This window comes from Streptomyces sp. CAU 1734, from assembly GCF_039888735.1.
Taxonomy (GTDB): domain Bacteria; phylum Actinomycetota; class Actinomycetes; order Streptomycetales; family Streptomycetaceae; genus Streptomyces.
Genome location: NZ_JBDQQP010000001.1, coordinates 288,357 through 344,616, shown reverse-complemented (window position 1 = coordinate 344,616; position 56,260 = coordinate 288,357). Strand labels below are relative to the sequence as shown.

The window sequence follows — 56,260 nt, the reverse complement described above, 5'->3', positions numbered from 1 at the left end:
GTGCCCAATGCGATCGACTTCTCCGACAAGAAGGTCCTGATCGCCGACGATGTCGCCGACACCGGCAAGACGCTCAAGCTTGTGCACGACTTCTGTGTCGACCATGTCGCCGAGGTCCGGTCCGCCGTGATCTACGAGAAGTCGCACTCGCTGGTGAAGTGCGAGTACGTGTGGAAGCGGACCGACGAGTGGATCAATTTCCCGTGGAGTGTCGAGAAGCCCGTTGTGCGCAGGAGCGGACAGGTTCTCGACGCGTAGACCCGGTCTCAGACGCGTGGACCCGATTCATGGGAATGGCCCCGGCAGCTCGGCTGCCGGGGCCATTTCCATGAGAGCGGATGAATTCAGAGCGTGCCGAGCTTGATGATCGAGAGCAGCGCGACCAGCTGGATCGCCGACGCGCCGAGCGCCTTCGGCCACGGCAGATCGTGCGACTTGCTCACCATCACCGTGAACAGCGCTCCGGCCGCCAGCCAGGTCGCCCAGCCCACCACCTGGACCAGGGAGTTCTCGCCGCCCAGGAACATCGCGAAGAGCAGACGCGGGGCGTCCGTGAGCGACATGATCAGCATGGAGAGGCCGACCGTGGGCTGCCACGATCCGGTGCCGCCGAGCTGGCGGGCCAGTTGGTGGGTCACCGCGCCCAGGATCAGGCCGCCGATGACGAACGCGATGCCGGTGGTCAGCACATAGGGGATCGCGGTGGAGATCGTCGCGTTGATCGTCTCCTCGCGGGCCTGGTCGAAGCCGAAGATCGCCAGGCAGCCGTAGAGGAAGGTGACGGCCAGCGCCGGGCCCCACACCGCGTAGTCCCGCATCTGCCAGAAGGTCGCGGCCGGGCGCAGCACGATGCCGCTCAGCAGCGGCTTCCACGGCAGCCGGGGGCCCGCCGGCGGGGCGGGGGCGTTGCCGGCCTGGTAGGTCGCGCCCTGGCCGTAGGGGTCCTCGGTGCTGAACACCTGGGTGTGCCCCGGGTTGTTCGCGTACGGGTCCGACTGCGGGTGGTGTTGCTGCTGCTGATAGGGCTCGCCGAAGTACTCGGGCTCGCCCTGCCGGCCCTGCGGTGCCTGCCGGCCCTGATGTCCGGGCGGTGGGCCCGAGGGGCGGCGGCGGCCGTCCGGGCGCTGCCACTGCGGGGGTTGCTGCTGCTGCGCATACGGGGGCGCCGGCTGGCCACCCCCGTACGGTGGCGGTGCCTGCTGCGGTTGCTGCTGCTGCGTGCGGTTGTCCCGGCCGCGTCCGATCCTGAATCCAGCCACGCTTTGAACGTACCCGCTTCCGGGCCGACACGTGCGGGCGGACCGGGTGTGAACGGGCCTTTGCGGCTGACCTGTGACATCCCCTAAGGGCGGCGCGGCTCCTCCCCTAAGGGAGGAACAGGGCCGTGCTGAAGGTCACCAGGGGGCTGCCGTCCGCGCCGTACAGCGACACCGTGTCCGTCCGGTCGCCCTGGTGGGTGCGGAGCACCACGTCCGGGCGCTTGTCGCCGTCGAAGTCCGCGTACCGCAGCACATCGCCGGCCGCGGGGAGCGGGAGTGCCTTGGCGCGGTACGGGGTGCCCTTGCCCGCCGGGCCGTCGGGGCCGCCCCGCAGCAGGGTGCCCTTCACCGCCGCGCCCGGGACCGGCGGGCGGTCGGTCACCACCAGGTCGTCGTGGCCGTCGCCGTCCTGGTCGGGCTTCCGGAAGGGGGCCGACAGGGCCGGGCCGCCGCCCTCGACCACCGTCGCCGCGGTGCGCGGGGCGCCCTCGCGGGTGAAGGGGCCGCCCAGGAAACCTATCCGGCCGTCGGACGCGGTGACCGCCAGATCCGCGTCCCCGTCGCCGTCGAAGTCACCGCAGACCGGGTGGTCCGGCCAGTCGTTGCCGTACCGCGCCTTCTCCGGGATGCGCAGCACCACCGCCTTGCCCGCAAGACCGGCCGGGGAGCCGAAGAGGAGCTGGAGCGGGACCGGCGGGCGGCCCTTGCCGCCGTACGGCGGGTCGGTGGTCACCACCAGATCGGCGAAGCCGTCCCGGTCCAGGTCGCAGGAGACCCGGGCGTCGAAGGCCGCCGGGATCACTCCGCCGACCTCGGCCGCGTTGGCCCGCGCGGTCAGCAGGCGGTTCACGGCGGGGTTCAGCGCGCGCGGTCCCGCGGTGCCGTAGACGATGCCGATACCGGCGTCGTCGCCGTGGCTGTCGCGCGGATCCTTCACGAGATCGTTCAGGACCAGATCCCGCAGGCCGTCGCCGTTGAAGTCGTCCGGCAGTTCGCCGCCGTCGCCCCGGGGGACCGGGAGGGCGCTCGCCGGTCCGGGCCCGCCGGGCTCCGCGCCGCCGCTCCCGCCGTCCTCGCCGGCGGCGGCCGAGCAGCCGGTCAGCAGCAGTGCGCCGCAGACCGCGAGGGGCAGGAGTCCGCCCCGGGTACGCCTCCGCAGTAGGTGAAGCCGTGCCATCCGCTCCGTCCGCTCCGTGCGCGCCACACTCGTCCCATCCTCGCTCCGGCGCACCATCATCCCTGGCCCGGCCGTCCCGCGTACACCGCTTCCCGCAGGGCGGTACGGAACGGCGGCCGGACCCGCCCCCGAGGCGGATCCGGCCGCCGGCACCTGTGGTGCGGGGCTACTTCACGGGTTCCGGTTCCGGTGTGCCCGCGGGCTCGTCGGATGAGGCCGGGTCCGCGGGGGGCCGCTTCACCGACTCCAGCAGCAACTGGGCCACATCCACCACCTGGAGGGCCTCCTTCGCCGTCCCGTCGTTCTTCTTGCCGTTCACCGAGTCGGTCAGCATGACCAGGCAGAACGGGCAGGCGGTGGAGACGATGTCGGGGTTGAGGGAGAGGGCCTCGTCGACGCGCTCGTTGTTGATGCGCTTGCCGATCCGCTCCTCCATCCACATCCGCGCGCCGCCGGCGCCACAGCAGAAGCCGCGCTCCTTGTGGCGGTGCATCTCCTGCTGGCGCAGGCCCGGGACGGCGGACATGATCTCGCGCGGCGGGGTGTAGACCTTGTTGTGCCGGCCCAGATAGCAGGGGTCGTGGTACGTGATCAGGCCGTCGACCGGGGTGACCGGGACCAGCCGTCCCTCGTCGATCAGATGCTGGAGCAGCTGGGTGTGGTGGATGACCTCGAATTCGCCGCCCAGTTGCGGGTACTCGTTGGCGATGGTGTTGAAGCAGTGGGGGCAGGTGGCGACGATCCGCTTCGCCGACCTGGGCTTCCGGGTGGAGTCGTCCTCGTCATCCTCGCCGAAGGCCGTGTTCAGCATGGCCACGTTCTCCTGGCCGAGCTGCTGGAACAGGGGCTCATTGCCCAGCCGCCGCGGGGAGTCGCCGGTGCACTTCTCCTCGCCGCCCATGATCGCGAACTTCACGCCCGCCATGTGCAGCAGCTCCGCGAACGCCTTGGTCGTCTTCTTCGCCCGGTCCTCCAGCGCGCCCGCGCAGCCGACCCAGTACAGATAGTCGACCTCGGTGAGATCCTCGATGTCCCGGCCCACGATGGGGACCTCGAAGTCGACCTCCTTGGTCCACTCCACGCGCTGCTTCTTCGCCAGGCCCCAGGGGTTGCCCTTCTTCTCCAGGTTCTTGAGCATCGTGCCCGCCTCGGACGGGAACGCGGACTCGATCATCACCTGATAGCGGCGCATGTCGACGATGTGGTCGATGTGCTCGATGTCGACCGGGCACTGCTCGACACAGGCGCCGCAGGTGGTGCACGACCAGAGCACATCCGGGTCGATGACGCCGTTCTCCTCGAACGTGCCGATCAGCGGGCGCCCGGCCTCGGCCAGGGCCGCCGCCGGTACGTCCTTGAGGGCCTCGGCCGACGCCTTCTCCTCGCCCTCCATCGTCTTGCCGCCGCCGGCCAGCAGATAGGGGGCCTTGGCATGGGCGTGGTCGCGCAGCGACATGATCAGGAGCTTGGGGGAGAGCGGCTTCCCGGTGTTCCAGGCCGGGCACTGCGACTGGCAGCGCCCGCATTCGGTGCAGGTGGAGAAGTCGAGAAGGCCCTTCCAGGAGAAGTGCTCGACCTGGGAGGCGCCGAAGACGGCCTCCTCGCCCTCGTCGTCGAAGACCGTCTCGAAGTCGATCTCCTTGCCGCCGGAGGTCATCGGCAGCAGGGCGCCCAGCGCGGTCGCGCCGTCGGCGTTCCGCTTGAACCAGATGTTGGGGAAGCCGAGGAAGCGGTGCCAGGCCACGCCCATGTTGGTGTTGAGCGAGACCGTGATCATCCAGATCAGCGAGGCGCCGATCTTGATCATGGCGGTGAGGTAGGTCAGCGTCTGGAGGGTCGGCAGGCTGAGCCCGTCGAAGGCCGCCACCAGGGGGTACGAGGCGAAGTACGCGGCCTCGTAGCCGTCCACGTGGTGGAGGGCGCCCTCCAGTCCGCGCAGGACGAGGATGGCCAGGCCGATGATGAGGATGACGTACTCGACGAAGTACGCCTGCCATGCCTTGGAGCCGGCGAAGCGCGATTTGCGGCCCGCCCGTGAGGGCAGGTTCAGCAGCCGGATCGCCATCAGGATCAGGATGCCGACCACGGTCATCAGGCTGATGAACTCGATGTACAGCTCGAACGGCAGGAAGCCGCCGAGCACCGGCAGCACCCAGTCGGCCTGGAAGAGCTGGCCGTAGGCGTGCAGCAGGGTCGGCGGGAGGGTGAGGAAGCCGATCGCGACGAACCAGTGCGCGAAGCCGACGATGCCCCACCGGTTCATCCGGCTGTGGCCGAGGAATTCCCTGGCCAGGGTGATCGTGCGCTCTTTCGGCCGGTCCGTGCGGCTGCCCGCCGGCACGGCCCGGCCGAGTTTGACGAAGTGGAAGATCTGCGCGACGGCTCGGGCGATGAGCGCAACGCCGACCACGGTCAGGACCAGCGACACGATGATCGCGGCGAGTTGCATGTCGGGCTCCTCGGGCGCCTGCGAGGTGGGGAACACGGCACTGATCCGGCACCGCCCGGAGTCACTACTAAGCGGTAACTTAATCAGTTCGTGCTGAGACTACCCATTCCTTCCGCCGCACTGTAGCCACGCGGCCGGTGATCTGTGTCGCTCAGGTCACCCTTCCCCGGCGCGTCTCCAGCGGGCCGCCGGGCGGCGGGACGGGGGCCGGCCGCGGACCGCCGCCGGGAGGGTGCGCGCCAGGACGGCCAGATCCATGCCGATCCAGTGCTCGTCCACATAGTGCAGATCCAGTACGCCCCGCTCCTCCCACGGCAGTCCGGAGCGCCCGCCCACCTGCCACAGACCGGTGACCCCGGGGCGCACGGAGGCGCGGGCCCGGTCTGCGCCCGGCGCCGGGGCCGGGCCGGACGGGGGCATCGGGCGCGGCCCCACCAGGGACATCTCGCCCCGCACGACATTGACGAGCTGGGGCAGATGGTCCAGGAAGTGCCGGTGCAGCGCCCTGCCCAGCCGGGTGCCGCGGTCCGTGCGGAAGCTCAGTATCGGGAAGGGGCGCCCGCCGAGGCCCGCGCGCTCCCGGGGTACGAGGACGGGGCCGCGGGAGGTCTCGGCCACCGCCGCGGCGATCACCAGCAGCGGGGCGGCCAGGAGAAGGAGCAGGGCCGATCCGGCGATCATGTCGAACGCCCGTTTGGGCTGCACTGATGCTCCCTGGGGGAGGAGGGTTCCTGTCGTTTGTGTAGTGATCTGAGTTCTTTCGGGATGCTTTGGGGGTGTTTCGGGAATGACTGTGGCAGACGGGGTGGGCGGGGTGGGGGTGCCGCGCGTCCGGTGGGGTCATGGATGTCGTGGGGTGCGCGGGGTCTCGCCCCGCAGGCGGGCGGCCTCTCCGGGGTGCGGATAAGCGGGGGATAAAAGTTGAGTCCATCCGACTCAGGTCTGTTGACTCGGAGAGGAAGGTCGTGCATCCTTGAGCCAGATCCACTCAAGTAGTCAGCTGGAGGAATTGACATGGCACGTGCGGTCGGCATCGACCTGGGCACGACTAACTCCGTCGTCAGCGTTCTGGAGGGCGGCGAGCCCACCGTCATCACCAACGCCGAGGGTGCCCGGACCACGCCGTCCGTCGTGGCCTTCGCGAAGAACGGTGAGGTGCTGGTCGGCGAGGTCGCCAAGCGCCAGGCGGTCACCAACGTCGACAGGACCATCCGGTCGGTCAAGCGCCACATGGGCACCGACTGGAAGATCGAGCTGGACGGGAAGAACTTCAACCCGCAGCAGATGAGCGCCTTCATTCTGCAGAAGCTCAAGCGCGACGCGGAGGCTTACCTGGGCGAGAAGGTGACCGACGCGGTCATCACCGTCCCGGCGTACTTCAACGACTCCGAGCGCCAGGCGACCAAGGAGGCCGGTGAGATCGCGGGCCTCAACGTCCTGCGCATCGTCAACGAGCCCACCGCCGCCGCGCTGGCGTACGGCCTCGACAAGGACGACCAGACGATCCTCGTCTTCGACCTCGGCGGCGGCACCTTCGACGTCTCGCTGCTGGAGATCGGCGACGGTGTCGTCGAGGTCAAGGCCACCAACGGCGACAACCACCTCGGTGGTGACGACTGGGACCAGCGGGTCGTCGACTACCTGGTGAAGCAGTTCGCCAACGGCCACGGCGTGGACCTGTCCAAGGACAAGATGGCTCTCCAGCGTCTCCGCGAGGCCGCGGAGAAGGCGAAGATCGAGCTCTCCTCGTCCACCGAGACGTCCATCAACCTGCCCTACATCACGGCGTCCGCCGAGGGCCCGCTGCACCTGGACGAGAAGCTCACCCGCGCCCAGTTCCAGCAGCTGACCGCGGACCTGCTGGAGCGCTGCAAGACCCCGTTCCAGAACGTCATCAAGGACGCGGGCATCGCCCTCTCCGAGATCGACCACGTCGTGCTCGTCGGCGGCTCCACCCGCATGCCGGCCGTCGCCGAGCTGGTCAAGCAGCTCACCGGCGGCCAGGAGGCCAACAAGGGTGTGAACCCCGACGAGGTCGTCGCCATCGGCGCCGCCCTCCAGGCCGGTGTCCTCAAGGGCGAGGTCAAGGACGTACTCCTCCTCGACGTCACCCCGCTCTCCCTCGGCATTGAGACCAAGGGCGGCATCATGACCAAGCTCATCGAGCGGAACACCACGATTCCGACGAAGCGCTCCGAGATCTTCACGACGGCCGAGGACAACCAGCCGTCCGTGCAGATCCAGGTCTACCAGGGCGAGCGCGAGATCGCGGCGTACAACAAGAAGCTCGGCATGTTCGAGCTGACCGGTCTGCCGCCGGCCCCGCGCGGGGTCCCGCAGATCGAGGTCGCCTTCGACATCGACGCCAACGGCATCATGCACGTGACCGCGAAGGACCTGGGCACGGGCAAGGAGCAGAAGATGACCGTCACCGGCGGCTCCTCGCTGCCGAAGGACGAGGTCGACCGGATGCGCCAGGAGGCCGAGCAGTACGCGGACGAGGACCACCGCCGCCGCGAGGCCGCCGAGTCCCGCAACCAGGGCGAGCAGCTCGTCTACCAGACCGAGAAGTTCCTCAAGGACAACGAGGACAAGGTCCCCGGCGATGTGAAGACCGAGGTCGAGGCCGCTGTCGCCGAGCTGAAGGAGAAGCTCAAGGGCGAGGACAGCGCCGAGATCCGCACCGCCACCGAGAAGGTCGGCGCGGTCTCCCAGAAGCTGGGCCAGGCGCTCTACGCGGACGCCCAGGGCGCCGCCGCCGGTGACGCCCCGGGCGACGCCGGTGCGGCCGGCCAGGCCAAGGCCGAGGACGATGTCGTGGACGCCGAGATCGTCGACGACGAGAAGGACACCAAGGGTGGTGCCGCGTGACGGAGGAGACTCCGGGCTTCGAGGAGGAGCCCGACGTCCCTTCCGGCGCCACCTCTGACGACGCCGACGCCGCCGAGTCCGCCGAACCCTCCGACAAGGAGGGGGAGGCGGCCCCGGGGGCAGGGGACGCAGCCAAGATCGCAGGTCTGACGGCTCAGCTGGACCAGGTCCGCACCGCGCTCAACGAGCGCACCGGGGACCTCCAGCGGCTCCAGGCCGAGTACCAGAACTACCGCCGCAGGGTGGAGCGGGACAGGATCACGGTCAAGGAGATCGCCACCGCGTCTCTCCTCTCCGACCTGCTGCCCGTGCTGGACGACATCGGCCGTGCCCGGGAGCACGGGGAGCTGGTGGGCGGCTTCAAGTCCGTCGCCGAATCCCTGGAGACCTCGGTCGCCAAGATGGGCCTCCAGCAGTTCGGCAAGGAGGGCGAGCCCTTCGACCCGACCATCCACGAGGCGCTGATGCACAGCTATGCGCCGGATGTCACCGAGACGACATGCGTCGCGGTGCTCCAGCCGGGGTATCGCATCGGCGAGCGGACCATCCGCCCCGCCCGGGTCGCGGTCGCCGAGCCCCAGCCGGGCGCGGCACCCGCCGGCAAGGACGAGGCGGCGGCCGACGAGGACGGCGCCGGCCCGGACGAGGGCTGACGCATCGCAGTCCGGGGCAGCGGTCCGCGAGGACCGGGGCCCATGAGCAGTGAGGGTCCGGAGCCATCCGGACAGCGGCCCGCGGCGGGTTCCGGGTCCGGTACGGAGAGTGCTCCGGACCGGGCCCGGAACACCGGCCGGGCCGTGATGGTCGGGACCGCGGCAGCGGTTGACGTGACAGTGACAAAGATCCGGAACACCGTCCGGAAGGAGGGACGCCGATGAGCACCAAGGACTTCGTCGAGAAGGACTACTACAAGGTCCTCGGCGTTCCCAAGGACGCCACCGAGGCCGAGATCAAGAAGGCGTACCGGAAGCTCGCCCGCGAGTACCACCCGGACGCCAACAAGGGTGACACCGGGGCCGAGGAGCGCTTCAAGGAGATCTCCGAGGCCAATGACATCCTCGGCGACCCCAAGCGGCGCAAGGAGTACGACGAGGCCCGCGCCCTCTTCGGCAACGGCGGCTTCCGCCCCGGTCCCGGCGGGCCCGGGGGCGGATCCTTCAACTTCGACCTGGGCGACCTCTTCGGGGGCACCGCCCCGGGCGGTGCCGGCGCGGGCCAGCCCGGCGCCGGCGGGTTCGGCGGCGGGCTCGGGGATGTGTTCGGCGGCCTCTTCAACCGCGGCTCCGGGCCCACCGGTCCCCGTGTCCAGCCGCGGCGCGGCCAGGACGTCGAGTCCGAGGTGACGCTCAGCTTCACCGAGGCCGTGGACGGGGCCACCGTCCCGCTGCGGATGTCCAGCTCGGCCGCGTGCAAGGCGTGTTCGGGCACCGGCGACAAGAACGGCACCCCCAGGGTCTGCCCGACCTGTGTCGGCACCGGCCAGGTCTCGCGCGGCGGCAGCGGATCCTTCTCGCTGACCGATCCCTGTGTGGAGTGCAAGGGCCGCGGCCTGATCGCCCAGGACCCCTGCGAGGTCTGCAAGGGCAGCGGGCGCGCCCGCTCCTCGCGCACCATGCAGGTCAGGATTCCGCCGGGGGTCGCCGACGGCCAGCGGATCAGGCTGCGCGGCAAGGGTGCCCCGGGCGAGCGCGGCGGCCCGGCCGGTGACCTCTATGTCGTGGTCCATGTCGGGGACCACCCGGTCTTCGGCCGCAAGGACGACAACCTCACCATCACCGTGCCCGTCACCTATCCGGAGGCGGTGCTCGGCGGCGAGGTGAAGGTGCCCACCCTCGGTGGGCCGCCGGTCACCCTGAAGCTCCCGGCCGGGACTCCCAATGGCCGGACCATGCGCGCCCGCGGCAAGGGGGCCGTCCGCAAGGACGGGACCCGTGGTGACCTGCTGGTCACCGTCGAGGTCGCGGTTCCCGAGGACTTGGGCGACAAGGCGAAGGAAGCGCTGGAGGCGTACCGCGAAGCCACCGCGGACGAGGACCCGAGGGCCGAGCTGTTCCAGGCCGCGAAGGGAGCATGAGGTTTCATGGACGGAAGGCGTCGCAACCCCTATGAGCTGACCGACGAGTCGCCGGTGTACGTGATCTCGGTGGCCGCACAGCTCTCCGGTCTGCATCCGCAAACACTGCGGCAGTACGACCGGCTGGGGCTGGTCTCACCCGATCGCACCGCCGGGCGGGGCCGCCGGTACTCGGCCCGTGACATCCAGCTGCTGCGCACCGTCCAGCAGCTCTCCCAGGACGAGGGCATCAACCTCGCCGGCATCAAGCGCATCATCGAGCTGGAGCACCAGGTCGCGGCATTGCAGTCGCGGGTCGCCGAGCTGTCGGCGGCGGTCGAGGGCGCCGCGGTGGCGATGCGCCAGCGCGAGGCGCAGGTGCATGCCTCCTACCGGCGCGATCTGGTGCCGTACCAGGAGGTGCAGCAGGCGAGCGCGCTGGTCGTCTGGCGCCCCAGACGGGGCGAGGGCGGGCAGTGAGCCCGATTCCGGTCCGGTAGAGCCCCATCCCGGGCCCCCGGGCCCGTACGTGGCTCCGGCGCGGCCGTGCGGCCGTTTCGCCCGCCTCCGCGCCGATCTCAAACCTCCCTACCATCGCCCCCGCCGTTCGGCGCGTCGGGGGCGATGGTTTCCGGCCCTTGTACGGAGCGCGGCCGGCGCGGGGTGACGCCGCCTCAGGAATCCTGTTCCAGGATCCCCGACTGGGCGATCAGATACCCCAGCTGAGTCCGGCTTCCGCTGCCCAGCGATGAGCCCAGCTTGGCGATGTGGGCCCGGCAGGTCCGTACATTCATCCCGAGACGACGGGCGATCGCCTCGTCCACATGGCCTTCCACCAGCAGTTTCGCGATGGATCGCTGTACTCCGGTGATCCCGCCCAGATCGGGGCCGTAGGTGACCGGCTCCTCCCAGGGCAGTCCGTGCAGCCAGAACTGCTCGAAGACGCCGACGAGATACTCGACTATTCCCCGGTGCCGCAGCTCCAGCGCGGAGAGCCGGTCGCTGCTCGCCGGGATGAAGGCGACCTTCCGGTCCACGATGATCAGTCGGTCGATTATCTCCTCCAGTGTCCGCACCTCCACCCCGGACGGCCCGACGATCTCCATGTAGGCCAGCGTGGCGGGGTGGTGACGGGCCGTGTGCTGATAGAGCGTGCGCATCCGTACGCCCCGCTCGATCAGCGGCTTCACCCTGCGCAGGGCCTTCTCCAGCACATGGGGCTGCCGGCCGCTGCCGGGCTGGACGGTGAGCAGTTCCTCATTGCACTCCGCGGTCACCTGATCGAGGCTCGCGTTGATGCGGTTCCGGCCCTCCAGGACGGTCACTCCCTGGGGCGCGGTGGAATTCTGCGCGGTGAAGGCCATGAATGGCTCAAGTGCGTCGGTCAGCGCGACCGCTCGCCGTCTGCGCTCTTGGATCTCGCGTTCGATCGGGTATATCAGCTGTGTCAGCGCGGTCGTCGGCGCGACGGGACGGAGCCACTGCGGGTCATCGGGATCCGGGTGCAGCAGGGCGAGATCGAAGAGACACGACACTTGTTCCGCTTCCGAGCGGGCGATACGACCGGTGCGAAGACCAGCGATGTACAGATTTTTCCCAGCCTCGCATAGCTCACCGCCCGCATGAGAATGTCCAAATTCGCCCATACTAGGCGCCATATGCACCCCCCTCAGGCTCCTGCATTACAGGAACATGATGCCTGCCGTCGCTGGTGCAAGCGTTCGGAGTGAGACATCGTCTTATGCGCGGGGGAGGAGGAATGATCAAAAGAGGTGGAGATCACCCATGTCTAGGACGCTACGTGCTCTTTGTGCTCTTGCCATAGCGGCTGCCGCGCTCGGCGTTGGCGCCCTCGGTGAGCCCACCTGGGACAGCTCTCCCGCCGGCGCGCTGGTGGCGACCCAGGGCGGACCCTCACTGGGTGAAGGTGAGCCCACGTGGGATGTGGCTCCGACCAACAGCACAGAAGCATGACCGTTCCACCGGACGACCGGGTCTTCCGGCGTGAGATGGCTACGGCCTATCGCTCGGGGTGGCATTTCATCGACCTCGTCACGGCAATCCCCCACCGTGGCGACTCGTTGATGGTCACCCTGTTCGGCGAGCCGATCGTCGTGGCACGCGAAGAAGACGAGGACGTCCGAGCGTACCGGTGCCTTCGCAGGCCCCGGGGTGCCCCGCAGCCCGTACGGTGCGCCATCCGCTACGGAATGATTTTTGTCAATCTCGACCAGCGAGACCATCAGATGGTCGAGCCCGACACCACCACCGCCACCCCCCGCAGTGCTTGAGCGATTCCCCCGTCGTACCAGATCGCTCAGGCGCTTCCCCCACACAGCGGCACCATCGCGGACCTGAAACGCGATGGTGCCGCTGTGCTGTGCGCACGCGCCCGGCGCGGCCCCGGCATCCAGGGTGCCCCCGGCCCCCGGCGCCACAGGGCCTCGTACCGCCCCGTACCGCCCTGTTCGCGCCCCCGGGTCCCCGGGCCGCGCGGAAGGGTGCGTACCGCCCCCGGGGCCGCCACCGCGCCCCGCACGGGGCCGCTGAGCCGCCCCGGGCGCCCGGCCGCCGGCCTCAGCAGCGCCCGAGGGCGCGGCTCACCGTGATCTCGATGACCACCCGGTCGGGGTTGGGGCTCGGGGTCCGCCCGTACCGCTCCGCGTAGCGCTCCACCGCGTCGGCCACCGACGCCGCGTCCGTGAGGATCCGCGCCCGGCCCTCCAGGGTCGACCAGCGCTTGCGGTCCACCTGGCAGAGCGCCACCCGCGCCCCGGCCGGGTCCGCCGACCGGAGGATGTGGGCGACCTTGCGGCTGTTCCTGTTGGTGATCACCCGGGCCGTGCCCGAGGCGGGGTCGAAGGTCGCGCCGACCGGCACCACATGGAGGCTGCCGTCCGGCCGCTGGGTGCTGAGCGTGCACAGGTGGTACTCGCGCCAGAAAGCGGGATCGACCCGCGAGAGGTTGGATGCATCCGAGGACATGACCGCAGATTAGTTGCGTTCGCCAATGCTCCGCGCCGGGGGCCGTCCCCCGCCACGCGTCCGAGGCCCATGGGATGGCGCAACAGGGTTGAGTGGAATAGACTCAACTTTATGCAGGTTGAATGAGTCAGTATCAAGGGGAACGGCTTGCTTCCCCCGTAAGGAGGAGAGACCGCACGTGGATGCCGAGCTGACCAACAAGAGCCGGGACGCCATCAATGCCGCCACCAACCGCGCGGTGTCCTCGGGAAACCCGGATCTGACCCCCGCGCATCTGCTCTTCGCACTGCTCACCGGCGCCGACAACGAGAACATCGTCGATCTGCTGGCCGCCGTCGAGGCCGACCAGGCCGTCGTGCGGGCCGGGGCGGAGCAGGTCATCGCCGCCCAGCCCAGCGTGGCCGGTTCCACGGTCGCGCCGCCGCAGCCCAACCGCGAGTTCCTCGCGGTGATCGCCGATGCCGCGGAGCGCGCCAAGGAGCTGGGCGACGACTTCCTCTCCACCGAACACCTGCTGATCGGCATCGCCGCCAAGGGCGGCCAGGCCGGAGAAGTGCTGTCCGGGCAGCGCGCGACCGCCGCACGCCTGCTGGACGCCTTCGAGAACGTCCGGGGAGGACGCCGCGTGACCACACCCGATCCCGAGGGCCAGTACAAGGCGCTGGAGAAGTTCGGCACGGACTTCACCGCCGCCGCCCGGGAGGGCAAGCTCGACCCCGTCATCGGCCGGGACCAGGAGATCCGCCGGGTCGTCCAGGTGCTCTCCCGGCGCACCAAGAACAACCCCGTCCTCATCGGCGAGCCCGGCGTCGGCAAGACCGCCGTCGTGGAGGGACTCGCCCAGCGGATCGTGAAGGGCGACGTCCCCGAGTCGCTGAAGAACAAGCGGCTGGTCTCGCTCGACCTCGGCGCCATGGTGGCCGGGGCCAAGTACCGCGGCGAGTTCGAGGAGCGGCTCAAGACCGTGCTCTCCGAGATCAAGGGGAGCGACGGCCAGATCATCACCTTCATCGACGAGCTGCACACCGTCGTCGGCGCGGGCGCCGGCGGCGACTCCTCGATGGACGCCGGCAACATGCTCAAGCCGATGCTGGCCCGCGGTGAGCTGCGCATGGTCGGCGCGACCACCCTGGACGAGTACCGCGAGCGGATCGAGAAGGACCCGGCGCTGGAGCGGCGCTTCCAGCAGGTGCTGGTGGCCGAGCCCACGGTGGAGGACACCATCGCGATCCTGCGCGGGCTCAAGGGCCGTTACGAGGCCCACCACAAGGTGCAGATCGCCGACTCCGCGCTGGTGGCGGCGGCGACCCTCTCCGACCGCTACATCACCTCCCGCTTCCTGCCCGACAAGGCCATCGACCTGGTGGACGAGGCGGCCTCCCGGCTGCGGATGGAGATCGACTCCTCGCCGGTCGAGATCGACGAGCTCCAGCGGGCCGTCGACCGGCTGCTGATGGAGGAGATGGCTCTCAAGAACGAATCGGATCCCGCCTCCCGGCAGCGGCTGGAGAAGCTGCGCCGGGATCTCGCCGACAAGCAGGAGGAGCTGCGCGGCCTCACCGCCCGCTGGGAGAAGGAGAAGCAGGGCCTCAACCGGGTGGGTGAGCTGAAGGAGCGCCTGGACGAGCTCCGCGGCCAGGCCGAGCGCGCGCAGCGCGACGGCGACTTCGACTCCGCCTCCAAACTGCTGTACGGGGAGATCCCGGCCCTGGAGCGGGAGCTCGCGGAGGCGTCGGAGGCCGAGGAGGAGGCGCGTTCCGGCAGCCGCGCCACCATGGTCAAGGAAGAGGTCGGCCCCGACGACATCGCCGATGTGGTCGGCTCCTGGACCGGCATTCCGGCCGGGCGGCTGCTGGAGGGCGAGACCCAGAAGCTGCTGCGGATGGAGGACGAGCTCGGCCGCCGGCTGATCGGCCAGACCGAGGCCGTACGGGCGGTGTCGGACGCGGTGCGGCGTACGCGCGCGGGCATCGCCGATCCCGACCGGCCGACCGGATCCTTCCTCTTCCTCGGCCCCACCGGTGTCGGCAAGACCGAACTGGCCAAGGCGCTGGCGGACTTCCTCTTCGACGACGAGCGGGCGATGATCCGCATCGACATGTCGGAGTACGGCGAGAAGCACAGCGTGGCCCGGCTGGTCGGCGCGCCTCCCGGCTATGTGGGGTACGAGGAGGGCGGCCAGCTCACCGAGGCGGTGCGCCGCCGTCCGTACAGCGTGGTGCTGCTCGACGAGGTGGAGAAGGCGCATCCGGAGGTCTTCGACATCCTCCTCCAGGTGCTGGACGACGGCCGGCTCACCGACGGCCAGGGCCGCACGGTGGACTTCCGGAACACGATCCTGATCCTGACCTCCAATCTCGGCAGCCACTTCCTGGTGGATCCGCAGACCACGCCGGAGGAGAAGAAGCAGCAGGTCCTGGAGGTCGTACGGGCCTCCTTCAAGCCGGAGTTCATCAACCGGCTGGACGATCTGGTGGTCTTCTCGGCGCTGGACAAGGCCGAACTGGAACAGATCGCCAGGCTCCAGATCGACCGGCTCGCCAAGCGGCTCGCGGAGCGCCGGCTCACCCTGGAGGTCACCCCGAAGGCGCTGGAGTGGCTGGCCGAGGAGGGCAATGACCCGGCGTACGGGGCACGGCCGCTGCGGCGGCTGGTGCAGACGGCGATCGGGGACCGGCTGGCGAGGGAGATTCTCTCCGGCGAGGTCTCGGACGGGGACACGGTGCGGGTGGACCGCGTCGGGGACGGGCTGACCGTGGGCCGGGCGGAGGTCTGACGGCCGGAGCCGGGGCGGGGGATCCCCGCCCCGGCTCCGCCGCCCTGCCCCGGATGGCGGCTTTTCGGGCCCCTTTGGCAGTGATCGTTCCGGTGTGCGGTGCCCGGCCGGGGCACCGCCGCCGGAGGGGTCCGGGCCGATGCCGGGGTGGGGGTTGCCACGCCCGCCCCGGCATGGGGGAGGATGGCGGCAACCGTACGAAGGGAAATTCACGGTGACCATCGATCCGTCCTCGATTCCTAATTTCGGGGGCCAGCCCCAGCCTCAGGCCGCAGGACCGGCGGGCCCCGTCGTTCCCGACCAGGACCTGGTCAAGCAGCTCCTCGACCAGATGGAGCTGAAGTACGTCGTTGACGACGAGGGCGACCTCGCGGCACCGTGGGAGGAATTCCGCACGTACTTCATGTTCCGCGGCGAGGACGACCAGCAGGTCTTCTCCGTCCGGACCTACTACGACCGGCCGCTGCCGGTCGAGGAGCGGGCCAAGATCCTCGAGGTGATCGACGGCTGGAACCGTCTCACCCTGTGGCCCAAGGTCTACACGCACCTCCACGAGGACGAGGAGGGCGGCGCCACCATCCGCCTCATCGGTGAGGCGCAGATGCTCATCGGCACCGGTGTGGCCCTGGAGCACTTCGTGTCCTCCACGGTCAGCTGGGTGCGGGCCGCCATCGAGTTCGACAAGTGGCTGGTCGAGCAGCTGGGCCTGGCGCCCGCGTCGGAGGAGTCCGACGACAAGCCCGACGACGCCGCCTGAGCCACCCCGCACCCGCGCGCACCCGGCTCCGGGGGCGCCGGACGAGGTCTCAGAGCGCCATCGGGGACAGTGTCAGCAGATACGTCCCATAGGCGAACGAGAGCCCGGCCAGGGCGGCGGCCACCACGGCCGCCGCTCCGGGCCGGGCTTTCGCCATCGCCAGCGCCGCCGGCACCAGCAGCGGGAAGGCCGGCAGCAGAAAACGCGGCTTGGACTCGAAGAAGCCGGAGCCGCCCACCGTGATCAGCACCAGCACGCCGGTGTAGACGAGCAGCGCGAGCGGCGGACGCTCCGACACCAGCAGCAGGAAGAGCACCACCGAGACGGCGACGATCACCAGGGTCATCGTCATCGGCAGCAGCGCGGGCCGGAGCACGATGTCCCGCACCACCCGCAGCGCCCCGGTGCCGAAGTCGAACTTCGAGGTCCAGCCGCGCTGCACGGCGAAGTAGCCGCCGGCCGGATCGCCGGTGCGGAAACCGACGTACAGGACATAGGCGCACCAGCCGAGCGGTGCCGCGCCGGCCGCCGCCCAGACGCCCGGGGCGGGGCGCGCGCCGCGCCGGCGGGCCCGGAACACCTCCTGCACGGCGACCGCCAGCACCGCCGCCGCCACCGCGATGCCATTGGGCCGGGCGAGTCCGGCCAGCGCCGCGAGCGCGCCCGCCCAGAGCCACCGCCCGGTGAGCACCGCGTACAGCGACCAGGCGGCGAAGGCGGTGAGGACCGGCTCCGTATAGGCCATCGAGAGCACGACCGAGTGCGGCAGCAGCCCCCAGACCAGGACGAGCAGGGCCGCCGCGCGCCGCCCGTACAGCCGCTCGCCGATGGCGTGGATGCCCCAGGCCGCCGCGCCCGCCGCGGTCCAGGAGATCAGCAGTCCGGCGGTTCCGCTGGTGACGGGGAGTACGGAGGTCACCGCGCGGATCAGCCCGGGGTAGAGCGGGAAGAACGCCAGATCGCTCTGGACCGCGCCGTCGGGCCAGGTCAGCACCCGGCCGTAGCCGTGCTCGGCGATGAGCATGTACCAGTCCGAGTCCCAGGATCTGGCCAGCGTCCGCCGGGCCGGGCGGTCGATGTGCCGGGCCCAGCCCGCCATCACCAGCACCCCGGTCAGCCGGGCGGCGGCGAAGAGCCCGAGGGCGGGGAGCGCCCGCAGCAGCGAGGCCCGCGCGCGGGCGGCGCTCCCGGGTCCGTCGGCGGGCCGTGCTCCCGTCGCCGCCGCTGCTTCGGCGACCACGGTGTGAGCGGCAGGATCGGCGGACAGGGGGCACCTCCGGGCGGGCGCAGGGGTCGTCCATCCGACCATGAGCGGCCCGGGGCGCCCGCGCGAGCGCTTGGCATCCGACAGGGCCGGTTTCGGGCCCGTTCCCACCCGGTCGGCTGAAGGACCGGCCCGTGCGGCGGGTTGAAGGGCCGCCCCCGCGCGGCGGGCTGGGGGACCGCCCCCGCGCGGCGCCGGCCGAGGTCCGCCCCGTCCGCCCCGCTCCCCGGTCCGCCGGCCGGCCGGTGCCGGTGTCCTCAGCCCGCCGGTGCCAGTGTCCTCAGCCGGTCCACCGCGTCCCGCAGCACCGCCTCCCGCTTGCAGAACGCGAACCGGACGAAGGGCGCGCCCTCCTCGCGGTGGTCGTAGAAGACCGCGTTCGGAATGGCCACCACCCCGCACCGCTCCGGCAGGGCCCGGCAGAAGGCGAAGCCGTCCTTCTCGCCCAGCGGCCGGATGTCGGTGGTGATGAAGTACGTGCCGGCGGGCCGGTACACGGTGAACCCGGCGTCCGTGAGCCCCGCGCTCAACAGGTCCCGCTTGGCCCGCAGATCGTCCCGCAGCCCGTGGAAGTACTCCGCGGGCAGCCGCAGCGCCTCGGCCACCGCGTACTGGAAGGGCCCCGCCGACACATAGGTCAGGTACTGCTTCGCCGAGCGGACCGCCGAGACCAGCTCCGGGGCGGCCGTCACCCAGCCGACCTTCCAGCCGGTGAAGGAGAAGGTCTTGCCCGCCGAGCCGATGGTGACCGTGCGCTCGCGCATGCCGGGGAAGGAGGCGATCGGGAGGTGCGCGCCGTCGAAGACCAGATGCTCGTACACCTCGTCGGAGACGACCAGCAGATCCCGCTCCACGGCGAGCTCCGCGATCGCGGCCAGCTCCTCGCGGCCGAGCACCGTACCGGTGGGATTGTGCGGGGTGTTCAGCAGGATCAGCCGGGTGCGGTCGGTGACCGCGTCCCGCAGCTCGTCGAGGTCGAGCCGGTAGGCGCCGTCCCGCGGCCGGAGGGTGACCGGGACTCTGCGGCCCCCCGCCATGGCGACACAGGCGGCGTACGAGTCGTAGTACGGCTCCAGCGCGATCACCTCGTCGCCGGGTTCGACCAGGGCGAGCAGCGCCGCCGCGATCGCCTCGGTGGCGCCGGCGGTGACCAGTACCTCCGTGTCGGGATCGAACTCCAGGGCGTGGAAGCGCCGCTGGTGTCCGGAGATCGCGGCGCGCAGCTCCGGGACGCCCGGGCCCGGCGGATACTGATTGCCCCGGCCGTCCCGCAGGGCCCGCACCGCCGCCTCCCGGATCTCCTCCGGTCCGTCGGTGTCGGGGAATCCCTGCCCGAGGTTGATCGAATCCGTCCGCACGGCCAGCGCGGACATCTCCGCGAAGATCGTGGTGCCGAACTCCGCCAGCCGCCGGTTGAGCAGGGGCCGGGGGCCGCTGCGGAGGTGTTCATCCATGGTCGCCATGGCGCCCATCCTGTGCGGAACCTCTGGACTAGCTCAAGTCTGCTTTGGCGGATCGGCGCCTTGGGCATCCCCCTGGCACACAGGAATCATCACGACGAAGCAGTCGAAACCGATATCGGTTACGCAATGGCGCGGAGGATCGCTTCGGGGGAAATGTAAGGACGGTAGCCGCTATGTCAGCTTCTTTCGCCATCATTATGGTGCCGATTTTCATTATCGCCATGGTGGCTTTCGGGTTGAGTGTGCTGCGGATGACCCGCGGCGGAAGCTCTCGCCGTCACCGCGGCTACAGCGGCGGCGGTGGCCGGCGTTGGGACGGGGACGCGGATTACGGCAGCTCCTCCGGTGGCGGTGGCAGCTCTTCCGGCAGTGGGAGCTGGTGGTCGGGCAGCGACTCGTCCTCGTCCTCCTGCGGCAGCTCCTCCGGTGGCGGCGGATGTGGTGGCGGCGGTGACTGAGCGGGGGCCGAGGGCGCGCTGAATCGCGCGCGGCCCGCGCCGGGGTCGCCGGGGGGAAGGCGCATGCGGAGACGCGGTGGCGGAGGGGCTGACACGGGGCAGCCGGTCCGCCGCCGGTGCCGGGGGCCGGCCCGGAGCCGATCGGAAGACGGCTCCGGGCCGGCCCGTCTCCTGTCGCCGCGTCTCCTGTCGCCCCGTGTCCGGCCCCGGCGCGGTGCCGCGTCCACCGTGCGCCGCCCGTACCGGAATCCGGCCCGCAATCAGTGCGTAAAGCCACGCGAAACGGGTAACTGCCCGCGCAAACAGCGGGCAATCATTTCGTGACTGTTCCGATTCCGGTTCGCAACAGGAAGAGCACTCGGCGGGATCACCCGCCGGGTGCTCTTTTCTGTCCGTCTCTGACCACTGGACCCGGATTTTTCGGTCTTTTCCGGGGGTATTTTGTTGAACAGTTGAACCGTAAGGCCCCCTAGGGGATGGAAACCCCTTCAAGTTGGGTAAAAACACTGCGAGCACCGCGTACTTCATGATTCAGTCGCTGACGGAACCTGTTGGAACCGATCCAGCCCTCAGGCCGGCATTCCGGCGGCCACGAGCAGGCGGCCTCCCACCCTCTTGACTCCCGTCTCAGGGGCGCCTCAGGTTCACGTGTCCACCGCCGAAGCGTGTTTGCGGAGCCGACCCATGCTCACCACTCTCCATACCGCCTACACAGACACCCGTGCCGCTGACCTCGCCTGGGCGCTCGGACGGGAGCCGCTCCCCGCCCTGGCCCTGCTCGACCTCGAACTCTCCGGGGCGAAGCTCCAGCTCAGACTGCTCGGAGCCTCCCACCAGGTACTCCTGGAAGAGGAGCGCGGCAGCTGTTCCGAGACCGTCGCCTGCATGCCCGGCAGCAGCACACCCCTGCCGCTGGGCGTGGCCAAGAGAGTCGGCGACTGGGAGTACGAATTCGCCGCCCGGGTCGAGACGCTCTCCGAGGGCTCCTTCGCGGGGCGCGCGCAGGAACTCCTCGCGCTCGTCGCGGACCACCCGAACTCCCTGGCCGGGACCTTTCCGGGCTCCCCGCATGCCTTCACCGCGATGATGGCGCAGCGCGAGAACGGCCAGGTCCGCTGGCGCACCTGGCATGCGTACCCCCAGGAGGGGCGGCTGGTTGTCACCCGTACGCGGGTCGGCGCCGTCACTCGCGGTGTGCGCGCCCAGCGCACGCCGGAGCCCGTCGCGCTCTGACGGGCGTCCGCGCGAATCCGCCCGCCCGCCGTGCTTCCGGTGCGCCCCCCGGCCGGAGCCCGCCCCGTACGCCGTATGGCAGGTACACACGTGTGGGTGACAGGATGCGTGTACATCGTGACGTAGCGTTACTGCATGATCGACCGTTCGCAGCAGTTGCAACCGCCGCGGGGCGCGGTCCGGCTGCCGGTGCGTCCAGCGGCGGGACGGCATCTCGTGCTGCTGGTGGTCTTCGTCTGCGCCGCCTGCGGACTGGTGTACGAGCTGGAGCTGGTCGCGCTCGCCTCGTATCTGATCGGCGACTCCGTCACCCAGGCGTCCGTGGTGCTGTCGCTGATGGTCTTCGCGATGGGTGTCGGCTCCCTGCTCGCCAAGCGGCTGCGCTGCCGGGCGGTGGTCGGATTCGGGCTGCTGGAGCTGACTCTCGCCCTGGTCGGCGGCTGCTCGGCGATGGTGCTGTACGCCTCCTTCGCCTGGTTCGGCGAGTCCCGCACCGTGCTGGTCGTCTTCTCGCTGGCCATCGGTGTCCTGATCGGCGCGGAGCTGCCCCTGCTGATGTCGCTGATCCAGCGCATCTCCCGGCGGGACGCGGAGGGCACGGTCGCCGACCTCTTCGCCGCGGATTACGTGGGCGCGCTCATCGGCGGCCTCGCCTTTCCGTTCCTGCTGCTGCCCTGGCTCGGCCAGCTCGCCGGCGGTCTGCTCACCGGCGCGGTCAACGCGGTGGTGGGCGGGTCCCTGGTGCTCTGGCTCTTCCGCCGCGATCTGACCCGGCGCTCCCGCGCCCTGCTGCTCGTGGCCAATGCGGCGGTCCTCGCCGTGCTGGGCACCGCGGCCCTGCTCGCCGACGACTTCGAGCGGGCCGCGCGCCGCGCGGTCTACGGCGAGGAGGTGCGGGTCGCCGTCCACACCGATGTGCAGGAAGTGGTCCTCACCGGCGGCCGGGAGGGCCCGCTCGATCTCTATCTCGACGGGCGGCTCTGGGTGAGCGGGCGCGACGAGTACCGCTATCACGAGGCCCTGGTGCACCCCGCGATGCGCGGGCCGCACTCCCGGGTGCTGATCCTCGGCGGCGGCGACGGGCTGGCCGCCCGTGAAGTGCTGCGCTACCCCGGCGCGGCCTCGGTGACCGTGGTGGAGCTCGATCCCGGCGTGGTCCGCCTCGCCCGTACCGACCCGGCCCTCAGCGGCCTCAATGAACACGCCTACCGCGACCCCCGGACACAGGTGGTCACCGCCGACGCCTTCAACTGGCTGCGCGCCCCGCGCGGCAGCTGGGACGTGGTGATACTCGACCTCCCGCACCCCGAGATCACCGACAGCAGCAAGTTCTACTCACGGGAGTTCTACGGACTGGCGGCCCGCGTCCTCGCCCCCGGCGGGCGCCTCGCCGTCCACGCCGGACCCCCCGCCGCCCGCCCCCGTACGTACTGGACGGTCGAGGCGACCCTGCGCTCGGCCGGCTTCGGCACCAGCGCCTACCGCGCCACCCGCCGGCTCTCCGGATTCGCGGCCGGTCCGGACCGCGCCGCCACCGGGAAGGTCTCCGCCCCGCAGGACTGGGGTTTCCTGCTCGCCGCGCCCGGCCGCCGGCCACCGCTGGGCCTGGATCCCGCGGCGCCCCGGCTGCGCTCGCTGACGGGGGCGGGGCTGGCCGCCGACGCCTGGGGCGCCGAGCGCACCAGAGTGCCCGGCCTTCCCCCGTCCACCCTGATCCATCCGCGCTACGGCGACTGAGCACGGGGCTGCCCCGCCCGGTCGCCCGGGCGGGAAACGCTGACGTCGGCGTACGCGGTGGGTACGCTCGATGGTCATGGACCATGAGGTGTTCGTTCCGGTACCGGCTGAGACCCTCCGACAGCTGCTGAGGGACCCCGCCCGGGTCGCCCGCTGCCTCCGGGGATTCCAACGGGACGCCGATGACACGGCCGGACCCCTGGCCGGGCGGCTCAAGGTCAGGGCCGGCAAACACTCGATCACCTACCGGGGCGCGCTGGCCGTGGTGGAGCGCGACGGCGTCTTCACCGTCGAGGGCGGCGGTACGGAGACCCGGGGCACCGGCTCGGTGAAGGTGAGGCTCACCGTCCGCCCGGTGGCGGCGGAGGGCGGTACGGCGCTGGGGTTCACCGGTACGGCCGAGGCGGAGGGCCGGCTGGCCGAACTCCCGGACGGCGCGGCCGTGCAGGCCGTGCACCGGCTGCTGGACCGGTTCGCGGAGCGGCTGGCCGAGGTCGCGATCGAGCAGTCGCCCCCGCCCTCGGCGGACGCCGGTGGAGCGGCGGCGGGCACGGAGGGCCCCGGCCCGGTGAGCAGCCGGGACGCGGAACGGCTCGGCATCGTCGGCGCGGAGGGCGCCGAGGCCGGTGAGGGTGCCGGGGACGCCCCGGTCGTGCCCGATTCGCCCGAGGCCGAGGACATCTCCGACGGGACGCTGGAGGACGGCCCCGGCGCCGGGGACGGCACCCGCGCGGATGGCGCTGACGACGCCGACGGCGCGGACAACGCCGACGACGCGGATGTCGCGGAGGAGCTGGACGTCATGGAGGCGGAGGCGGAGGCCGAGGCGGAAGCGGAAGTCCAGGCCGATGCCGAGGCCGGCGACGGGGCCGGGCGGGACACCCCGAAGCGCACCGGGCTCGGCGGTGACGACGAGGAGATCGACGGCTTCCCGGTCATCGACGACCAGCCCCCGGCGGAGGCGGCCCACGCCCGGCGCACCATGATCGGCCGCAGTGCCGAGGAGGTCGACCACGCCCCGCCGCGCGGCCGTTACGCCCCCGTCCCGGCACCCGACGACGGCAGCGGCGCGGTACCCCTGCGCTGGATCGCCCCGGCCGCCGCGCTCGCGGTCGCGGGAGCGGTCGTCGTCGGCCGGGTCCTGCGCCGCCGCCGATAGCGCAGCCGCCGGAGACGCCGCGGGCCCTGGTGCCGCAGGTGGTGGTGCCGGCGCCGGGGGCGGCTGCCCGGTCCCGGCGCCCGGTGCCAGTAGGGTCGTGCCGTGAGCAGCAGCGAGAAGAATGTCCGGCTGGCCGCCGGAGAAGTCGAGTTGACCATCAGCCCGCAGAACGGCTGCCGTATCGCCGGTCTGGCCATCGGCGGCACCGAGCTGCTGCGCGAGGGCGACCGGTACGGCTCCTTCCCGATGGTCCCCTGGTGCGGCCGGGTGCGGGACGGCCGTTTCCGCGACGGCGACACCGTCCACCAACTGCCGCTCAACGCCGCGCCGCACGCCATCCACGGCACCGGCCGCGACACGGTCTGGCGCACCGCCCGCCGGGGCGACACCGAGGCCGTCTTCACCTACGAGCTGGCCGAGCCCTGGCCGTACACCGGCCGGGTCACCCAGATGTTCGAGCTGACCGAGGACTCCCTCACCCTCACCATGGGGGTCGAGACCTACGACAACTCCTTCCCGGCCCAGGCCGGCTGGCACCCCTGGTTCCGCCGGAACCTCGGCGCGGGCGGGGATGTGCGGATCGGCTTCACCGCCGGATGGCAGGAGGAGCGCGGTGACGACCATCTCCCGACCGGCCGCCGGATCGACCCGCTCCCCGGCCCCTGGGACGACTGCTTCGGCATGCCCGACGGGGTCGCCGTCACCCTCACCTGGCCGGAGCGGCTGGAGCTGACCGTGACCAGCGCGGCGGAGTGGGTGGTCGTCTACGACGAGCAGGCCGAGGCGGTCTGTGTGGAGCCCCAGTCCGGCCCGCCGAACGGCCTCAACACCGAGCCGCGCCTGGTCACCCCCATCGACCCGCTGGAGATGTCGGCCACCTGGCGCTGGCGCCGCCTCTGACCGGGGTGCCGTCTCCAACCGCGGCCCCCGGCGCGGAGGCCCTAAGCTCATGGCCATGACTGATGTACGCGCTGAGCTGCTCCGGCAGATCAAGGACAAGGCCGTGGTGCACGGCAGGGTGACCCTCTCCTCGGGTCTGGAGGCCGACTACTACGTCGACCTCCGCCGGATCACGCTGGACGGCACGGCCGCGCCCCTGGTCGGCCAGGTCATGTCCGAGCTGACCGCCGACCTGGAGTACGACTGCGTCGGCGGGCTCACCCTCGGCGCCGACCCGGTCGCCACCGCGATCCTCCACGCCTCCGCCGCGCGGGGCCGGACGGTCGACGCCTTCGTCGTGCGGAAGGCGGCCAAGGCGCACGGCATGCAGCGCCGGGTCGAGGGCCCGGACATCAAGGGCCGACGCTGCCTGGTGGTCGAGGACACCTCCACCACCGGCGGCTCCCCGCTGACCGCCGTCGAGGCGGTCCGCGAGGCCGGCGGCGAGGTCGTCGCCGTCGCCACGATCGTGGACCGGGCGACCGGCGCCGGGGAGAAGATCAGCGGCACGGCGGGGGTTCCGTACCTCTACGCGTACGCCCTGGACGAGCTCGGCCTCGGCTGAGCCGTACGGGCCACAGGGGGCGGCATCCGGGATCCGGGTGCCGCCCCCGGCGCGTTCCCGGGCCCCTCGGGCGAACACGGCGGGTGACCGCGCGGGCGCCCAGCGCGCACCGGCGGACCGGCCGTGACGGACTCCGCGCACGAGTCTGGAAAGATGGGGCCCGACGATGACGTCGCCCCAAGGTCAGGGCCCATATCGCACACCCGCGGATCACAAGGAGCGGACACATGCCCATCGCAACCCCCGAGGTCTACAACGAGATGCTCGACCGGGCGAAGGCCGGCAAGTTCGCCTACCCGGCGATCAATGTGACCTCCTCCCAGACCCTCCACGCCGCGCTGCGCGGTTTCGCGGAGGCCGAGAGCGACGGCATCATCCAGATCTCCACCGGTGGTGCGGAGTTCCTGGGCGGTCAGCACAACAAGGACATGGTCACCGGCGCCGTCGCCCTGGCCGAGTTCGCGCACATCGTCGCCGCCAAGTACGACATCACCGTGGCGCTGCACACCGACCACTGCCCCAAGGACAAGCTGGACACCTACGTCCGGCCGCTGATCGCGGTCTCCGCCGAGCGCGTCGCGCAGGGCCGGAACCCGCTCTTCCAGTCCCACATGTGGGATGGCTCGGCCGAGACGCTGGCCGACAACCTCTCCATCGGCCAGGAGCTGCTGGCCCAGGCCGTCGCCGCCAAGATCATCCTTGAGGTCGAGATCACCCCGACCGGCGGCGAGGAGGACGGTGTCACGCACGAGATCAACGACGAGCTCTACACCACCGTCGACGACGCCCTGCGCACCGCCGAGGCCCTGGGCCTGGGCGAGAAGGGCCGCTACCTGCTCGCCGCGTCCTTCGGCAATGTCCACGGCGTCTACAAGCCGGGCAATGTCGTCCTCCGTCCCGAGCTGCTGAAGGACCTCCAGCAGGGTGTGGGCGAGAAGTACGGCAAGTCCTCCCCGTTCGACTTCGTCTTCCACGGCGGCTCCGGCTCCACGGCCGAGGAGATCGCCACCGCGCTGGAGAACGGCGTGGTGAAGATGAACCTGGACACCGACACCCAGTACGCCTTCACGCGTCCCGTCGCCGCCCACATGTTCAGCAACTACGACGGTGTGCTGAAGGTCGACGGCGAGGTCGGCAACAAGAAGACGTACGACCCGCGCACCTGGGGCAAGCTCGCGGAGGCCGGCATGGCCACCCGCGTGACCGAGGCGTGCGGCGCGCTCCGCTCCACCGGTACGAAGCTGAAGTAGTCCCAGCTCAGAGCGTTGAGGCCCGGTGTTCCCGAGGGGGAGCGCCGGGCCTCACCCGTATGGGTGAGCGGTAGGGATACAGGCGTACGGGGGTGGGGCGGCCTACCATGATGGTCTCGACATCAGCCATCAGGAGGTTCACATGTCTGCCGCAGCAGTCGAATACCCCTGGGGCAGCAAGCCCGAGCATGAGGTGCCCCTGCTCGATGTGGCGAACCTCCTCATGGAGCAGAACCCCGGGCTTCGCGCCGAGATCATCGGAGGCATTCTCACCGTGACCCCGCCTGCGGACTTTCAGCATGCCGACGTACTCACGGATCTCATGCTCCCCTTCATCTCCGCAGGTCTGCATGGCAAGGAGACCAGAATCGTCCAGGCCGTGGGCATCTGGCTGCCGAGCGGCCCGTCGGACTACGCCATCCCCGATCTCGCGGTGGTCGACGCCGACTACGCCGAACACATTGTCGAGAGCAACTGCGCCGACCCCGTCATCTTCCGCCTGGTGGCGGAGGTGACGTCCAGTAACTACAACAACGACCTGCGGGACAAGCCCAGGGCCTACGCGGAGGCCAAGGTCCCGGCCTACCTGATCATCAACCGCAAGCACGGCCGGGTTCATCTCCTCACCAACCCGGTCGGCGACAGCTACGAGAACCATGAGCTCTTCGCCTCCGGCCAACAGCTCACCCTCCCCGCCTCCGTGGGCCCTGAGGGAGCCCCCGCCGTCACCCTCGACGTGGCGGACCTGCTGCACACCTGAGCCGGTCGCCACGGTTCACCGAGCCGCGTCCGCCCACTCGTGGACCCGCCCCCGCGCTGCGATGATCCGGACATGGACGACGACCGCCCGGGAGACATCAGGCTCGGCACGGCCAGGGGCCGCTGGGTCATCCTCGCCACCGTGCTCGGGTCCACCATGGCCCTGCTCGACTCCACCGTGGTCAATGTCGCCCTGCCGCGCATCGGTGAGGATCTCGACACCGACATGGCCGTCCTCCAGTGGACCGTCAACGCCTATCTGCTCACCCTCGCCGGGCTGATCCTCCTCGGCGGCGCGCTCGGCGACCGCTACGGACGCCGGAAGATCTTCGTCATCGGCATCGTCTGGTTCGCCATCGGCTCGCTGCTCTGCGGGCTCGCGCCCAACAGCACCACACTGATCGTCGCCCGCGCCCTCCAGGGCGTCGGCGGCGCGCTGCTCACCCCCGGCTCCCTCGCCCTCATCCAGGCGAGCTTCCACCCCGACGACCGCTCCCGCGCCGTCGGGCTCTGGTCCGGGCTCGGCGGTGTCGGTGCCGCGATCGGGCCGTTCGTCGGCGGCTGGCTGGTGGACGGGCCCGGCTGGCGCTGGATCTTTCTCATCAATGTGCCGCTCGCCGCGATCTGCGTACCCGTCGCCCTGCGCCATGTCCCCGAGTCCCGCGACCCGCGCGCCCACCACCACCGGTTCGACATCCTCGGCGCCTTCCTCGGCGCCGCCGCGCTGACCCTGGTGACCTACGCCCTCATCGACACCGCCTGGTGGGCCGGGGTCGCCGGGGTCCTCGTGGGCGTGGCCTTCGTCCGGGTCGAGAAGCGGCGCCCGGAGCCCATGCTGCCGCTCTCGGTCTTCCGGTCCCGGCTCTTCACCGCCGTCAATCTCGTCACTCTCTGTGTGTACGCGGCCTTCGGCGGCTTCTTCTTCCTGGTCGCGCTCCAGCTCCAGGTGGTCTCCGGATACTCCGCGCTGGAGGCCGGTGTCGCGCTGCTGCCGACCACCGTGCTGATGCTGCTCTTCTCCGCCCGCTCCGGGCAGCTCGCGGAGCGCATCGGCCCCCGGATCCCGCTCACCGCGGGCCCCCTGTTCTGCGCCGCCGGGATGCTGCTGATGCTGCGGGTGGGCGAGCACGCCTCGTACGTACGCGACGTACTGCCCGCGCTGGTGGTGATGGGCCTGGGCATGGTGACCCTGGTCGCCCCGCTGACCGCCACCGTGCTCTCCTCCGTCGACACCGGCCGGGCCGGAATCGCCAGCGGCATCAACAACGCCGCCGCCCGCGCGGCCGGACTCCTGGCCGTGGCCGCGCTGCCGCTGCTCGCCGGGATGGGGCCGGAGGCGTACCGCTCGGCGACGGAGTTCAACGACACCTTCCGGCGCGCGATGCCGATGTGCGCGGGGATCCTGGTCCTGGGCGCGCTGATCGCGGCGGTCGCCGTCCGCCGCCCGGCGCGGGCCGGGGTCCAGCCGGAGTGCCGGGTGAACTGCGGCGTCGGCGCGCCGCCGCTGGAGGGCGGCGCCGCACAGGGCGAGGAACCGGCGGCGCGGTGAGCCCGCCCCGGCCCCGGCGCCGTACGCGGTGAGCCCCGGCCCCGTGTGCGCCATCACCGCCGGATCCGCCGGATCCGCCGGCCCGGCGCGCGATCGCCGCCCGCCTGGGAGACTGGGCCGCATGTCCATCCATAAAGACCTTCTCGGGGGACCGCCCCCCACCCACCTCCCCGACGACCCCGAGCCGAGGGAGCTCCTCGCCTCCGGCGCCTCCCCGGCCGATGTCGCCGCCAAGTACCCCACCTCCTCCCTCGCCTGGGCCCGGCTCGCCGATGACGCCTTCGAGCGGGGGAGTGTCGTCGAGTCGTACGCGTACGCCCGCACCGGCTACCACCGGGGCCTCGACGCCCTGCGCCGCAGCGGCTGGAAGGGCCACGGCCCGGTGCCCTGGGAGCACGAGCCGAACCGCGGCTTCCTGCGCGCCCTGCACGCTCTCGCCCGCGCCGCGCAGTCGATCGGCGAGCAGGCGGAGTACGAGCGCTGCTCCGGCTTCCTGCGCGACTCCTCGCAGACCGCGGCGGACACGCTGAGTTAGCTCCGCAGGTCCTCCGGGGCCCGCACCGGCGGCTGAGAAGTCGCCCGGTGCGGGCCCCGGCTTATGATCGCCTTGGGGACCGGGGCTCCCATGCCGGCAGGAAGGTGGGCGGACCGCTACCCGGACACGTCGAGGAGACAGTGATGTCACATGACGCGGCCCCGAATCTCGATTTCGCGGGCACCACTCCGTACGAGGACTACGTCCAGGCGGATGTTCTGACCCATCTCCAGCATCCCCTCTCCAGCGACCCGGGAGAGATGGTCTTTCTCGTCACCACTCAGGTGATGGAGCTGTGGTTCACCGTCATCGTCCATGAGTGGGAGACCGCCGGACGCGCCCTGCGCGAGGACCGCGTCCCCGTCGCCGTGGACGCGCTGAAGCGGTCGGTGCGCGAGCTGGAGGCGCTGAACGACAGCTGGAAGCCGCTGGGGCAGCTCACCCCCGCGCAGTTCAACTCCTACCGCAGCGCCCTCGGCGAGGGCTCCGGCTTCCAGTCGGCGATGTACCGGCGGATGGAGTTCCTGCTCGGCGAGAAGTCGGCGTCCATGCTGGTGCCGCACCGGGGCGCGCCCCGCGTCCTCGCCGAGCTGGAGAAGGCGCTCCACCAGCCCAGCCTCTACGACGAGGTGCTGAGGTTCCTCGCCCGGCGCGGGATGGCCGTGCCCCGGGAGGTGCTGGCGCGCGATCTCTCCCTCCGCTACGAGCCCGACGCACAGGTCGAACAGGTCTGGGCCGAGGTCTACCGGGAGCCGGACCAGAACGCCGAGCTGATCCGGCTCGGCGAGGCGCTGACCGATGTCGGCGAGCTGGTGTGGCGCTGGCGCAACGACCATCTGGTGGCGACCCGGCGCGCCATGGGCTCCAAGACCGGCACCGGCGGCTCGGCCGGGGTCGCCTGGCTGGAGAAGCGGGCCCGGAAGAATGTCTTCCCCGAGCTGTGGACGGCGCGCAGCCATGTCTGAGAACCTCACCGCCGCCGTCTCCCGTGAGCTGCTGGAGCGTGCCGCCAAGCTCGACGCCGCCGATGAACTGGCCCCCCTGCGCGCGCGCTTCACCCTCCCCGAGGGCGTCTATCTCGACGGGAACTCCCTCGGCGCGCTGCCCGCCCATGTCCCCGCCCGGGTGGCCGATGTGGTCGGCCGCCAGTGGGGCGAACTCCTCATCCGCTCCTGGAGCGAGAGCGCGTGGTGGACCGCGCCCGAGCGGATCGGCGACCGGATCGCCCCCCTCGTGGGCGCGGCCCCCGGCCAGATCGTGGTGGGGGACTCGACCAGCGTCAATGTCTTCAAGGCGGTGGTCGGTGCGGTACGGCTGCACGACGACCCCGCCCGGACCGATGTCCTGGTCGACGCCGCCACCTTCCCGACCGACGGCTATCTCGCCGCCTCCGCCGCCCGGCTCACCGGCCGGCGGCTGATCCCGGTCCGGGCCGCCGAACTCCCCGCCGCGCTCGGCCCCTCGACCGCCGCGGTGCTGATCAACCATGTCGACTTCCGCACCGGGCGGCTGCACGACATGGCCGCCCTCACCGCCGCCGCCCACGAAGCGGGGGCCGTCGCGGTCTGGGACCTGTGCCACAGCGCGGGCGCTCTTCCGGTGGCGCTGGACGACTGCGGGGTCGACTTCGCGGTCGGCTGCACCTACAAGTATCTGAACGGCGGGCCCGGCGCCCCCGCCTTCCTCCATGTGGCCCAGCGGCACCAGGGGTTCTTCGACTCGCCGCTGCCGGGGTGGACCTCGCACGGCGACCCCTTCGCGATGACCGAGGAGTACACCGCCGCCGAGGGGGTGACCCGGGGCCGGGTCGGGACCCCCGACATCCTCTCCATGCTCGCGCTGGAGGCGGCGCTGGAGGTCTGGGACGGGGTCCGCCCGGACTCCGTACGGGCGAAGAGCCTCGCCCTGACCGATCTCTTCCTCGACTGTGTCGCGGAGTACGTCCCCGGCGGTCTCGACGGGCCGGATTCCAGGGTCCGTTCGATGACCCCGTACGCGCACGGGGAGCGCGGCAGCCAGATCGCGCTCCGGTGTGCCGAGGCGCCCGCGGTGATGGCCGGGCTCATCGCACGCGGTGTGGTGGGGGATCTTCGCAGGCCGGACGTGCTGCGTTTCGGATTCACCCCGCTCTACACCCGATTCGCCGACGCGGAGCGCGCCGCGGCCGTGCTCGCCGAGGTGCTCGGCGAAGTCCCCGCGGCCTGAGGCGGCCTCGAACCTGACCGGCGGGGGTACTGATACCGTCCCCGCTGGTCAGGTCATTTTCCGCGGTCACCTTCTCCGAGCCCGCGGGGCCAAACCCGCTACACCCTGGGAAGGTTGGAACGCATGCCGGACCCCGTCACCCGTGACACCGCCGAGACCGAATCGGCTTTCTCGCATCCGGCCGTGGCTCCGGACGCGACTCTCCCCTACGGCGGGCATCCCGATCAGATCATCGACTTCTATGCCCCCCGGGACGGCCGGCCGCCGGACGCGGCGGAGAGCGTGCCGCTCGTCGTCGTGCTGCACGGCGGCGCCTGGCGTGCCCCGTACGACCGCCAGTACATGACCCCCTTCGCGGACTTCCTCGCCCGGCGCGGTCTGGCCGTCGCCAATGTCGAGTACCGGCGCGGCCGTGACCTGCCCCAGCAGGGCGGTTCCGGGCCGGTCGCGGGACGCTGGCCGGAGACCTTCGACGATGTCGCCGCCGCTCTGGACGCGCTCCCCGGCCTGGTGGCCCGGGCGCTGCCGAGGGCGGACGCCCGGCGCACCGTGCTCACCGGCCACTCGGCGGGCGGCCATCTCGCGCTCTGGGCGGCGGCCCGGCATGTGCTGCCGGCCGGTTCCCCGTGGCGCCTGTCCGCACCGCCCGCGCTGCGCGGAGTCGTCGCCCTCGCCCCGATCGCCGATCTGGTCCGCTCGGCGGAGCTGGAGGTCTGCGACGGGGCGGTGCGCCAGCTCCTCGGGGAGCCGGAGGCGTACGCGGAACGCCTGGCCCACACCGATCCGGCGGCGCTGCTGCCGACCGGGATCGCCACGGCGGTGGTCCAGGGCCGGGACGACATCGCCGTCCCGTACACCGTCGCGGAGTGTTTCGTGGACGCGGCGGCGAAGGCCGGGGAGACGGTCGGGCTGACCCTGCTGGAGGAGGTCGGCCACTTCCCGCCGGTCGACCCGGCGGCGGACGCCTGCGCCGTGGCCGCCGAGGAGATCGCCCAACTGGCCTGGTGACACGGGCACGGCCGGCTCCGGCCCGGTCCGGACTCGCGGACAGTGGCTGACCGCAAGTCCTTCTACGTTCTTCCCATGACCAACCTTGTGACCGGAGCAACCGGAACCGTCGGACGCCAGATCGTCCGGGAACTGCTCGACCGGGGCGAGAGCGTGCGCGCCCTCACCCGTGACCCCGCGAAGGCGGACTTCCCCGCCGGAGTCGAGGTCGTACGCGGCGATCTCACCGAGCCCGACACGCTCGCCGCCGCCCTGGACGGGGTCACCGGCCTCCATCTGATCACCTTCGGCGGGCCCTATTTCGCCCCGCTGGAGACCGGCCCCCGCATTCTGGAGCTGGCCGGGGCCGCCGGGGCGCGGCGGATCACCGTGCTGCACGGCGGCGGTCCGAGCGCCCTGGAGGACGCCGTGCGGGCGAGCGGGTTCGCCTGGACGGTGATCATGCCGGTGGAGTTCATGTCCAACGCGCTCTCCTGGGCCGACTCCGTCACCACCGCCGACCGGGTGCGCGAGCCCTTCACCGGCCGGCTCAGCGCCATGGTCCACGAGGGCGACATCGGCGCGGTGGCGGCCGTGGCGCTGACCGAGGACGGCCATGGCGGCCGGGAGTATGTGATCACCGGACCGGAGGTGCTCACCGTCCACGACAAGGCGGCGGCGCTGGCCGCCGCCCGGGGCAGGGAGATCGCGGTGGTGGAGCTGACCCGCGACGAGGCGGTGGCCGAGTGGCGCGCGGCCGGGCACGACGACGAGCTGATCGCGTTCCTGCTGGATGTGTACGGGAACACCCCGGAGATCGGCCGCACCGTCGCCGACACGGTGGAGAAGGTCACCGGCCGCCCGGCCCGTACCTTCGCCGCGTGGGCGGCGGAGCACGCGGCCGCCTTCCGCGCGGCTCCGGCGGGCGGCTGAGGTCACGGCGGCGGGCGCCTTCCGCGCGGCTCCGGCGGGCGGCTGAGGTCACAGCGGCGGGCGCCTTCCGCGCGGCTGAGGTCACGGCGGCGGCGGGCCCGGTACGGTTCCGGGCCCGCCGCCGGGCGCCCACGGGTGTCCTTGATCAGCCGCCCGGCGGAGGCGCGGGCGTCCTCCCCGCAGCCGATCCGGCCCCCGGGTAGTCCTCAGGACGGACGGGCCGGAATCCGCAGCGATGGTGACGACCGCGCCCATCCGCCCCCCTTACCTTCATTAACGTGACCGAGAAGACCAGAAGCCTTGAATACCGCCTGATGACCGGGGCCCTCCAGGGGCTCCGCACCGACCTGCTCCACGATGTGTTCGCCTTCCGTCCGCTGGCCCCGATGGCCACGGACGGCCCGGTGACCCGCCGCCTCCCCGACCGGATACGCGCCCACGCGGGCTGGACCCCGCATGCCGTGGTCCTGTCGATCGCGCTCTTCGTCTTCGCGCTCGCCTTCACCGCGATGCCCCACAGCCTGGTCATCCTCTTCATCGCGTCGCTCACCGCCCTCGCCGTGGTGATGACGCTGATACGGCCGATCGCCGCCTTCTGGCTCGCCCTGTTCTGCGCGCCCCTCGCGGAGAACTTCAGCGGCTACTGGAACGCCTCCTGGACACCGAGCAGCTTCATCGCGTACCTCACCGTGATGACCGTGGTGGCGCTGCGCACCCGCCCCCGGACCGCCGCCTGGATGTGGCTGGTGACCGCCGCCTATGTGTTCGTGACGGAGACCTTCCTCGCGACGACGTACTACAGCGACGGCAGCAGTGTCGGCCTGCTCTTCGTCGCGGCCCTGATGCTTCTCGCGGTGACCGTCTGGCATGTCCGCCGGGACGCCGAGCAGGAGGTCGCCGCCCAGCAGACCGTCACCGCCGTCGAGCGCGACCGCCGCACCCTGCTGGAGGAGCGCACCACCATCGCCCGCGAGCTCCACGACGTGGTCGCCCACCACATGTCGGTGGTCGCCATCCAGGCCGAGGCCGCGCCCTACCGGGTGGAGAACCCGCCGCCCGAGCTGGAGCAGGCGTTCATCACCATCCGCGAGAACGCGGTGGCCGCCCTCGGTGAGCTGCGCCGCATCCTCGGGGTCGTCCGCGCGGAGGACTACGAGGCCCCCGACGCGCCCCAGCCGGTCCTCGCCGATCTCGACACCCTGATCGCCAATGTCCGGGAGGCCGGACTGGACGTGGAGAAGACCGGCACCGGCGCCGTCCGCCCGCTGCCGCCCGGCGTCGAGCTCTCCGCGTACCGGATCGTCCAGGAGGCCCTGAGCAACACCCTGCGGCATGCCCCCGGCTCCTCCGCCAGGGTGGAGGTCAGCTATGTACTCGGCGGCCTCGGCCTGCGGATCGTGAACACCGCGCCCCGGGGCCTGGTCAAGGCGTCACCGGGAGCGGGGCACGGCATCACCGGGATGCGCGAGCGTGTGACCATGCTCGATGGTGTGATGACCAATGAGCCGACCGAGGACGGCGGCTACGAGGTCACCGCCTTCATCCCCGTCGCCCCGCCGGCGACCGCCTCCGAGGAGTCCCCGTCATGACCATCCGTGTTCTCATCGTCGACGATCAGATGATGGTCCGCGAGGGGTTCTCGGTCCTGCTGAACGCGATGCCCGACATCGAGGTGATCGGCGAGGCGGTGAACGGCCGCGAGGCACTCGCGAAGGTGGCGGAGCTGGCCCCGGACGTGGTCCTGATGGACATCCGGATGCCGGAGCTGAACGGCATCGAGGCGACCAGGGAGATCGCGGCCTCCCACTCCGCGTCGAAGGTGCTCGTGCTCACCACCTTCGACCTGGACGAATACGTCTACCAGGCGCTGCGGGCCGGCGCCTCCGGCTTCCTCCTCAAGGACGCCTCCGCACGGCAGCTCGCCGACGGGGTACGGGTGGTGGCGGCCGGCGAGGCCCTGCTCGCGCCGACCGTGACCCGCCGGCTGATCACCGAATTCTCCAAGCTGGGCCAGGGTCCGAAGGTGGCCGCCCTCTCCCAGGTGGGCGAATTGACCGAGCGCGAGACCGAGGTGCTGGTGCTGATCGCCCAGGGCCTGTCGAACGCGGAGATCGCCGCCCGGCTGGTGGTCGCCGAATCCACCATCAAGACCCATGTCAGCCGGGTCCTGGTGAAGCTCGGCCTGCGCGACCGGACCCAGGCGGCGGTCTTCGCGTACGAGGCCCGCCTGGTCACCCCGGGCTAGCCCGCCTCCCTCATCTCCCCAGGTCACAGCTGTGCGGCGGGACGATACCGGTCCAGGTCACAACCGGATCGCACCCGCCGCCCAGCTCTGGCCAGCAGGGGATAACGAGGGTTAACGTCCGTATATGAACGCACTTTTCGAACCATGGTCGCCCGCCTTCATCGCCGATCCCTACCCCGCGTACGAGCGGCTGCGGGCCGGCGGCCGGGCGCACTGGTTCGAGCCCACCCGGCAGTGGCTCATCCCGCACTACGCCGATGTCTCCGCCCTGCTGCGCGACCGCCGCCTCGGCCGCACCTATCTCCACCGCTTCACCCACGAGGAGTTCGGCCGCACCCCGCCGCCCGCCGCGCACCAGCCCTTCCACACCCTCAATGACCACGGCATCCTCGACCTGGAGGCCCCGGACCACACCCGGATCCGCCGGCTGATCACCAAGGCGTTCACCCCCCGGACCGTGGCCGCGCTGGAGCCGACCGTACGGCGGCTCGCCGCCGAACTGGTCGCGGAGCTGGTGAAGAACGGCGGCGGCGACCTCCTCGCCGAGGTCGCCGAACCCCTCCCGGTCGCGGTGATCGCCGAGATGCTGGGCATCCCCGAGCCGGATCGCGGCCTGCTCCGTCCCTGGTCGGCCGATATCTGCGGAATGTTCGAGCTGAACCCCTCCGAGGAGACCGCCCGCAAGGCGGTCCGGGCCTCGCTGGACTTCTCCGCGTACCTCCGCGACCTGATCAACCACCGCCGCACCGCCCCGGGCGATGACCTGATCTCCGCGCTGATCGCCGCGCACGACGAGGGCGACCGGCTCAGCGAGCAGGAGATGATCTCCACCTGTGTGCTGCTGCTGAACGCGGGCCACGAGGCCACCGTGAACACCACCGCCAACGGCTGGTGGACCCTCTTCCGCCACCCGGAACAGCTCGCCGCGCTGCGGGCCGACCACTCGCTGCTGTCCACAGCTGTGGAAGAACTGATGCGGTACGACACCCCGCTCCAGATGTTCGAGCGCTGGGTCCTGGACGACATCGAGATCGACGGCACGGTCATCCCGCGCGGCTCCGAACTCGCCCTCCTCTTCGGCTCCGCCAACCGCGACCCGGCCCGCTTCCCCGCCCCCGACACCCTGGACCTCACCCGCGCCGAGAACCCTCATGTCACCTTCGGCGCCGGCATCCACTTCTGCCTCGGCGCCCCGCTGGCCCGCGTCGAGCTGACGGCCTCCTTCGGCGAGCTGCTGCGGGAGGCCCCGACGATGCGACTGGCCGGGGAGCCGCAGTGGAACCCCGGCTATGTGATCCGGGGCGTGGACGAACTCCGCGTCGAACTGTGAGCTCAGTACCCCTGTTCCGGGGCATCCGCGCGGTGATGGTTTTCGCCGAGGATCCGGAGACCTCCGCCCGCTGGTGGGCGGAGGTCCTGTCGGCGGAGCTCCATCTCGACAGGGACGGCACGGCTGTATACGCCTGGCTCGATGCGGGAGGCGTCGAATTCGGCTTCCACCCCGTGGACGAGACCCGCAACCCGAGGGGCGGCAGCCCGGTGCCGTACTGGTCGGTCGCCGACCTGGACGCGGCCCGGGAGCGTCTGCTGGCGGCGGGCTGCGCGCATCACCGGGGGCCGCTGGACATCGGGGACGGGAGCGGGCGCCGGATCGCACAGGTGGTGGATCCGTTCGGGACGGTGATCGGGCTGGACGGGTTCTGAGCACTCTTCTCTCCACTCGGCGCTGGCCGTGCCGGCGGGCGCCACCACAGAACTCCCGTGCCTGTCACCCCACCGGGGCGACGCGCGTGGGGGGCGTACGTCTCTGCTTCCACGCGCTCTTGCGCCGCTCACGCGCAGAGGTGAGGCTCGTGCCGCCCACGACCGACCAGGTACAGGAGGACTCAATGGCTCTGAAGTTCCTGGGCATTTGGCCCAACACTCCCGATGACGGATCGCCCACGATCTGGCTGGACGACACGACAGGAGACTTGATCATTCAGTCGTGGACAGCGGACGAGGAGACGGTTCGCCAAGCGCGGGAAGTCGGATCGGTGCCCGGCCACTCGACCGATGTTCCGGAGCATGAAAGCGTGATTCGTCTCCCCGCGAGCATGCTCCAGTTCATCCCCCGCCCGAACAGTGAGGCCAATGGTGGCAACAGCGGTACGTGAAGCACTCGCCAAAACGCGGCGCTCGGCCATGCACCTTGAGATGCGGGACAGCTACATGCGCGACGATCCCGAGTTCATCCGCTGGAGGGAAGGCCACCGATACGACCCGGCCGACCGCGATTCGTGGTGGCGCTCGTGGCTCGACGTGGTGGCCGCGACGACCGGCCGGGGCGTGACCATGCGGCGGCTGCGCGTCGTCTCCGAGCCGCTGAGCGACTACGTGCGCTATGAGTACGACGGCACGTTCACCAATGTCGCAGCGGGTGAAGACGTGCGCTGGCTGCCCCGCTCACGGGCTCGCGGCCTCTTGCTTCCCGTGCTGGACGGCTGGGTCATGGACGAGGAAACGGTGATCCTCCACCACTTCAGCGGCGAGGGGCAGTGGACCGGCCCGCGTATGGAGGTGCACCGCGATCCGGTTCTCGCGGACCAGTACGCGGCAGCGTACGAGGCGGCGTGGGAGCGGGCCACCCCCCACGCGGAATACCGACCTGTCTGACGATCGCGCACCATGGATGGCTACGAGATGCTGAAGACTCACGGACCCGCGCGTGTTGAGGACCTGGGAGACCGTATCGACTCGGAGAGTCGCCTTCCACAGCCGATGGGAGGGCGAGCTGCTCCCTGGGATCGCTGAGGCGGGCGCCGTCGGCCCGGAAGTGCTCTTCTCACCAGTCGGTGAGGTCCACGAGGTGTGAGCAGTGCGGATCGCTGCTGTCGACTGTAATCCGCTCTTTCTCGGCGATCAGGGACGGCAGAGCCGCGACCAGGGCGGTAATGGCACCGGACGGCCGCACATCAGCACCGATCACCCCGGGTGCGCCCTCGGTGTCGAGGTAGAGACGCAGTCGGTCCTGAGCCAGGAAGAGGAAGCCTCTGAGACGCGGGTCCGGCTGCTCTTCGGTCCAGGGCTCCACGATGGCGCGCAGAATCCGCAGGGCGTTGTCGTCGGCGGACGGGGCATTCAAGGTCAAGGTGCTCGGGTCCACACGGATGACGGTCATGCCCATTACGGTGCTCACGAGACTGCTGGAGAAGATGTGAGTACCGGTGTAGAGAGTGCGCAGAATGCCGGTCATATCGCCCGAGGTGCGTGGCCGGCCGCTGTCGGTGCGGAGGGGGATCTCGTAGCCGAGAACTCTGTGCGGGGTTCGTGCGGTCTTGGTGCCCGTGATGAAGGTGATGGCTTCGGCGGGTGGAGGCACGGGGAGGATGCCCCGGATGTACTGGGCGCCGGTGAGGGGGGCGTGGATGTGGTGGAGTAGTTGGCGGGTGATGTCTGCCTGCCACTCCGCGATTTCTTCGTCCATGACTGTCACTCGTTCACCCAGTCGGGGCACCTGTTTGTACCCTTGCAATAGGCCGTGATGACGCCGATCTTCTGACCGCGGCCCGCATCGTATACCCCGTCAGCTGTCTTGCGCGCGTATTGGACGATCACGACGATCTTCACCTGTCGGCCGCCATTGATTGCGTGGGCCCAGTATTCGAGGCGAGCGCCGTTCTTTTTGTCGACCCTGCCGGCGAGGGCTGCATTGACGATCTTGCACTTCTTGATGTTGTGCTTGCCGGAGAAGTGACTCCAGCCGAGTTCGTGGTTGCCTGTCCGTGTGGGGATAGCCCTGTCGTCGGGGTCGGTCTCCTCGCACTTGACCCTCTTGTTCCAGTGGGGCACCGCGTGCGCGGATGGGGTCGGGCTGGTGAGGAGGGCGGCTGCCACCGATGCCGTCACTGCTAACGTTGCGACTTTCCTCATGAGCTGAGAGTGACATGCGCTGTCACTTAGTGTCACGTCAGATTCGCGTCAAGTGGAGGGTTGGGTCAAGGGTGGTGGTTGACAGGGCCTCGCGGGGCCCGGAGTGCCACGGTGGTGTGTGAGGGGCACTCCGCGCCGAGCCGTGCTGGATGAGTCGCCGGTCAGGCCGTGCCGGCCGGGCCGGTCGCGAAGGTGAGGAAGATGTGCCAGGCGGTGGTGGAGGCGATCAGGGCCGGGCCCTGATCGCACTTGGAGTCACGGATGCCGATGTGACTCGTCAGGTCGGTGACTTCGAGGCACGCTCCTCCGTATGAGCTGCTGTAGGAGGACTTCCTCCACGTGCAGGAAGCACTGATCCAGGGCGAGTTGATTTGATTGGTCATCGTTCAGAGCTCTCGCGATAGTTGGTGAAGAAAGCCGGCCGTTGCCGAGGGGCCCAGAGCTTCGCTCCGCATCGCGTCGAACCTCTGATTGTACTTCCAGACATCGATCGGCTTGTCAGTGATTGAAATCGAGTCCGAGATGTCTGATTGGACGATTGAATCCACGGTCGAGTCAAAGTCCATGATCAGGAAGTTGTTGTCGGCGCGGAATGCCGCGAATTGCTGCGGGAGAATCTGGACGGTGACGTTGTCGAGCGAGTTCAGTCGCTCAATCTCCTCGTACTGTTCCTTCATCACGTCCGCACCCCCGATCACCCGCCGCAGCGCTGACTCATCCAGGATGACGCGGAGGCTCAGAGGGTTGCTCATGCGCATCAGGAGCTGCTTGCGCTCCATGCGCATGCGGACGTTGTTCTCCACGAACTGAGTGGTGGCCTCCTCGACCGGCTTGGCCCCCATGAACTGCGCACGGGTGTACGCCTCGGTTTGAAGCAACCCGAAGACCAGCATCGGATGCCAGGCCCTCAGTTCGCGCGCGTCAGACTCAAGCCCCATGTACATCGGCATGCCGGATGGCATGAAATGCCGAAACGGGATCCAAGGGTTCCGGCTGAGTGAGTCTCTGTGCATCGTCAGCAGAGCGTCCCGATCATCGATGTCATCGACGCCGTAACGGTCCAGCAGCTGCTCCAGATCCTCCGTGCGCGGAAGGTTGTTGTGCCCCGTCTCGACTCTGCCGAGCTTTGTCTCGCTGAAGCCGAGCCCCGAAACGGCCTCCTGGATGGTCAGGTCCGATGATTCCCGCAGGCGTCTCAGCTCCTTGCCCAGTTCGCGCCTGCGGTATGTCGGTCCTCTCCGTGCTGCCACGCGTGCGTCCTCTCTGGCGTGCTGTTGGCTCTGAGCGCTCACATGTGTGGTCGTTCTCCGACCCAGTCATGCGTTCCGCAACCCCGTGCCGACGCTGTGGCATGTGCCAATTTCATCGTCATGGCCGATGGAGTTGCAGGTTAATTCGCTCATGCATCAACGTAGTTGGACATCGCCGCGATGTGGTCGAGTTCCCAGATCAGGGGGCTCGCACGCCCCTCGCGCACGCCCCCCAACCCCCTTCGCGGAGGTCTCCGCCATGCCTGTCACAGCCCTGCCCCCACACGCCCGGACCCGCCGGCATCTCGGCCTGCTCGCCGCCGGGGCGCCCGGCACCGTCATCGGGTTCGAGGTCAGCCTGACCCGCTCCGGGCGGGCGGGGGATTCGCCCACTGAACAGGAGCGGTCGTGGCCCTGCCGGATGCGGCGGCTGGCCCGGCTCCGGCTGCGGCACTGGGGGGTGGAGGAGCTGGCGGAGACCGTCGACGTACTGATCTCCGAGCTGGTGACCAATGCCGTGCGGCACGGTCACGGGCGCACCGTCACCACCCGGCTCACCCGGACCGCGACGTATCTGTGCGTCGAGGTCGTCACCGGGGCCGGTGACCCCGGGTGTCGGCCCCGCGCGCGGGTCGCCGGGCCCGATGACGAGGGCGGGCGGGGGCTCTTTCTCGTCAACGCGCTCGCCGACGTCTGGGGGGTCGGCGCGGACGGGTCCACCACCTGGTGTGTGCTGGCCGTCGTGCCCGGCGGTGACCGGTGAGCCCCGCCCGCAGCCTGCTCGCGCGTTTCCTGCTCGGCCGCGCCCGGCCGGCGCCCGTGCCGATGGCGCGGCTCGCCGATGCCGAGGAGCGCCGGTTCACCGATCTCCGGAGCACCGCCATGCCCGTAACCGCCCAGCCCCTGCGCGCCGTGACCTGGAATCTCCGGTGCGGCGGTATCGACGACGGCTCCGAGCGGCGGCTCCGGGCGCAGGGGCGGATCCTGGCCGGGCTGCGGCCCGACCTGCTCGCGCTCCAGGAGTGCACGCACTGGGACGAGCAGGAGGAGCGGCGGCTGCTCTGGATGTGCCGGAATCTCGGGATGGAGGCCGTCCACATGGCCCGCTCCCGGGTCGGCGACGGGCGGAACCACACCACCCTGCTGTACCGGCCCTCCGCACTCCGCCTCGTCGGCCGGCGCACCCTCGGCGACCAGGTCTTCCACCACGCCCTCATCCGCGCCCGGCTGCGGCCCGTCGCGGCCGGGGAGGCGGACCACAGCGACTTTCTCGCCCTCGCCACCCACCTCGCCCACACCGACGGCGAGACCCGGCTCCGGGAGGCGCGGTGGCTCACCGACTACGCCGGGGCCTTCCCCGGCACACCCGGCCGGGCGCTGCTGCTGGGAGATCTGAACTGCTCGGGGGTGTACGACACCGACCCGCCCGACTGGTCCCTCGTCCCCCACAACCTCCACTCCCGCTACCGCCGGGTCACCGCCGACGGCCGTTTCGGCGCCATGGACCGCCGCGCCGTACGCGTACTCCTCGCATCCGGCTGGACCGACCCCCAGACCTTCACCCGGCACCCGCGCACCCCCACCGTCGGGTACGCGTACGCCAACGAACCCGTACCGCTGCGGCTCGACCACATCCTCGTCCGGGATCTCCCGGTCACCGCCTACCGCACACACGACACCCCCGAGGCCCGCGCCGCCTCCGACCATCTCCCCGTCGTCCTCGACACCCACCTCACCGCCGGGTCGTGCGAGGGATCTCCCACTTCCTGAGGTCGGCGACGAACTCGGTGTAGGAGCGGTTGGAGCCGCTGGGCTCGGTGAGCAGCCCGTGGGCCAAGGCCGTGGCGGCGATCTCGGGGCCGTCGCTCTCCCGGAAGCGCGGACTCGTCAGCTCGGCCGCGAGATCCTCTTTCGGATTCTGGCGCCGTCCCGTGTCCCTGCTCCGCCAGTGCGGCGGGAGACTCCAGGACGGCTTGTGGAGAGAGAAGGCATCGGGGAAGAGCATGAGCCATGCCTCCGATTCCGCGGCGGCCAGGGCGTACACGGACGACGCCGCGTCGGCGGCCCTGGCCAGCGCGGCGCAGACGATCGGCCGGGTGGTGTCGTACTCCGGACCTGGGCAGGCGTCCATGTCCTCGTGGACGGCGATGCCGACAAACTCCGCCGACTTCAGCTTGGCCTTTCCCCGTGCTTTTCTCACCAGGACACTCGCGGCTGTCGCCAGTTCGACTCCGGTCTTCTTCCGCAGCCGCACCGGGTCGGTTATCTCGGTGAGAGTGACGGCGGCGGCGAGATCGGGGTGGACGGCCTTGATGAAAGCGGCGAGCATGCGGCGATCGTTGGCGCTCTCCCCGGCGAGGACGACGACGCCTTTCCCCGGGGGCTTCGCCAGCCGGCGGCGGCTCACAGTTCGTCTTCCGTCAGATCGCCGCCGAACACCCCGGAGAACCACAGCTCGCCAAGGGGCTGGTCGCCCGTCTCGGCGACGATCTCCTCGATCTCCTCCGGTGTCAGGGCGGGAATGATCGAGGCACCGGACTCGTCCCGGTCGCAGACGATGAACTCATCCGGTTTCAGCCGGTCGACGAGCGCGGGTGAGTGGGTTGCCACGATCAGCTGCGTCCGCTCCGACGCCTCCCGCAACCGCTCCACGATCAGCTCCAGAGCCTGTGGGTGCAGACCGTGATCGATCTCCTCGACACAGGTGAGCGCCGGCGGATACGGGTCGTAGAGCATGGCCAGCAGGCCGAGCAGGCGCACCGTGCCGAACGAGGCGTCGGCAAGGGGCGTGGGACGCCGCAGGCCGCGCTCCTTGAGGACGACCGCGAGCCGGTCCGCGTAGCCGCCGACCTGTTCGAATTCAATGGCCTCCAGCTGCGGCAGAATGCGCCGGGCGTCCCGTGTCAGGAGCTCCCAGAGGTGGTCGTCCGTGCTGAGCTGGACCAGGAAGGCGGCCAGATTCTCCGCGTGTGAATCCAGGCTGCCGGCCCGGATGGAGCGGGCCCGTGTGGGCTGCCGCGCGGCGGTGACGTCCACGTCGAACACCCGGAAGGACGACAGCCGGTCGGCGACCCGTGCGACCTCCTCGCCCCCGTCCGACCGCCCCAGCCGGGGCAGTGTGGACAGCCCGCTGCTCAGCCGCTGGATACCGAAACTGCCGTCGTCGGACTCCCGGCCCGCTCTCGTGGCGGTGACCCGGGCCTCACCGCCCGAGACGGTGATGCGCCGCCCTCTGCCCTGGGTGCGCTTGAACGCGAAACTTTCCTGCCGGGAGAGGGTGTAGGCGTCCCGATTGCTCGGCTGGGAGCGCCTGCGGATCGTCAGCGAGTACTCGTCCGGGGCTTTCGTGCTCGCATGGGTCGTCCAGTCCGCCTTGAGGTGGATCACCATGGACGTCGGGGGTTTCTCACCGCCCCAGAAGGCCACCTCGTCGAACCCGCCGCGTTCGTCGAGCGCGGGCTGGAGGTCGGTCCGGATGATCGCGGCGAGGAAGTCGAACACCTTGAGGACATTCGACTTGCCCACGCCATTGGGGCCCACGAGAACGGTGAGCGGGCCGAGCGGGATGGTCACATCACGGAGGCTTCGGAAATTCTCGACGTGGAGTTCCAGGAGGCGGCCGGGCATGGGAGGAACCTATCGTGCGGGTGATCTCCGGGTGGGGGTGCGGCTCAGGGGCGACGGGGTCGGCAGAGGTGCGGCGCCGGGCCGGTCCGCCGGCCCCGCGCCCCCCGCCCTCAGCCCCTGCCCCGGACCGCCGCCGGGAGGGTCAGGCCCCACGCGCCCGCCCGCAGGGTCCACGTCCGGGTGCGGACCGGGCCCGTGATCAGGGTGTCGGCGCGGTAGCGGAAGTCCGGGCCGGAGACCGTCACCGCCAGGGCCTTCGTCGTCAGCGGCTCACCGGCGCCGCTCGGGCGCACCGTCACCTCGGCCCGGCCGCCGGCCGCGCGGAGGGTCACTTCGGTCACCTCGCGGTCGAGGTCGGCCAGTATCCTGCCGTCCGCCTCCACCCGCAGCCGGTGCGGAGCCGCCGACTGGACCGGGTCCGGGCGGACCACGGAGCGTATGAGCGAACGCCACGATCCGAGCCCGGCGCCCGCGACGGCCTGATGCGGCAGGGCCGGAATCGACAGATCTCCCAGCACGACCCCGTCGCTCTCGTCGACGAGCAGATCGAGCCGCCGCACCGCCCCGTCCAGTACGGCGCGGGCCGCCGCGACCGGGCCCCGGGGCACGCCCAGCGAGTGCGCCAGCTCCACCGCCGTACCCACGGGTACGAGGGCCAGCGCGCCGTCCCCCAGCCAGCGGTCCCGGTGCAGCAGCGCGACCGCGCGCAGCAGCGCGCGGTCGTCACCGATCACCACCGGGCGCCTGGAACCCCGGCGGGCCAGCGCCCGGGCGAAGTCCTCGGGGCCCTCGGGAAGACAGATTTTCGCCTCCGACCCGCCGCACAGAACATCCTTCGCGATCCGAACGGACTCGCCGTCACTTCGGCGGGCGACCGGGTCGATGACCACCAGCAGCTGGTCGTGAGCCGACACCTCGGTCCTTCCTCGGGTAGCATCTTTGTGCAAGAGCCCCTTGCGCTATTGCGCCAGGGGCTTCGTCTATTCCGGGGCAACCGGTCCGCGGACTCAGGCACGGCTCACGCCCCCTGACCTTGGACATGCCCCGCCCGGAAGGGGTGTACGCCTGTGCCCGCACTTGTGCTGCTCGGTGCTCAGTGGGGTGACGAGGGCAAGGGAAAGGCCACCGACCTGCTCGGTGGATCAGTGGACTATGTGGTGCGTTACCAGGGCGGCAACAATGCCGGCCACACGGTCGTCGTCGGCGACCAGAAGTACGCGCTGCATCTCCTCCCTTCCGGCATTCTCTCGCCGGGGTGTACCCCGGTCATCGGCAATGGAGTCGTGGTCGACCCCGCCGTCCTGCTCTCCGAGCTGAGCGGGCTCAATGACCGGGGCATTGACACGTCCAAGCTCCTGATCAGCGGAAACGCTCATCTGATCACCCCGTACAACGTCACGCTCGACAAGGTGACGGAACGGTTCCTCGGAACCCGCAAGATCGGTACGACCGGGCGCGGCATCGGCCCGACGTACGCCGACAAGATCAACCGTGTCGGTATCCGGGTCCAGGACCTGTACGACGAGTCGATCCTGATCCAGAAGGTCGACGCCGCGCTGGAGCAGAAGAACCAGCTCCTGGCGAAGGTCTTCAACCGGCGGGCGATCGAGTCCGGCCGGATCGTCGAGGAGATGCTCCAGTACGCGGACCGGCTCCGGCCCTATGTCGCGGACACCACGCTGATCCTCAATGACGCCATCGACGAGGGCAAGGTCGTCCTCTTCGAGGGCGGCCAGGGCACGCTGCTCGACGTGGACCACGGCACCTATCCCTTCGTCACCTCCTCCAACCCGACCGCCGGCGGTGCCTGCACCGGCGCGGGTGTGGGACCGACGAAGATCAGCCGGGTCATCGGCATCCTCAAGGCGTACACGACGCGTGTCGGCGCGGGTCCGTTCCCGACCGAGCTCTTCGACGAGGACGGCGAGGCGCTGCGCCGTATCGGTGGCGAGCGCGGTGTCACCACCGGCCGTGACCGCCGCTGTGGCTGGTTCGACGCGCCGATCGCCCGGTACGCGACCCGGGTGAACGGTCTGACCGACTTCTTCCTGACCAAGCTCGACGTGCTCACCGGCTGGGAGCAGATCCCGGTCTGTGTGGCGTACGAGATCGACGGCAAGCGGGTCGAGGAGCTGCCCTACTCGCAGACCGACTTCCACCACGCGAAGCCGATCTACGAGATGCTGCCGGGCTGGTCCGAGGACATCACCAAGGCCAAGACCTTCGACGACCTGCCGAAGAACGCGCAGGCGTACGTGAAGGCCCTGGAGGAGATGTCGGGCGCGCCGATCTCGGCGATCGGGGTCGGCCCCGGCCGCACCGAGACCATCGAGATCAACTCCTTCCTGTAGGTCCCGCGCACGGAAGCGCCCGGGTGGGGTCCGTCCCCGCCCGGGCTTTTTCGTGCGTGAAGGGCTGATTCCGTGCGTGAGCCGCTGTTTCCGTGCGCGGGCGGGCGTTTCCGTGCGCGGATCCGCCTTTCCGTGCGTGATCGGGTCTTTCCGTGCGTGATCGGGTCTTTCCGTGCGCGAGCGGAGGATTCGTGCGTGAGCGCAGGATTCCGTGCGCGGACGTGCCTTTCCGTGGGTGAACGGGTCTTTCCGTGCGTACGGGAAAGGCGGGCCGCGCCGGTATGTCACCTGGCTGACGTCCGCGTCCCTCATTCCGGTGGTCACCGGTCCGGTGCCTGGTGAGGCGCCCCGCGCCGTGCCGACGATGGGTTCCCGGCCCCACCCCCGGCCCGAAGGAACCCGCGATGCCGCACCCCCCTGCCGGCGCCCCCGCAGACGCCTCCTTCCGGGAGGACATCCCGGTCGACTGGATCCTCATCCGGGACACCATCCGCGTCAATGACGCCCTGCTCCAGGAGATCCGCGCCGAGATCACCGTCCGGATGCTCTCCCCGGCGGCCACCCTGGCCGTCGTCGCCCGGGAGATCGTCCACGACCCCGGCTATGTCCTCACCGGTCTCACCGGCCATCCGCTCGTCCTGGTCGCCGAGGTCTACCGGGGCAACGGCGGCGCGGTGGACGCGAGCGGCTCCACGGGTCCGGGCGGGGGACAGGGGCCCTCCGGCGCCCCGGGGCAGAACCACTCCGGCCAGCAGGGCGGGGCCGGCGGCCGGGGCGGTGACGGCGGGCCCGGCAACCCCGCCTCGCCCGTCACCGTGATGGCGCACCAGGTCAGCGATCTGCGGATCGCCGCCCGGGGCGGCCGGGGCGGACCCGGCGGCACGGGCGGCACCGGCGGGCACGGCTACAACGCCGCCCGGCCGCCCAACAAGCCGGACATCGATCCCCCGGAGCCGGGCCCCGGCGGCCCCGGGGGCAATGGCGGCAACGGCTCCGTCGGCGGCCCGGCCGCCTGGATCCTGGTGGAGACCACCTCCCACTCCGGACTCGCGCTCGACGGCGCGGGCGGCGAGCCCGGCGGCGCCGGGCCGGCCGGCCGGGGCGGGCGCGGCGGCACCGTCGGCGGTGGCGGCACCCCCGTCGGGGACTCCGGCCCGGACGGGCTCCCGGGAGTGCCCGGACCCGGCTCCGGCCCCTCCGTGCAGCCGGCCCTCGTGGTCCACGGCAACGACAACTGGTGGGCCCTGGTCCGGCTGCGGCTCGGCGGCCACGCGCGGAGCTGGTCCGCCCACCGCACCCGGGTCGGGGAATTCCTCTTCCGCTCCTACGCCCCCGCCGTCGCCGACCGGAAGGGGCTGCGGGAGGCGGCGTCGCGGGAGTTCCTGCGGGCGCTCGACCTCGACACCGGGCAGGAGCGGGCCGCCGAGCTCTCCCGCTGGATCGCCACCGGGCTCTCGCCGATCGGGCAGCCGTACAACCTCGACCTGATGCCGGACTTCCCGCACTTCGAGCAGGTGGTGACCGACTACGACGACATCGTCAAAAGCCTCTTCGACAACGCGCTGAGCCTGCTGCTCTCCTCCGTCGACACCGGGCAGAAGAACGCCCGGCTCACCGCCGATCTGAACCGTGTGGCCGACATGCAGCCGGTGCTCCGGCTGGAGGACGACGCGGCCAGGCTGGACCTGGAGATGTCCCAGGGCAAGGCGAAGATCATCGATCAGCAGCTGGGGGAGGTGCGGGCCCAGCTCGACGCGGTGCGCGAGGAGATGACCCAGAAGCGGATGGAGTTCCCGCCGGGCAATGACCTCGGGGCGCTGATCGGCGCGGCGGTCGCCGTCGCCGCCGCCGTGTCGGCCGTCTACACCGGCGGCGCCAGCCTTGTCGCCTTTCTCGCCGCCGCCCAGCTGATGGCGAATTCGGTGGGGGCGCTGGAGGGCTTCGACGCCAGGACCGGGGAGAAGCAGGACGCCGGAAAGCTCGTCGAGTGGTGGGACTGGGAGGATCCCGGCAATCCCCGGCTCAAGGACGACAAGAAGGACGACGCCGGCGGGCTGAAGGAGCTCATCGACACCGGCAACCAGATCATCGACGCGGGGCGCGCGGTCGCCGAACTCTTCCAGACCACGGTCGACGGGAAGCTGGAGAGCAGGGAACGCGATCTGATCGCCCGGCAGCTCGATCTCGGCCGCCAGCGCGGCCTCCAGATCCTGGAGGTCAATCAGCGCAACGCCCTCAAGGCCGTCACGGCGGCGAAGATCGTGGTCAATCAGCGAGATCTGGAGCGGCTGCGCAATCTCCAGGCCGACTGGGCCTCCGACATCGCCGCCCTCGGCATGATCTCGCGCACCCTGATCGACCGGACCCAGGCCTACGCGGACGTCCTCATCCGGTTCGCCTTCTACGCGCACCGGGCGCTGGACATCTTCACCGTCAGCGGCAACAAGTCGGCCGAATTCACCTTCGACCTCGGTCATCTCCACCCCGACGAGGTCGAGCACGCCCATCTCGCCCTCTCCCGGGGCGAGGACTCCCGGGTGATCCCGCTGCTCCAGAGCTATCTCTCCTCCTGGAGCCGGATGCCCCAGCTCCTGGGGCTGCGCGGCTTCTACGACCAGTACCAGTCCGGCCTCCAGCACGCCTCCCGCTTCCTCACCATCACCTCGCCCGCCGTGCTGGACGGACTGCGCGCCAACGGCACCGCCACCTTCGCCCTTCCCCTGACGGACTTCCCCGCGGAGTGGTCGGAACTGAAGACGGAGGAGGTGTACGTCGCGCTCCTGGGCGCCCGGGCCGCCGAACCGGCCGTCAATGTCCACATTCAGCACAGCGGGAAATCCGTCAACCGGATGCGCGGCGGCGCCCTGCGGGAGACGTCCGGCCAGCCCCTCTCCACCACCGCCGAGGCGGTCTTCGTGAAGCGGGTGCCGGGCGCCACCCCCGCCGGCCGGCCCGCCTTCTGGGGCCGCAGCCCCGTCACCACCTGGCGGGTCAGCGTCGAGAAGCTCTCCGCCGAGCAGAACGGGCTGGATCTGTCCGGGCTCACCGGGCTCCACTTCACCCTGCGGTACGCCTTCTTCGCCCCGCCGGCCGCCGCGCTGCCCGCCGTGCCCCCGATGACGGCCGGGGCGGATTTCGACGGCGACGGCCGCCCGGACAGCGCGGTCTGGGACTCCGCCGCGGGCGACTGGCACATCGAGCCGTCCTCCGGCGCGCCCGCCCGCACGGTCCCCTTCGGGCGGCCCGGGGACATCCCCGTACCCGGTGACTGGGACGGCGACGGGCGGGCCGAGCTCGCCGTCTACCGGCCGGCGGACCGGGTGCTCTACTCCCGTCCGTACGAGGGCGGCCCCACGGCGGTCCACCTCTGGCGCACCGAGGGGTACGAACCGGTCCCCGGGGACCACCCGGGAATGGACCGGCTGGCCAACGCCTTCCGGATCCGGGCGGGGGAGCTGACCGGTGCCGGGCGCCATGCCGAGGCGGTGGCGGTGCAGCAGGAGGCCCGGGACGGGTACGCCCAGCTCGCGGCCGAGTCGGACGCGTACCGCTCCTCGCTCGCCCAGACGCTGGTGATGCTGGGCGTCTACCGGACCCGCGCCGGTCTGCACGAGGAGGCGCCGGCGGCGGCCCGGGAGGGCGCGGAGCTCTACCGGGCGATCGGCGACCGGCCGCAGGAGGCGTGGGCGCTGGGCAATCTCGCCTGGATCCTCACCAGCGCCGGGCGGCATGCCGACGCGGTCGGCGCGCAGGAGGAGGCCACCGGGCTCTACCGGCGGCTGGCCGGGTCGGATCCGGCCTACCGGGCCGCGCTGGCCCAGGCGCTGGTGATGCTCGGCACCTACGCCACCCGGGCCGGGCGGCACGACGACGCGGTGGCGGCGGCGCGCGAGGGCGCGGACGTCTACCGGGTGATCGGGGACCGGCCGCAGTGGGCGTGGGCGCTGGGCAACGCCGCCGCCGCGCTCACCGCCGCCGGGCGGCACGGCGAGGCGGTCGACGCCCAGGGCCAGTGCGTCTCCGTCCACCGGGAGCTGGCGGGGGCGGATCCGGCGTACCGGGCCTCGCTGGCGATGGCGCTGGTGATGCTGGGGGTGTACGGCTCACGGGCGGCCCGGCACGAGGAGGCGGTGGCGGCGGCCCGGGAGGGCGCGGAGGTGTACCGGGCCATCGGTGACCGCGCGCAGGAGGCATGGGCGCTCGGCAACGCGGCGGCGGCCCTGCATGTCGCGGGCCGCACCGCCGAGGCCGCCGACAGCCAGCGCGCGGCCTGCGACCTCTACCGCGAACTGGCCGCCGGGACCCCCGCGTACCGCCCGCCGCTGGCGCAGACCGCCCACCGGCTCGCGCAGCTTCTGGTGGGCGCGGACCGCCGTCCCGAGGCACTGGCGGCGGCGCGGGAGGCGGTGGCCGTGTACGAGGCGCTCCATGCCGGCGGCGGCGCGTACGCCGCACAGCTGAGCGAGGCGGTGAGGCTCCGCGACTCGCTGGCCGGAGGGTAGTTTCCACCGATTTCAGATCAGCTGACATTGGCTGATATTCGTCAGAATTTCATGAGTAATGGGCCTCACGTCTGGCTACGTATAGCGACCGAAACGGAAGCCAGGCATCCGCATCTTCCTTCCGGTGCGGTGGAGTTGAGGAGAAACACGATGATCGTGAACATCGGGAAGACCCGGCGGACCGCCGCCCTCGGAGCGGCCGTGCTCGGTACGGGACTCGCCCTGACCCTGGGGACGCTCAGCCCGGCGGCGGCCGGACCCGCGACCGGCGCTCCGGTCTCGGCGGAGCCGAGGGCGATCACCACGGCGAGGGTCTCGCTGCGGCTGGCGGCCGACGCCGGCCAGGCCGCGGATGTGGCCGGGGCCTCCACGGCCAATGGCGCCGAGGTCATCCAGTGGGCCGCCTCACGCGACGACAACCAGCGCTGGGAGCTCACGCCCACGTCCAACGGCTACCACACGGTGAAGGCGGTGCACAGCGGGAAGTGCCTGAACGTCGAGAACGACGACCCGGAGGACGGCGCCCGCATCATCCAGTGGACGTGCGGCACCGATGCCAATGAGCAGTGGAAGCTGGTGCCCGCCGGCATCGGCTATCAGCTCGTGGTCAGGTCGACCGGCAAGTGCCTCAATGTCGAGTACGGGGTCGGGCAGGGAAACCGGCTCATCCAGTACACCTGCACCCCCGGGGGCGCGGACAATGACGTCTGGCTGGCCGTGGTGGAGAACAGCGGGTCCTGACAGGTGAACCGGTGACCGGGGGACGGCCCCCGGTCACCGGACGCGGCGGCGGGCGTACGGCGGGGACGCCGCGCACCCGCCCGCTGTGGTGCGGGGGGCGGGTGCGCCGCCTTCCGCTGAGCGGGGGTCAGCGAGCCGCCCTCTTGAGAACCTCGAAGACGGCCAGGTAGTTCTCGGCGCCGTGTCCGTCGGCGATGGCCCGCTCGGCGATCTCGCGCATCAGCTCCGGCTGGGCGGCGTGGACGCCCTGCTCCACGCTGGTGCGGGCGATGTGGTCCAGTGCGTTCAGATTCATCTCCAGGGTGCCCGCGTCGCCCGGATAGTCGCCCCGGTCGAGAGCGGGCGCATGCCCGGCCAGTGTCGGTGTCACCAGCGAGGACATGAACCAGTCGACCGCCAGGCCGGAGAACTCGGCCGCGGGGACACCCGCCGAGCCGACCAGCGCCGAGGCGTGCAGAAAGCCGTTGACGGTCGCGTACATCATCCCGAGCAGCGCCGCGTTGTACAGCACCGCGAGACCGGGATCGGTGCCGAGATACCGGGGGTCGCCCAGGGCGGCCAGGGTGGCCCGGTGCTCCTCGAAGACCTCCCGCGGGCCGCTGTGGAGAATGACGGATCCGGGATCGCCGACCAGGGGCGGCGGCACCATGATCGCGCCGTCCAGATGGGCGATTCCGTGCCCGGCCGCCCATGCGGCGGCCGTCCGCGCCTGCCCCGGGGTGCCGGAGCCGAGATTCACCAGGACACGGCCCTTCAGGGCGCCGGCGGCGGGGCCGAGCACCTGGTCCGCGGTCTCGTAGTCCTTGAGACAGACGATCACCACGGGGCTCGCGGCGACCGCGCCGGCCACGGTCTCCGCGTGACGCGCGCCCCCGGCGACAAGGCCGCGGGCCCGCTCCGGGGTGCGGTTCCAGACGGTGAGGGGATGGCCGCGGTCCTTCAGCGCCCCGGCGAGAGCGAGGCCCATGGGCCCGAGCCCGAGGACGGTAACAGGCGTGTGGTGCACGGTGATGGGGGTGTTTTTCGTCATGCGAAATAGACTGCGGTCTCACATCGGTGTGAGAGTCAACTGAACGTGGTGGTCATCACATGCGCATGGGGGAGTTCTCCCGGCGGACCGGGGTCAGCCAGCGTCTGCTGCGCTATTACGAGGAGCAGGGGCTGCTCAGGCCGGCACGGCGGCCGAGCGGATACCGCGAGTTCGCGGAGGCGGATCTGGCCACCGTGCGGGGGATCCGGGTGCTGCTCGCCGCCGGGCTGAACACCGCCACCATCGCGGGGCTGCTGCCCTGCATGGTCGAGGACGGCCGGATCCTGGCGCCGGCCTGTTCCGGGATGCTGCCCGATCTCCACCGCGAGCGGGAGCGCATCGACACCGCGGTGGCGGGCCTGCTGGCCGCGCGGGACGCCCTGGACGAGGTCATCGCCGGTACGGCCCCGGCCGGCGATGACGATCCGGACGCCTGCCGCGCCGCCGGTATCGCGGTGGCACCCGGCTGAGCGGCGGCACGTCCGTCCGGGCCGGGCCGCTCGCTGTCAACCGGGGATGACGGTTGTCAGTGGCGGCGGGGACGATGGCGGGCATGAGTGAATCCGCCGCCTCCACTCCCGCGCACGCCGCCCCCGGCCACACCGTCCCGCTCGCCGCCGCCGTCGCCGGTTACTGGGACGCGGTGGCGGCCTCGTTCGACGACGAGCCCGACCACGGTCTGCGCGACGCGCGGGTGCGGGAGGCATGGGCCGCGAGGCTGGGCCGCTGGCTCCCGGTGCGCGGACGCGGCGGGGCGGACGGTCTCGATGTGCTCGACGCCGGCTGCGGCACGGGCTCGCTCTCTCTGCTGATGGCCGCTTCCGGCCATCGGGTCACCGGGGTCGATCTCTCCGCGCGGATGGTCGAGCGGGCGCGGGAGAAGTTCGCGGCCGCCGGTCTGGCCGGGCACTTCCTCACCGGGGACGCCGCCGCGCCGCCGGCCGGGGCGGCGGTCTTCGACGCGGTGATCGCGCGGCATCTGCTCTGGACACTGCCCGATCCGCCTGCCGCGCTGCGGACCTGGTGCGATCTGCTCCGGCCGGGCGGCACGCTGATCCTGGTGGAGGGACGGTGGGGGGAGTCCGCGACGGCGACGCCTTATGTGGCGGGGGCGGGGGCGCTGCCGTGGGGTGGCGGGGTCGGTGCGGAGGAGTTGCTGGGCGCGGTGCGTCCGCTGGTGGGGGCGGCGCGGATCGAGGAGCTGAGCGGGGAGGCGGCGCTCTGGGGGCGCGCGGTGACGGATGAGCGGTATGCGCTGACGGCGGTGAAGTGAGGCGGGATAAAGGCACTGTTAGTGCATTGAAGCTAATTATTACGGATAATCAGATAAATAGTGGAGGGGTGGGGAGGAGTTGAAGCTGTGGATCATCGGCCGGTGAGCACGGAGGTCACCCCGTATGAAGAACAGCTTCGGACACCCCCCGGGCAGAGCCCGCCGGGCCGGCTCATTCGCGGCGGCCTGCTGTCTGCTGGGGATGAGCCTCTCAGTGCTGGCGCCACCCGGCGCCGCGGCGGCGGACCGGCCGGGGGCGCCGCCGGCGGAGGCTTCCGCGACCCGGGAGTCCGCGACGTCCGTGGCCCCGGAGTCCGTTGCCCCGCAGGTCGCGACCCCGCAGGCCGCGACTCCGGAGACCTCCTCCGGCGGGACACCCCCGGCGGCGGGCACGGGGTCCCCGGCCGCCGCGGTCCCTTCGGCCTCGTCCCCGGCGGTCTCATCGGCGGCCTCCCCGGGGAGTGAGACCGGGGCCGCCGGCCCGCCGGCCGCGAAGGGCGCGCCGGGTGTCCCGGGCGCGCGAGCGGATCTGACGGTGCGTTCGGAGTTCGGCTCGGGTGGTGCGGCGAGAAGCGAGTCCGCCGGCTCCGCCCCGTCCGCGGCCGGCAAGAGCGCCGAGACCGGCGCCGCGGCGGCCGACGACAACACCGAGTCCGTCTGGCGGCTGGTCGACGGCGAACTGACCTTCGACTACCGGATCACCGTCGTCAACCACGGCCCGTCCCGCGCCGTCGATGTCGTCATCACCGATGAACTGCCCCCCGCGCTCGCCTTCGTCTCCTCCCCGGACGGCTGCACCGCCCAGGGCCGGACGATCCGCTGCGGCCCGCTCCCCGCCCTCGCCGTCGGCCGCTCCCACACCTGGATGATCATCGTCGCGCTCGACGAGGACTACACCGGTGACGGCTCGGACATCACCAATGTCGCCGTCGTCTCCTCCGCGACCGAGGACCCCGACCCGGACAACAACGCGGCCACCCACACCGGGCTCCCCGTGCCGCCCCGCTCCGTGAAGGCGGATCTGGCGCTCCGCAAGACCGCCGTACTGCCCGGCGGCAAGCGGTACGTCAGCCCCGGCGACACCTTCTCGTACCGCATCACGGTCCGGAACCTCGGGCCCGGCGAGGCCCGCGGTGTGCTGGTCACCGACCCCCTTCCGGCCCCCCTGGTCTTCGACTCCTCGCCGGACGGCTGCCGGCTCTCCGCCGGCTCGGCCCGCACCGTGACCTGCCCGGTCCGGGACCGGCTGGCCGCCGGTGACTCCGCCGTGTACGTCCTGGTCGTACGGGTTCCCGCGAGCGGCCCCCGAGCCGGCGGCGACGGCCACGGCGGTGGCGGGCAGCGCGAGGAGATCGACAACATCGCCACCGTGACCGCCCGCACCCCGGACCCGGTACTCGCCAACAACAGCAACGCGGCCGGCACCACCGGCCCCGGCGGCGGACCGCTCCATCTCGTCCGCCCCTCCGGGCACACGACGCACCCCACGCGCCCGCCGCACACCGGCCACCCCTCGCATCCGGCCAACCCGGGCGGACCCCACCACCCCGGCCGCCCCCAGCTCCCGCACACCGGCGGCGATCTGCCCGGCTGGCTCCCCTGGTCCGCCGCGCTGACGCTGGCCGGCGGCTGCGCGCTGGTGGTGCTCGCCCGCCGCGGCGGGCGGTCCCGCCACTGACACCGGCCCGCACGGTGCCCGCCGGGGACGTACCTCCCCCGCCGTACGTCCCCGGCTTCCGAACGCGGCGTCGCGACCGACGCCCGAGACAGCTGAGATGAGGGTCCGCGGACATGAGAACCACCTGGGGCCCGGCCGCCGCCGCCATGAGGCGGCGCGTCCGCGGACGCGCCGCCCTGGCCATGGTGTCCGGACTGCTCCTCTGCCTGCTCCCGGTGCCGGCGGCGGCCCTGGACGGTCCCGCCCCGGACGCCACGGCGGCGGCCGGGGTCCGCGCCCCGCGCGCCC

General features: G+C 71.2%; 53 protein-coding genes (2 of these 53 only partly in view). 36 read left to right on the top strand and 17 right to left on the bottom strand.

The genetic code is table 11. The features are described 5' to 3' along the window. Positions 1-258, top strand: the 3' portion of a protein-coding gene (locus AAFN69_RS01345; RefSeq protein ID WP_347726341.1) for a phosphoribosyltransferase. Its footprint begins 240 nt before the window's first position; 258 of the gene's 498 nt are visible here — the last part of the coding sequence; the start codon falls outside the window, past its left edge; its stop codon occupies positions 256-258. An 86-nt stretch (positions 259-344) separates the two neighbouring features. Here AAFN69_RS01345 and AAFN69_RS01340 read toward each other — a convergent pair whose 3' ends face one another. The 4 genes from AAFN69_RS01340 to AAFN69_RS01325 all read right to left on the bottom strand — a co-directional run bounded on the left by AAFN69_RS01340 (position 345) and on the right by AAFN69_RS01325 (position 5,590). Next, entirely contained in the window at positions 345-1,259 is a 915-nt protein-coding gene (locus tag AAFN69_RS01340) for a Yip1 family protein (RefSeq protein ID WP_347726340.1), read from the bottom strand. Between the two features lie 106 nt (positions 1,260-1,365). Then, the gene (locus tag AAFN69_RS01335; protein WP_347726339.1) at positions 1,366-2,436 is read right to left on the bottom strand and encodes a VCBS repeat-containing protein; all 1,071 of its coding nucleotides are present in this window, start codon (positions 2,434-2,436) and stop codon (positions 1,366-1,368) included. 166 nt (positions 2,437-2,602) lie between these two features. Next, positions 2,603-4,885 (bottom strand): (Fe-S)-binding protein, encoded by a 2,283-nt coding sequence (locus tag AAFN69_RS01330; protein WP_347726338.1) that lies wholly within the window; start codon positions 4,883-4,885, stop codon positions 2,603-2,605. Between the two features lie 156 nt (positions 4,886-5,041). Beyond that, the gene (locus AAFN69_RS01325; protein ID WP_347726337.1) at positions 5,042-5,590 is read right to left on the bottom strand and encodes a sugar transferase; all 549 of its coding nucleotides are present in this window, start codon (positions 5,588-5,590) and stop codon (positions 5,042-5,044) included. Between the two features lie 309 nt (positions 5,591-5,899). Here AAFN69_RS01325 and dnaK point away from each other — a divergent pair, with 309 nt between their 5' ends. From dnaK to AAFN69_RS01305, 4 genes are all read left to right on the top strand, one after another. Then, positions 5,900-7,756 carry a molecular chaperone DnaK gene (gene dnaK, locus AAFN69_RS01320; protein ID WP_347726336.1) on the top strand — a complete coding sequence of 619 codons (1,857 nt, stop codon included), beginning with the start codon at positions 5,900-5,902 and terminating at the stop codon, positions 7,754-7,756. Further along, a complete protein-coding gene (gene grpE, locus AAFN69_RS01315) occupies positions 7,753-8,409 on the top strand; it encodes a nucleotide exchange factor GrpE (protein ID WP_347726335.1) in 657 nt (218 codons plus the stop codon). Before dnaK ends, grpE begins: the two co-directional genes overlap by 4 nt. A gap of 221 nt (positions 8,410-8,630) precedes the next feature. Next, positions 8,631-9,830, top strand: coding sequence for a molecular chaperone DnaJ (dnaJ, locus tag AAFN69_RS01310; protein ID WP_347726334.1), 1,200 nt, complete (start codon positions 8,631-8,633; stop codon positions 9,828-9,830). Positions 9,831-9,836: 6 nt separating this feature from the next. Further along, complete coding sequence (locus AAFN69_RS01305; RefSeq protein WP_347726333.1) at positions 9,837-10,289, top strand: helix-turn-helix domain-containing protein; 453 nt, start codon at positions 9,837-9,839, stop codon at positions 10,287-10,289. 194 nt (positions 10,290-10,483) lie between these two features. Here AAFN69_RS01305 and AAFN69_RS01300 read toward each other — a convergent pair whose 3' ends face one another. Next, positions 10,484-11,467, bottom strand: a complete 984-nt coding sequence (locus AAFN69_RS01300; RefSeq protein WP_347726332.1) for a helix-turn-helix transcriptional regulator — start codon at positions 11,465-11,467, stop codon at positions 10,484-10,486. Between the two features lie 312 nt (positions 11,468-11,779). On the opposite strand from AAFN69_RS01300, the gene AAFN69_RS01295 reads away from it, so the two are divergent. Beyond that, positions 11,780-12,100 carry a (2Fe-2S)-binding protein gene (locus AAFN69_RS01295; RefSeq protein ID WP_190120959.1) on the top strand — a complete coding sequence of 107 codons (321 nt, stop codon included), beginning with the start codon at positions 11,780-11,782 and terminating at the stop codon, positions 12,098-12,100. A 286-nt stretch (positions 12,101-12,386) separates the two neighbouring features. Here the strand turns inward: AAFN69_RS01295 and AAFN69_RS01290 are convergent, their stop codons facing one another. Beyond that, positions 12,387-12,794: a TIGR03618 family F420-dependent PPOX class oxidoreductase gene (locus AAFN69_RS01290; RefSeq protein WP_347726331.1), complete on the bottom strand. Its 408-nt coding sequence runs from the start codon at positions 12,792-12,794 to the stop codon at positions 12,387-12,389. Positions 12,795-12,972: 178 nt separating this feature from the next. Between AAFN69_RS01290 and clpB the strand changes: the two genes are divergently transcribed. Further along, the gene (clpB, locus tag AAFN69_RS01285) at positions 12,973-15,570 is read left to right on the top strand and encodes an ATP-dependent chaperone ClpB (RefSeq protein ID WP_347726330.1); all 2,598 of its coding nucleotides are present in this window, start codon (positions 12,973-12,975) and stop codon (positions 15,568-15,570) included. A gap of 214 nt (positions 15,571-15,784) precedes the next feature. Further along, complete coding sequence (locus tag AAFN69_RS01280; protein WP_347726329.1) at positions 15,785-16,327, top strand: YbjN domain-containing protein; 543 nt, start codon at positions 15,785-15,787, stop codon at positions 16,325-16,327. A gap of 49 nt (positions 16,328-16,376) precedes the next feature. On the opposite strand, the gene AAFN69_RS01275 is transcribed toward AAFN69_RS01280, so the two are convergent. The 3 genes from AAFN69_RS01275 to AAFN69_RS01265 all read right to left on the bottom strand — a co-directional run bounded on the left by AAFN69_RS01275 (position 16,377) and on the right by AAFN69_RS01265 (position 19,577). Next, positions 16,377-17,567: a hypothetical protein gene (locus tag AAFN69_RS01275; RefSeq protein WP_347726328.1), complete on the bottom strand. Its 1,191-nt coding sequence runs from the start codon at positions 17,565-17,567 to the stop codon at positions 16,377-16,379. A gap of 281 nt (positions 17,568-17,848) precedes the next feature. Beyond that, positions 17,849-19,054: a pyridoxal phosphate-dependent aminotransferase gene (locus tag AAFN69_RS01270; RefSeq protein WP_347726327.1), complete on the bottom strand. Its 1,206-nt coding sequence runs from the start codon at positions 19,052-19,054 to the stop codon at positions 17,849-17,851. A gap of 328 nt (positions 19,055-19,382) precedes the next feature. Then, positions 19,383-19,577 carry a hypothetical protein gene (locus tag AAFN69_RS01265; protein WP_347726326.1) on the bottom strand — a complete coding sequence of 65 codons (195 nt, stop codon included), beginning with the start codon at positions 19,575-19,577 and terminating at the stop codon, positions 19,383-19,385. Between the two features lie 619 nt (positions 19,578-20,196). Between AAFN69_RS01265 and AAFN69_RS01260 the strand changes: the two genes are divergently transcribed. From AAFN69_RS01260 to AAFN69_RS01170, 19 genes are all read left to right on the top strand, one after another. Beyond that, positions 20,197-20,745 (top strand): DUF2617 family protein, encoded by a 549-nt coding sequence (locus tag AAFN69_RS01260; RefSeq protein ID WP_347726325.1) that lies wholly within the window; start codon positions 20,197-20,199, stop codon positions 20,743-20,745. A 135-nt stretch (positions 20,746-20,880) separates the two neighbouring features. Then, the gene (locus AAFN69_RS01255) at positions 20,881-22,482 is read left to right on the top strand and encodes a polyamine aminopropyltransferase (RefSeq protein WP_347726324.1); all 1,602 of its coding nucleotides are present in this window, start codon (positions 20,881-20,883) and stop codon (positions 22,480-22,482) included. A 76-nt stretch (positions 22,483-22,558) separates the two neighbouring features. Continuing rightward, positions 22,559-23,641: an SRPBCC domain-containing protein gene (locus AAFN69_RS01250; protein WP_347726323.1), complete on the top strand. Its 1,083-nt coding sequence runs from the start codon at positions 22,559-22,561 to the stop codon at positions 23,639-23,641. Between the two features lie 102 nt (positions 23,642-23,743). Beyond that, the gene (locus tag AAFN69_RS01245; RefSeq protein WP_347726322.1) at positions 23,744-24,541 is read left to right on the top strand and encodes an aldose 1-epimerase; all 798 of its coding nucleotides are present in this window, start codon (positions 23,744-23,746) and stop codon (positions 24,539-24,541) included. A gap of 55 nt (positions 24,542-24,596) precedes the next feature. After that, positions 24,597-25,145: an orotate phosphoribosyltransferase gene (gene pyrE, locus AAFN69_RS01240; protein WP_347726321.1), complete on the top strand. Its 549-nt coding sequence runs from the start codon at positions 24,597-24,599 to the stop codon at positions 25,143-25,145. 227 nt (positions 25,146-25,372) lie between these two features. Continuing rightward, positions 25,373-26,395, top strand: coding sequence for a class II fructose-bisphosphate aldolase (gene fbaA, locus AAFN69_RS01235; RefSeq protein ID WP_347726320.1), 1,023 nt, complete (start codon positions 25,373-25,375; stop codon positions 26,393-26,395). A 142-nt stretch (positions 26,396-26,537) separates the two neighbouring features. After that, positions 26,538-27,155, top strand: coding sequence for a Uma2 family endonuclease (locus AAFN69_RS01230; RefSeq protein WP_347726319.1), 618 nt, complete (start codon positions 26,538-26,540; stop codon positions 27,153-27,155). Positions 27,156-27,227: 72 nt separating this feature from the next. Next, entirely contained in the window at positions 27,228-28,703 is a 1,476-nt protein-coding gene (locus AAFN69_RS01225; RefSeq protein ID WP_347726318.1) for an MFS transporter, read from the top strand. Between the two features lie 121 nt (positions 28,704-28,824). After that, the gene (locus tag AAFN69_RS01220; protein WP_347726317.1) at positions 28,825-29,238 is read left to right on the top strand and encodes a DUF3151 domain-containing protein; all 414 of its coding nucleotides are present in this window, start codon (positions 28,825-28,827) and stop codon (positions 29,236-29,238) included. Positions 29,239-29,381: 143 nt separating this feature from the next. Beyond that, a complete protein-coding gene (locus tag AAFN69_RS01215; RefSeq protein WP_347726316.1) occupies positions 29,382-30,203 on the top strand; it encodes a tryptophan 2,3-dioxygenase family protein in 822 nt (273 codons plus the stop codon). Then, on the top strand, positions 30,196-31,443 hold the full coding sequence (kynU, locus tag AAFN69_RS01210) for a kynureninase (protein ID WP_347726315.1): 1,248 nt from the start codon (positions 30,196-30,198) through the stop codon (positions 31,441-31,443). Before AAFN69_RS01215 ends, kynU begins: the two co-directional genes overlap by 8 nt. Before the next feature lie 123 nt (positions 31,444-31,566). After that, the gene (locus tag AAFN69_RS01205; RefSeq protein ID WP_347726314.1) at positions 31,567-32,451 is read left to right on the top strand and encodes an alpha/beta hydrolase; all 885 of its coding nucleotides are present in this window, start codon (positions 31,567-31,569) and stop codon (positions 32,449-32,451) included. 75 nt (positions 32,452-32,526) lie between these two features. Then, positions 32,527-33,363, top strand: coding sequence for an NAD(P)H-binding protein (locus AAFN69_RS01200; RefSeq protein WP_347726313.1), 837 nt, complete (start codon positions 32,527-32,529; stop codon positions 33,361-33,363). 314 nt (positions 33,364-33,677) lie between these two features. Further along, positions 33,678-34,952, top strand: a complete 1,275-nt coding sequence (locus AAFN69_RS01195; protein WP_347726758.1) for a histidine kinase — start codon at positions 33,678-33,680, stop codon at positions 34,950-34,952. Continuing rightward, positions 34,949-35,608, top strand: coding sequence for a response regulator transcription factor (locus tag AAFN69_RS01190; RefSeq protein ID WP_347726312.1), 660 nt, complete (start codon positions 34,949-34,951; stop codon positions 35,606-35,608). The genes AAFN69_RS01195 and AAFN69_RS01190 overlap by 4 nt, the downstream gene beginning before the upstream one ends. Before the next feature lie 124 nt (positions 35,609-35,732). Continuing rightward, positions 35,733-36,938, top strand: coding sequence for a cytochrome P450 (locus tag AAFN69_RS01185; protein ID WP_347726311.1), 1,206 nt, complete (start codon positions 35,733-35,735; stop codon positions 36,936-36,938). Next, a complete protein-coding gene (locus AAFN69_RS01180) occupies positions 36,935-37,312 on the top strand; it encodes a VOC family protein (protein ID WP_347726310.1) in 378 nt (125 codons plus the stop codon). Before AAFN69_RS01185 ends, AAFN69_RS01180 begins: the two co-directional genes overlap by 4 nt. Positions 37,313-37,497: 185 nt before the next feature. Beyond that, complete coding sequence (locus tag AAFN69_RS01175) at positions 37,498-37,764, top strand: hypothetical protein (RefSeq protein WP_347726309.1); 267 nt, start codon at positions 37,498-37,500, stop codon at positions 37,762-37,764. Next, the gene (locus AAFN69_RS01170; protein WP_347726757.1) at positions 37,745-38,263 is read left to right on the top strand and encodes a DUF6879 family protein; all 519 of its coding nucleotides are present in this window, start codon (positions 37,745-37,747) and stop codon (positions 38,261-38,263) included. Before AAFN69_RS01175 ends, AAFN69_RS01170 begins: the two co-directional genes overlap by 20 nt. 169 nt (positions 38,264-38,432) lie before the next feature. Here the strand turns inward: AAFN69_RS01170 and AAFN69_RS01165 are convergent, their stop codons facing one another. From AAFN69_RS01165 to AAFN69_RS01150, 4 genes are all read right to left on the bottom strand, one after another. Beyond that, positions 38,433-39,074 carry a hypothetical protein gene (locus tag AAFN69_RS01165; RefSeq protein ID WP_347726308.1) on the bottom strand — a complete coding sequence of 214 codons (642 nt, stop codon included), beginning with the start codon at positions 39,072-39,074 and terminating at the stop codon, positions 38,433-38,435. 5 nt (positions 39,075-39,079) lie between these two features. Continuing rightward, the gene (locus AAFN69_RS01160; RefSeq protein ID WP_347726307.1) at positions 39,080-39,520 is read right to left on the bottom strand and encodes a hypothetical protein; all 441 of its coding nucleotides are present in this window, start codon (positions 39,518-39,520) and stop codon (positions 39,080-39,082) included. A 161-nt stretch (positions 39,521-39,681) separates the two neighbouring features. Then, positions 39,682-39,903: a DUF397 domain-containing protein gene (locus tag AAFN69_RS01155; protein WP_347726306.1), complete on the bottom strand. Its 222-nt coding sequence runs from the start codon at positions 39,901-39,903 to the stop codon at positions 39,682-39,684. Between the two features lie 3 nt (positions 39,904-39,906). Further along, the gene (locus AAFN69_RS01150) at positions 39,907-40,770 is read right to left on the bottom strand and encodes a helix-turn-helix transcriptional regulator (RefSeq protein WP_347726305.1); all 864 of its coding nucleotides are present in this window, start codon (positions 40,768-40,770) and stop codon (positions 39,907-39,909) included. 259 nt (positions 40,771-41,029) lie between these two features. Between AAFN69_RS01150 and AAFN69_RS01145 the strand changes: the two genes are divergently transcribed. Next, a complete protein-coding gene (locus AAFN69_RS01145) occupies positions 41,030-41,533 on the top strand; it encodes an ATP-binding protein (protein ID WP_347726304.1) in 504 nt (167 codons plus the stop codon). Beyond that, positions 41,530-42,540, top strand: coding sequence for an endonuclease/exonuclease/phosphatase family protein (locus tag AAFN69_RS01140; RefSeq protein ID WP_347726303.1), 1,011 nt, complete (start codon positions 41,530-41,532; stop codon positions 42,538-42,540). The genes AAFN69_RS01145 and AAFN69_RS01140 overlap by 4 nt, the downstream gene beginning before the upstream one ends. On the opposite strand, the gene AAFN69_RS01135 is transcribed toward AAFN69_RS01140, so the two are convergent. The 3 genes from AAFN69_RS01135 to AAFN69_RS01125 all read right to left on the bottom strand — a co-directional run bounded on the left by AAFN69_RS01135 (position 42,503) and on the right by AAFN69_RS01125 (position 45,311). Continuing rightward, positions 42,503-43,177 (bottom strand): hypothetical protein, encoded by a 675-nt coding sequence (locus tag AAFN69_RS01135; RefSeq protein WP_347726302.1) that lies wholly within the window; start codon positions 43,175-43,177, stop codon positions 42,503-42,505. The two genes, AAFN69_RS01140 and AAFN69_RS01135, sit on opposite strands and share 38 nt — an antisense overlap. Further along, positions 43,174-44,397, bottom strand: coding sequence for an AAA family ATPase (locus tag AAFN69_RS01130; protein WP_347726301.1), 1,224 nt, complete (start codon positions 44,395-44,397; stop codon positions 43,174-43,176). Before AAFN69_RS01130 ends, AAFN69_RS01135 begins: the two co-directional genes overlap by 4 nt. A gap of 110 nt (positions 44,398-44,507) precedes the next feature. Further along, positions 44,508-45,311 (bottom strand): diacylglycerol kinase family protein, encoded by an 804-nt coding sequence (locus tag AAFN69_RS01125; protein ID WP_347726300.1) that lies wholly within the window; start codon positions 45,309-45,311, stop codon positions 44,508-44,510. 153 nt (positions 45,312-45,464) lie between these two features. On the opposite strand from AAFN69_RS01125, the gene AAFN69_RS01120 reads away from it, so the two are divergent. The 3 genes from AAFN69_RS01120 (at position 45,465) to AAFN69_RS01110 (ending at position 51,991) form a co-directional block, all read left to right on the top strand. After that, on the top strand, positions 45,465-46,748 hold the full coding sequence (locus AAFN69_RS01120) for an adenylosuccinate synthase (RefSeq protein ID WP_347726299.1): 1,284 nt from the start codon (positions 45,465-45,467) through the stop codon (positions 46,746-46,748). Positions 46,749-47,152: 404 nt separating this feature from the next. After that, positions 47,153-51,250 carry a tetratricopeptide repeat protein gene (locus AAFN69_RS01115; RefSeq protein WP_347726298.1) on the top strand — a complete coding sequence of 1,366 codons (4,098 nt, stop codon included), beginning with the start codon at positions 47,153-47,155 and terminating at the stop codon, positions 51,248-51,250. 150 nt (positions 51,251-51,400) lie between these two features. Further along, positions 51,401-51,991: an RICIN domain-containing protein gene (locus tag AAFN69_RS01110; RefSeq protein ID WP_347726297.1), complete on the top strand. Its 591-nt coding sequence runs from the start codon at positions 51,401-51,403 to the stop codon at positions 51,989-51,991. Between the two features lie 127 nt (positions 51,992-52,118). Here the strand turns inward: AAFN69_RS01110 and AAFN69_RS01105 are convergent, their stop codons facing one another. Then, positions 52,119-53,021, bottom strand: a complete 903-nt coding sequence (locus AAFN69_RS01105; RefSeq protein ID WP_347726296.1) for an NAD(P)-binding domain-containing protein — start codon at positions 53,019-53,021, stop codon at positions 52,119-52,121. A gap of 59 nt (positions 53,022-53,080) precedes the next feature. On the opposite strand from AAFN69_RS01105, the gene AAFN69_RS01100 reads away from it, so the two are divergent. From AAFN69_RS01100 to AAFN69_RS01085, 4 genes are all read left to right on the top strand, one after another. After that, positions 53,081-53,491 (top strand): MerR family transcriptional regulator, encoded by a 411-nt coding sequence (locus tag AAFN69_RS01100; RefSeq protein ID WP_347726295.1) that lies wholly within the window; start codon positions 53,081-53,083, stop codon positions 53,489-53,491. Between the two features lie 83 nt (positions 53,492-53,574). After that, the gene (locus AAFN69_RS01095; protein ID WP_347726294.1) at positions 53,575-54,294 is read left to right on the top strand and encodes a methyltransferase domain-containing protein; all 720 of its coding nucleotides are present in this window, start codon (positions 53,575-53,577) and stop codon (positions 54,292-54,294) included. Positions 54,295-54,829: 535 nt separating this feature from the next. Next, a complete protein-coding gene (locus tag AAFN69_RS01090; RefSeq protein ID WP_347726293.1) occupies positions 54,830-55,972 on the top strand; it encodes an LPXTG cell wall anchor domain-containing protein in 1,143 nt (380 codons plus the stop codon). 113 nt (positions 55,973-56,085) lie between these two features. Beyond that, on the top strand, positions 56,086-56,260 hold the start of the coding sequence (locus AAFN69_RS01085) for a hypothetical protein (RefSeq protein ID WP_347726292.1). The gene runs 1,961 nt beyond the window's last position; 175 of the gene's 2,136 nt are visible here — the first part of the coding sequence; it begins with the start codon at positions 56,086-56,088; its stop codon lies off the right edge, out of view.

Excerpts from the sequence above, each read along its gene's own strand:
- AAFN69_RS01300 (WP_347726332.1), bottom strand. The coding sequence starts at position 11,467 with ATGGCGCCTAGTATGGGCGAATTTGGACATTCTCATGCGGGCGGTGAG.
- AAFN69_RS01250 (WP_347726323.1), top strand. The coding sequence starts at position 22,559 with ATGGACCATGAGGTGTTCGTTCCGGTACCGGCTGAGACCCTCCGACAG.
- AAFN69_RS01220 (WP_347726317.1), top strand. The coding sequence starts at position 28,825 with ATGTCCATCCATAAAGACCTTCTCGGGGGACCGCCCCCCACCCACCTC.
- AAFN69_RS01200 (WP_347726313.1), top strand. The coding sequence starts at position 32,527 with ATGACCAACCTTGTGACCGGAGCAACCGGAACCGTCGGACGCCAGATC.
- AAFN69_RS01130 (WP_347726301.1), bottom strand. The coding sequence starts at position 44,397 with ATGCCCGGCCGCCTCCTGGAACTCCACGTCGAGAATTTCCGAAGCCTC.
- AAFN69_RS01230 (WP_347726319.1), top strand. The coding sequence starts at position 26,538 with ATGTCTGCCGCAGCAGTCGAATACCCCTGGGGCAGCAAGCCCGAGCAT.
- AAFN69_RS01145 (WP_347726304.1), top strand. The coding sequence starts at position 41,030 with ATGCCTGTCACAGCCCTGCCCCCACACGCCCGGACCCGCCGGCATCTC.
- AAFN69_RS01330 (WP_347726338.1), bottom strand. The coding sequence starts at position 4,885 with ATGCAACTCGCCGCGATCATCGTGTCGCTGGTCCTGACCGTGGTCGGC.
- AAFN69_RS01095 (WP_347726294.1), top strand. The coding sequence starts at position 53,575 with ATGAGTGAATCCGCCGCCTCCACTCCCGCGCACGCCGCCCCCGGCCAC.
- AAFN69_RS01305 (WP_347726333.1), top strand. The coding sequence starts at position 9,837 with ATGGACGGAAGGCGTCGCAACCCCTATGAGCTGACCGACGAGTCGCCG.
- AAFN69_RS01165 (WP_347726308.1), bottom strand. The coding sequence starts at position 39,074 with ATGGACGAAGAAATCGCGGAGTGGCAGGCAGACATCACCCGCCAACTA.
- AAFN69_RS01335 (WP_347726339.1), bottom strand. The coding sequence starts at position 2,436 with ATGGCACGGCTTCACCTACTGCGGAGGCGTACCCGGGGCGGACTCCTG.
- AAFN69_RS01255 (WP_347726324.1), top strand. The coding sequence starts at position 20,881 with ATGATCGACCGTTCGCAGCAGTTGCAACCGCCGCGGGGCGCGGTCCGG.
- AAFN69_RS01225 (WP_347726318.1), top strand. The coding sequence starts at position 27,228 with ATGGACGACGACCGCCCGGGAGACATCAGGCTCGGCACGGCCAGGGGC.
- AAFN69_RS01190 (WP_347726312.1), top strand. The coding sequence starts at position 34,949 with ATGACCATCCGTGTTCTCATCGTCGACGATCAGATGATGGTCCGCGAG.
- AAFN69_RS01105 (WP_347726296.1), bottom strand. The coding sequence starts at position 53,021 with ATGACGAAAAACACCCCCATCACCGTGCACCACACGCCTGTTACCGTC.
- AAFN69_RS01205 (WP_347726314.1), top strand. The coding sequence starts at position 31,567 with ATGCCGGACCCCGTCACCCGTGACACCGCCGAGACCGAATCGGCTTTC.
- fbaA (WP_347726320.1), top strand. The coding sequence starts at position 25,373 with ATGCCCATCGCAACCCCCGAGGTCTACAACGAGATGCTCGACCGGGCG.
- dnaJ (WP_347726334.1), top strand. The coding sequence starts at position 8,631 with ATGAGCACCAAGGACTTCGTCGAGAAGGACTACTACAAGGTCCTCGGC.
- AAFN69_RS01270 (WP_347726327.1), bottom strand. The coding sequence starts at position 19,054 with ATGGCGACCATGGATGAACACCTCCGCAGCGGCCCCCGGCCCCTGCTC.
- AAFN69_RS01185 (WP_347726311.1), top strand. The coding sequence starts at position 35,733 with ATGAACGCACTTTTCGAACCATGGTCGCCCGCCTTCATCGCCGATCCC.
- AAFN69_RS01265 (WP_347726326.1), bottom strand. The coding sequence starts at position 19,577 with ATGCGCCTTCCCCCCGGCGACCCCGGCGCGGGCCGCGCGCGATTCAGC.
- AAFN69_RS01260 (WP_347726325.1), top strand. The coding sequence starts at position 20,197 with ATGCTCACCACTCTCCATACCGCCTACACAGACACCCGTGCCGCTGAC.
- AAFN69_RS01195 (WP_347726758.1), top strand. The coding sequence starts at position 33,678 with ATGACCGGGGCCCTCCAGGGGCTCCGCACCGACCTGCTCCACGATGTG.
- kynU (WP_347726315.1), top strand. The coding sequence starts at position 30,196 with ATGTCTGAGAACCTCACCGCCGCCGTCTCCCGTGAGCTGCTGGAGCGT.
- AAFN69_RS01160 (WP_347726307.1), bottom strand. The coding sequence starts at position 39,520 with ATGAGGAAAGTCGCAACGTTAGCAGTGACGGCATCGGTGGCAGCCGCC.
- AAFN69_RS01215 (WP_347726316.1), top strand. The coding sequence starts at position 29,382 with ATGTCACATGACGCGGCCCCGAATCTCGATTTCGCGGGCACCACTCCG.
- AAFN69_RS01290 (WP_347726331.1), bottom strand. The coding sequence starts at position 12,794 with ATGTCCTCGGATGCATCCAACCTCTCGCGGGTCGATCCCGCTTTCTGG.
- AAFN69_RS01155 (WP_347726306.1), bottom strand. The coding sequence starts at position 39,903 with ATGACCAATCAAATCAACTCGCCCTGGATCAGTGCTTCCTGCACGTGG.
- AAFN69_RS01175 (WP_347726309.1), top strand. The coding sequence starts at position 37,498 with ATGGCTCTGAAGTTCCTGGGCATTTGGCCCAACACTCCCGATGACGGA.
- AAFN69_RS01100 (WP_347726295.1), top strand. The coding sequence starts at position 53,081 with ATGCGCATGGGGGAGTTCTCCCGGCGGACCGGGGTCAGCCAGCGTCTG.
- AAFN69_RS01295 (WP_190120959.1), top strand. The coding sequence starts at position 11,780 with ATGACCGTTCCACCGGACGACCGGGTCTTCCGGCGTGAGATGGCTACG.
- dnaK (WP_347726336.1), top strand. The coding sequence starts at position 5,900 with ATGGCACGTGCGGTCGGCATCGACCTGGGCACGACTAACTCCGTCGTC.
- AAFN69_RS01115 (WP_347726298.1), top strand. The coding sequence starts at position 47,153 with ATGCCGCACCCCCCTGCCGGCGCCCCCGCAGACGCCTCCTTCCGGGAG.
- pyrE (WP_347726321.1), top strand. The coding sequence starts at position 24,597 with ATGACTGATGTACGCGCTGAGCTGCTCCGGCAGATCAAGGACAAGGCC.
- AAFN69_RS01110 (WP_347726297.1), top strand. The coding sequence starts at position 51,401 with ATGATCGTGAACATCGGGAAGACCCGGCGGACCGCCGCCCTCGGAGCG.